Genomic DNA, 53224 nt, shown 5'->3' with positions numbered 1-53224 from the left:
TCGCCGCCACCTATACGCCGTTTCTGATGCGCGGCATCCACGATCCGCTGATTGCGGCCATGCTGGGGCTGATCTGGCTTGCGGCGCTGTGCGGCATCCTTCTCAAATGCCTGTTTCCCGGCCGTTACGACCGGGTCGCCATCGGCCTTTATCTCGCCATGGGCTGGAGCGGCGTCATGGTGGTCGGGCCGCTGTCGTCGCACTTAGCGCCCGTCACGCTCTGGCTGATCGTCGCCGGCGGCGTCATCTATTCGCTCGGCGTCATCTTCCATGTCTGGGAAAAATTGCGCTTCCAGAATGCCATCTGGCACGCTTTCGTGGTCGCCGCCGCCGCCGTTCATTATTTCGCCGTGGTCACCTCCTTCAGCCTTGTGCCGCTGGCATCCTGAAGAATGCGCCCCGATGGCGGGATGGGTACTGGACAGCCATTCGCATCATCGCCTAATCCTCGTGCAGATGGCGGCCGAAAATACCGCCGCTGCGAGCAGGAAAAAGGGTGAACGACAATGAGCGTGCAACTGCGCGACGCGACCGTGGACGATCTCTCCGGCATCATGGAGATTTACAATGATGCGGTGCTGAATACGACCGCGATCTGGAACGACGTGCTGGTCGATCTGGACAACCGCAAGGAATGGTTCGCCGCCCGCAAGTCACGCGGCTTTCCGGTCATCGTCGCAATCCTCGACGGCAAGGTCGCAGGTTATGCTTCCTACGGCGACTGGCGCGCTTTCGACGGTTATCGCCACACCCGCGAACATTCGGTCTATGTGCATAAGGATGCGCGCGGCCACGGCATCGGCAAGAAGCTGATGCAGGCCTTGATCGATCATGCCTCCGGCAACGACGTGCATGTGCTGATCGCCGCCATCGAGGCGGAAAACACCGCCTCCATCCGCCTGCATGAAAGCCTCGGCTTCAGGGTCGTCGGCCGGTTTTCGGAAGTCGGCACCAAGTTCGGCCGCTGGCTGGATTTGACGTGTATGGAGCTGAAATTAGGTTGAGCCAAGAAGCTCAAGTCACCTTTTTATCGAGCGAGTGCCACGAGTCTCTTCTCCCCGCCGGGGAGAAGTCCGCGGCAGCGGGATGAGGGGGCAAGCTCTCCGAAATCCGGCAACGTCGCCCCCTCATCCGACCCTTCGGGCCACCTTCTCCCCGGCGGGGAGAAGAAATTCGCGGCACGGTTTTGCCCATCAAACCGGCTCGAACACCATCGAATGGCCGTTGATGCAATAACGCAGGCCCGTGGGCTTCGGGCCGTCGGGGAAGACGTGGCCGAGATGGCCGCCGCAATTGGCGCAGCGGATTTCCGTGCGCACCATGCCGTAGCTCGCGTCGCGATGTTCCGTCACGGCGCCCGGCTTTACCGGTTCGAAATAGCTCGGCCATCCGCAGCCGGCATCGAATTTCGTATCGGAGAGGAAAAGCGGCTCGTCGCAGGCCGCACAGCGATAGAGGCCTTTCTGGAATGTGTCCCAATAGGGCCCGGTGAAGGCGCGCTCGGTGCCGTGTTCGCGCAGGATGCGATATTGCTCCGGCGTCAGCTGCTCACGCCATTCGGCATCGCTTTTTTTGATTTTTGGGGATGTCAGATCGCTCATGGAATGATCCTTTCTGTTCCCGCCTCAAATAGTCATCGCGGAGGCGGATTGAAAGGGGCGACGCCTCATAACGCGTTCGTTATGGGTCGGGAGTGTCGATTTGGGTTGAGATGGCTTTGTCTATGCCTTAACTGGAAAAATCGATTTTAAAGAACGCCATTCATTGGCGCGCAGGGGTGGGGGACATCCCGGGAGATGTGAATGACATCAGATGTCACGCCGTTGACATTCCTGTCGCTGTTTCTGCCGTTCCTGGCAGCGCTTGCCGCACCCGTCCTGGTTAAAAGGTTCGGTCACAATGCGGCGTGGGTCCTCGCGATTGCGCCTGCTCTCGCTTTTGCGCATTTCGCGCTGATGCTGCCCGAAATCGCGGCAGGCGGGGTGGTGACCGGCGGTTATGCCTGGGTGCCGAGCTTCAATCTCAGCTTCTCTTGGTTCATCGACGGCCTGTCGCTGACTTTTGCGCTGCTGATCACCGGCATCGGCCTGCTGATCGTGCTTTATGCGGGCGGTTATATGAAAGGCCATCCGCAGCAGGGCCGGTTCCTGTCCTTCCTGCTGCTCTTCATGGGGGCGATGCTGGGCGTCGTGGTTTCCGACAGCCTGCTGATGCTGTTCGTCTTCTGGGAACTCACATCCATCACCTCCTTCCTGCTGATCGGCTTCGACCATGAGCGCGCCGCCTCGCGCCGCGCCGCGCTGCAGGCGCTGGTGGTGACGGGTGGCGGCGGTCTGCTGCTGCTCGCCGGGCTGATTTTCATCTGGGATATCAGCGGCATGACGCAACTGTCGATGCTGGTGCGCGGCGGCGATGTCTTGCGCGACAGCCCGTTTTATCTGGCCGCGCTGCTTCTGGTTCTCGGCGGCGCTTTCACCAAATCGGCGCAGTTTCCCTTCCATTTCTGGCTGCCCAACGCCATGGAAGCGCCAACGCCGGTCTCCGCCTATCTGCATTCGGCAACCATGGTGAAGGCCGGCGTCTATCTGCTGATGCGCCTCAACCCGGTTCTCGGCGATACCGCCGCCTGGCAGATCCTGCTGCCCTTCTTCGGTGGGCTGACCATGCTCACCGGCGCGCTGCTGGCGGTGCGCCAGACCGATCTCAAGCTGATGCTCGCCTATACGACGGTGTCGTCGCTCGGCCTGCTGGTCATGCTGACGGGTTTCGGCTCCGACCATGCCATCGAGGCGGCGGTGCTTTATCTGGTGGCGCATTCGCTGTTCAAGGGCGCGCTCTTCATGGTCGCTGGCATTATCGACCACGAGACCGGCACCCGCGACGTGACGAAGCTCGGCGGCCTGCGAAAAGCCATGCCGATCACTTTTGCGGCGGCGCTGGCGGCTGCGATTTCCATGGCCGGCCTGCCGCCTTTCTTCGGTTTTCTTGCCAAGGAAGAGATTTATTACGCGCTGGCGCATGGCAATCCGCGCGCCGTGCTGTTCACCGGCATCGCCATCCTCGGCAACGGGCTGATGTTCGCCGTTGCCTTTGCGGTGGCGCTGAAACCCTTCCTCGGCAAGCCGGTGAAGACCCCGAAACACGCGCATGAAGGCCCGCTGCTGCTCTGGCTCGGCCCGGCCCTTCTGGCGCTGAAGGGGCTGACGATTGCGCTCTTTTCCGGCATCGCGCATTTCTACATCTCCACCCCGATGGCAAGCGCCATTGCCGGTGAGGCGCGCCCGGTGGAAATCTCGATCATTCCCCATATCGGCGTGCCGCTCGGCCTGTCGCTGTTCACCATCGCGCTCGGCATCGTCCTTTATACGCAGCTTTCCGCCGTCCGTAGACTGATCGACCGCACCTTCAAGGCGCTGGGGGCAGGGCCGGACAGGGGCTTTGACGTCTTCATCGACATGATGGTGAAAGTCTCGTTCCACATCACCCGGCTCATTCAGCCGGGCAGGCTGGAATTTTACGTCACCGCCACCTTCGCCGTCATCGCAGCCGTGCTACTTGTGCCGTTGTTCCTTTATGGCGAATTGCCGTCCATGCCGTCCTGGCCGCGCGATATGCCCATCCATGAGCTGACTTTCATCGCCATTGCCGTGGCGGGGCTCATTGCAGTGCTGACGGCGTCGAGCCGGCTCACCGCCATCATCGCGCTCGGCATTCAGGGCTTTGCCGTGGCGGTCATCTTCCTGCTCTTCGGCGCGCCGGATCTGTCCTTCACGCAATTCATGGTCGAGACGCTGTCGGTGGTCATTCTGACGCTGGTGATGACGCGGCTTCGCCTGTCGCCGTCAGACCATCGCGGCCTTGGCCAGAAGCTGCTGGACAGCACCATCGCCATCGCCTGCGGAACCGGCTTCGCTTTGTTCCTGATGCGCGCGACCGAGGCGAGCTTCGACAACCGCCTGACGGACTTCTACAACACCTATTCCAAGGTCATCGCCCACGGCGCCAATGTGGTCAACGTCATCATCGTCGACTTCCGCGGCACGGATACGCTCGGTGAAATCGCGGTGGTGATGATAACGGGTCTCGCCATTCTCGCGCTGATCCGCATCCGCCCGGCTGCTGCCGTCAAGGGATCGGCCAAAACCGCGAAGAAGAAAGGAGCGCGGGCATGAACACGCTCATTCTGCGCACCGTCGCCCCTGTCGTCACCAGCCTCATGGTGCTGTTTTCCATCTTCGTGCTGCTGCGCGGCCATAACGAGCCGGGCGGCGGTTTCATCGGCGGCCTGATCGCGGTCTCGGCGCTGGCGATCTATGGCATCGCTTATGGCGTTGCCGCAGTCAGACGCGCCATCATGTTTCATCCGCTCGCCATTGCCGGGGCGGGGCTGTTGCTGTCCATGCTTTCCGGCCTCGTTTCCATGGCCGCCGGCGTGCCCTTCATGACCGGGCTGTGGGTCTATCCGAACCTGTTCGGTGTCGAAATACCGCTCTCCACCGTCATGTCCTTCGATATCGGTGTCTATCTCGTCGTGGTCGGCGCCATCACCTCCATTGCGCTGGCGCTGGAAGAAAGGGAAAGCGACTGATGGAAGCGGTCTTCTCCATTCTCGTCGGCATCTTCTTTTCGGTGGCGATCTATCTTATGCTGTCGCGCCACAGCATCCGCATGCTGCTCGGTATCGCCATTCTCGGCAATGCGGTGAACCTTCTGCTATTCACGGCGGGAAGGCTGACGCGCGAAGTGCCGCCGATCATTCCGCCCGGCATGGATACGCTGCCCGCGGGTGCGGCCAATCCGCTGCCGCAGGCGCTCATCCTCACGGCAATCGTCATTTCCTTTTCTTTCTTCTGTTTCCTTCTGGTGCTGACCTGGCGTGCGTTTCAGGAACTGCAGACCGACGACACGGACGAAATGCGCACCGCAGAACCCGCAGGCGAGCCCTTGCCGCCGCTCGGTTATTGAGCGGCGAGGCTGAGACACATGGCATCCTCCACCACATCCGCAGTCACCGATCTTTCCGCAGCGCTCGTCACGACGCCCGTGCCACTCACCGACTGGCTGATCATTCTCCCCATCGCGCTCTGCATTGGCGCAGGCGCGGTGCTGATGATGATGCGCCACGCCATCCGCCACCACGCGACCGTCGCCATCGCGGCGCTGTTCCTGCTGGTGCTGCTCGATGCCGCGCTTTTGTGGAAGGTCGCCACTCATGGCCCCTTCACCATGGTCATGGGCCGCTGGCTGCCGCCCTTCGGCATTGCCTTTACCGCCGATCTGACGGGCGCGCTGCTGTCGCTTGCCGCCGCCATCGTCGCACTTGCGGGCGCCATCCATGCCGGCGCGGATATCGACGCCAGCGGCAGGCGATACGGTTTTTATCCCTTCCTGATGCTCTTGATGGCCGGTGTCACCGGCGCTTTCCTGACCGGCGACATCTTCAACCTCTATGTCTGGTTCGAGGTGCTGCTGATCTCGTCCTTCGGCCTGATCGTGCTTGGCTCGACGCGCGAGCAGATCGACGGCGCGCTGAAATACGCCATTCTGAACCTCATCGGCACGACGCTGTTCCTGATAACGGTCGGGTATCTCTACGCCATCTTCGGCACGCTCAACATGGCCGATATCGCGCAGAAGGCGACCGGGCTGCGCGGCTCGGCACCGCTGATGACGCTTGCGAGCCTGTTCGCGCTCGCCTTCGCCATGAAGGCGGCGGCCTTTCCGGTGAACTTCTGGCTGCCCGCTTCCTATCACACGCCGCGCATCGTCGTTTCCGCCCTGTTCGGCGGCTTGCTCACCAAGGTCGGCATCTATTCGCTGCTGCGCGTCATGGTCATGCTGTTTCCGGTCGAGCGGGAAGAACTCAGCATCGTTATCGCCATCTCGGCGGCCTCGACCATGGTGCTCGGGGCCATGGGCGCGCTCGCCCAGAACGATATCCGCCGCATGCTCGGCTACATCGTCATATCGGGTATCGGCTACATGATGGCCGGCATCGCCATCGGCACGCCTTCCGGTGTCACCGGCGCCATTTTTTACGCGCTGCATTCCATGGTCCTGATGACGGCGCTTTATCTCGCCGCCGGCCATGCGGCCCGCCTTGGCGGCGGTTTCAGCCTCACCTCACTCAGAGGCCTTTATCAGCAGGCTCCGTGGTTTTCGGCGCTGGCGCTGGCGCTGTTTTTCGCCGGCTCCGGTCTGCCGCCTTTTTCCGGCTTCTGGCCGAAGGCGGTTCTGGTCAAGTCGGCGATCGATATCGGCGCCTGGTGGCTCGCCGGCGCCATCCTCGCCTCCGGCTTCATCGCCACCATCGCTTTCGGGCGGATTTTCCTTTTGTGTTTCTGGCGTCCCGTTGCGGCATCCCCCGGTCAGCCCTCCATGCCGCAGGCGTCGTCCCCGGCAGCGCCGTCTTTCGCGCCGCTGGTGGGGCTGACGTTGCTGGTGGTATTCTTCGGCCTGTTTCCGGAAAGCCTGCTCAATCTCAGCCAGCAGGCGGCCGCAGGCCTCGGTAATCCGCAGGCCTATATCCAGTCGGTCTTTACCGAAGGGGGCAAACCATGAGCCTCTATCTCGTACAATTGCTTTTCGTTGCCGTATGGCTCGCCGTGACGGGCAGCGTCACGCTCGCGAACATCATTTTCGCCCTTGTCGTTTCGACGCTGGCGCTCGGCATCATCCGCCACCAGCTTCCGGGCGGGCGTAACCACTGGCTCAGGCTTGTGCGCGTGCTGTCGCTGGTGCTGCTGTTCTTCAAGGAGCTGGCGCTCTCGGCATGGAAGGTCGCCGTGCTGGTGACCCGGCCGAAGCTCGACGTGCAGCCCGGCATTTTCGCCTATCCGCTGACGGTGACGACGGATTTCGAGATCACGCTGCTCGCCAATCTCATCACGCTCACGCCGGGCACGCTTTCGGTCGATGTTTCGGCGGACAGGAAAACGCTTTACGTGCACGCGATCGATTGCAGCGATATCGAAGCCACGAAAAACGACATCCGCAACGGCTTTGAAAGAAAGATCATGGAGGCGTTTCAGATATGACGCCGGAACAAATAGTTTCATTTGCAACTATACTTGCATCGGTTGTTCTGTCGGCCGCCTTTTTGCTGACAGTATATCGTGTCGTCGTCGGCCCCACCTTGCCGGACCGTATCGTTGCGCTCGACATGCTGGTGGGCATTGCCATCGGCTTTATCGCAGTCATCGCCATCCGCACCGGCTTCAATCTTTACGTCGATATTGCGATTGCGCTCGGGCTGGTCGGTTTTCTGGCAACGGTTGCCTTCGCCCGCTTCGTGCTGTCGCGCGGCCCGGACGGCCGGCCCCGGCCGGCGGAGGTTCTCGATGGCGAAAGGGCATCTGAAGCCATTGAAAAAAATATGGAAAAAGGTGTCGCCAACAGAAAAGGAAAAGGCAGGCGATGATGGCTTGGATCGTGGCTATTCTCGTTGCGGCGCTGTTGGTCTCAGGCGCCATTTTCTCGCTGATCGCGGCAATCGGCCTCAATCGGCTGCCGGATGTCTATACCCGCATGCATGCGGCTTCCAAGGCAGGAACGGTAGGGTCCGGCCTGCTGCTTCTGGCTGTCGGCATCCATTCCATGGAAATATCGACGCTGGCGCGGGCGCTCGCCGGTTTCTTCTTCTTCGTCCTTACCGCGCCGGTCTCGGCACATCTTCTTGCCATGGCCGCTCACAAGGCAGGTTATCCGCTTGCCGTTAAATCGGTAGTTGATGACATCAAGAAAATTTGAAGTTGAAAATCCCCCCAATAATTGGGGGTATTCATTTTCAATTGCTACTTGGCATAGTATTTTATTACCCGTAATTTTTTGTATTCCGATTAGACTGTTTTGAACTGAAAAATTCACAATAGGAATTTGACTTTTGCTGTTTTGCTGTTATCCAAATTAAGTGTAAAGTTGCTAATCGCGATTTGCATCTAGCCTCTTCATAGTCGGCATAGGCATTTTATTAATGTCTAATCTATGGCCCATCGGACCATTGCTGCCCATGTCGCGGGCCATAAGTTGAATCTCGGACCAATTCGTTTCCGGTTTTCGCTCGAAATCTAGGGGTAGGTTTCATGTTGGTTTCAACAAGGCGAAGGTGGGGCACCGGGTAACTTCACATCGCTCGATGCGGCGTTCGCCCGCTTCAGGGGATTAATAAACAGGAGATACTTAAATGACGGAAACTGCATACGGTAACGCCCAGGATCTGCTGGTCGAACTGACTGCGGATATTGTGGCTGCCTATGTTAGCAACCACGTCGTTCCGGTAACTGAGCTTCCCGGCCTTATTTCGGATGTTCACACGGCACTCAGCGGAACATCGGCACCGGCATCGGTGGCGGTCAATGTCGAAAAGCAGAAGCCTGCCGTCTCCGTCCGCAAGTCGGTTCAGGATGACCACATCGTCTGTTTGGAATGTGGCGGCTCTTTCAAGTCGCTCAAGCGGCATCTCACGACGCATCACAGCATGACGCCGGAAGAATATCGCGAAAAATGGGACCTGCCGGTCGACTATCCGATGGTTGCGCCCGCCTATGCCGAAGCCCGCTCGCGGCTCGCCAAGGAAATGGGTCTCGGTCAGCGCCGCAAGGCCAGCCGTTGATTTTAAAGACGGTCCGGCTGCTGTCCTGACAGATAGCCGGAAGTCGCAAGGCAATACGGCCGGTCCTTTGACCGGCCGATTTCGTTTCTGGGGTTCGAAAATCTCACCTCCATCCTGCCGGCCCATATCCGGCATCCAGCTTTGGCGCGCCTGCGCCGTGAGAGGGGTCTTTCGCGATCGAGACCTGCATCGCACCAGACCAGGGAACCGTTCCCTGACCGACTTTTTAATGCCGCGCAAAATTGTCATTGAGGAAAAAAATCCTTTATCGCGCATATCAACTCTGCAAAAATAAAGCTGTATCAATCGCATAGTCTTCCTTGCCAAATTTGCGCTTCCCCATGCGTGCTCTCGGGTGTATGAATTAATTCCTATTCGTAGAGGAGTTGCATATGCCGTCGGATACTATGTTTCTGCCTGCCGCCGCGCGGCCTTGTGCGCGGGTCGGTGATCGTCCCTTTCGTCATTGGCCGTCTGCGGCCGGGCGGGATGAGATTTCCCGTCTTTGCCGTCTGGTACGGCAGCTCACCGGCGAGATGGTGCAATTGACGGGCGACCGAACGCTGGTGCGCCGCGACAGCCGGCGCACGGAATGCCACATCCGCCAGATCGCCATGTATGTGTGCCATGTGCAGCTCGGCATTCCCATGTCGGATATCGGGCCGTGTTTCGGCCGGGACAGGACGACGGTGGGCCATGCCTGCCAGGTGGTGGAGGACCGGCGTGACGAACCGGCATTCGATGAGTTCGTCGCCGCGCTGGAGCGGCTCACCGGCAGTATCTTCAACGCGATGAAAGGCGCCCGGGATGAGTGAGGAAAAAAGCACCCCGGTTGCCTCCCCGAACCCTCATCTCCTGCGGCTGCTGCGTTGCATCGCTGCGGGCGCGGCCGAGATGTCGCAGGAGGGCGGCGATATCGTCCTGCGCCGGGCGCGGGCAGGCCACACGGCGCTGCGGTTTCCGGCCGCGACGGTGCGGTTTGCCATTTCCTCCGGGCTGGTCGAGCAGCGGGACAACACCCTTTCCGCCGCACCGCCGCTCGCCTCCTGCCTGAAACGCGCAATGGCAAAAGACCGGGACGAGGTTTTTCAGGAACAGCACCGGCATATGCAGACGGTTATTGTGGACGTCGGCGATGCGAAGCAGCAGGCCCGGCGCAATCTCAACACCTCCCCCCTGACCAGTCTTGCAAGGCTGAAGGAACGGGACGGTGCGGCGTTTTTCCCGGCGGATGCTCTGGAGGCGGGCGAACGTCTCGCCGCCGATTTTCATCGCGGCCATCTCAACCCGAAGGTAACGGCGACATGGGAGCCGAGAATAGCGAACCGCACAAAAGGCGGGGCGGGAGGCGCGCTCGATCTCACCGAGGCGGCAATGGCCGCAAGAACGCGGTTTTCCCGCGCCGCCGATGCGATGGGGCCTGAACTGGCGGGCGTCGCCATCGATATCTGCTGCTTCGAAAAGGGGCTGGAGACGGTGGAGCGCGAAAGGCAATGGCCGGCGCGGTCGGCAAAACTGCTGCTGCGCGCCGCACTGCTGGCGCTTGCCCGCCATTATGCGCCGCCTGCGGCCCGCGCCGGCAGGAAGGAACACCATTGGGGCGATGCAGATTATCGCCCGCCGATGACGAGGTGAACGTCAGGCGGCCAGCAGCCGGGCTTCCTCGCGGATGCGCTTGATCATGGAGCGCAGGCCGTTGGCGCGCTGCGAAGACAGATGCTCCACCAGCCCGATCCTGTCGAACACCTCGATGGCGTCGAGACCGGCGATTTCGGAGGCTCTCTTGCCGGAATAGACGGCGAGCACGATGGCGACGAGGCCGCGCACGATATGCGCATCCGAATCGCCTTCGAAGGTCAGGAGAGGGTCTTCCGCACCGTTGCTGTGGCTGACGAGCCAGACCTGGCTTGCGCAGCCATGCACCTTGTTCTCGGCCGTGCGCTTGTCTTCCGGCAGATCGGGAAGCGCCTTGCCGAGTTCGATGACATAACGATAACGATCCTCCCAGTCGTCGAGGAAGGCAAAGTCGTCAAGGATCGTTTCGAGAGAGGCCATTTGCGCGCCGTATCATCCGTTATTGCAGGTCTCTGTTAGGATATAGGCGAAGTCCGGCCGGTTTTGAACCATGGGCCACGAAAAAGCCCACGGAAAACAGGTTTCCGTGGGCAAGTTTGGCAGGCAGTCGGCGGGCGGAAATCTCCGCTCGCAAAAAAGTGCGGCGCGGTGGCCGGCATAGATCAGGGGGCCGGGCGCTTCTGCGGCAGGGGAATGACGGTGCCGGTCTTCAGCATGTCGGCATCCTTCGGAAATTCGACGCTGACGACCGGGGCTTCGGCCAGTTTTTCGGTCTCGGCCGCGAGTTCAGCGGCGGGGGCGGGCTTGTCACCGGAAGCAAGCTGCTTGTCCAGCAGCTCATAGGCCACCTTTGCGCCTTCCTTTGCCCGCTCACCGAGCGCGTGGAAGGTTTCGGCGCCCTTGACGCAGACATCGGGCTTCTCGATGCAGATGGCGCTGACATAACGATAGGCTTCACCGGCGGCCGAAACGGCGCTGGGAATATCGAAGGCCGAAGGTTCCTTGGCCGGATCATTGCTGCTGCCGAAATAGGACAGCGCCACCAGCACCAGCGAAAACCAGAATGTTCCCTTGATCAGAAACCACATTGTCAGACTACCCTGCCAGACGATCTTTGTTTTCTAAAGCCCCGCCCGGTTTCGGGTCATCGGCCTTTGTCCCGTTTTTCGGGCTTGTGAAGAAGCTACACGCGACCGGCGAACAGCCGATTGCAAAAAGCGACGCAATTTAATTCAAATTGTATCTATTCTCCTCGCATCGGGACGCCTGGCATCAATTCATTCGCATTTTAACAGTCCATGTTAAGCATAATTGCGACAGAGGCCGCGCGTTCCGGGGCAAAGCGGCGCAAAGCTTTGCCACAAAAGTTAACGCGATGGCAAAAATGAAGCGAAATCCGTCGCTTACCCGTCATTAACCATGATTGGCAAAGCTTCCAAGAAATGCCCCGTAATGGGACTGCGGGGCATTTGAGGGGCCTTTGAGGCCATTCTTTTTATCCATTCCTTAAGCCGCCGCCTTCTATTGTCGGAGCCGTTAGAACCGCCTCAGGGATTCGGTGTTGGTATTGCGTAATATGAGAGAAAAAGCGGTCGCATTGGTCGACCATGCCGCAGGCAGATGGCTTGCGCGCATGGAAGAGGACGCCGAAAGGCGCGCCGGAACCGTTGCGCGCCTGCGCCGGCTGATCGCCTTCAGCACGGTCGGACTTCTGGTGGTACCAGCCCTCTTCAGCCTCGTCTTCAGCCCCGCCATTGCGCTGCCCATCGGCGCTGCCCTGGTGCTGGCGCTGTTTCTGGCCGCCGCAGCATTGCTGATTGCCTTTTCGCGTCCCGCGCGCGGTGCTTCCTCCTTTTCCGCCGCGTCTGGCGATAACGACCTGATCGCCGCTTCGCAGGTGCCGGGCCTTGTGCTCTTGATCGGTGAAACCGGCTTCGTCGAACACGTCTCCGGCCGCGATTTTGCGACCTTCCCCGCCGATTTGCAGGCCAGCAAGGGTCATTCCCTCGTTGAATATGTCTATGTCTCGGACCGTATCGAACTGATGCAGGCTTTCGACCTGCTGCGGCAGGGCGAGGACAGGGCAACCGCCGAACTACGCTTCGAGACCGGTGCGAAATCGCGTCAGGCGCAGTTCATGCATGCGCGTATCGAGATGACGGCGATCCGCAGCGCCAGCGGCCGGCTGCGCCGTATCGTCGCCCAGCTTTCCGATGTCACCGAGATGGAACGCCTGCGCCGCGATGTCGCCCGCAAGGCGGCCGAGGCGGAATCGGCCAATGATGCGAAATCGCGCTTTCTCGCCGCCGTCAGCCACGAGTTGCGCACGCCGCTCAATGCCGTCCTCGGTTTTTCCGATATTCTCGCCGGCGAATATTTCGGCCGGCTGGAGAACGACCGCCAGCGGGAATATGTCGGCCTGATCCGCCAGTCCGGCGCCCATCTTCTCTCTGTCGTCAACACCATGCTTGACATGAGCAAGCTGGAAGCCGGCCGTTACGAGCTGATGATGGAAAGCTTCCCGATTGCCGAGACCATCTCGTCCTGCGAGGCCATGCTCGGCCTGCAGGCGAAGGAAAAAGGCCTGACTTTGACCAGCCGCATCCAGCGCGGTATCGGCGAAATCTCGGCCGATCAGCGCGCCATCCGGCAGGTTCTGATCAATCTTGCCGGCAACGCCATAAAATTCACCGATGCCGGTGGTGTGGTGTCGATCGACGCCGCGCGTGAGGGTGCGATGCTGAAGCTGACGGTGAGCGATACCGGCATCGGCATCGCTTCCGACAAGATCGAGCTCCTGGGCCAGCCTTTCATGCAGGTTCAGAATGAATATACCCGTCGCTATGAGGGCACGGGTCTGGGATTGTCCCTGGTCAAAGGGCTTGTGGCACTGCATGGCGGCACTTTTGCCATCGCCAGCAAGCCCGGCGAGGGAACGGTCGTAACGATCACCCTGCCTGCCGACGGTTCGGGCATGGCGGGTGAGGGCCAAAGCGCCGAAGCCGAAAGCATGGTGGAATTTCCGCCGCGCATCCGGCAGCTCGGCGATATGGCCGCAATGATGAAAAAGGATGGTGACGATGGCCCCGCGAAAGCGAAAATCGCCTAAGAAAACAACGGCCCAGATTGGCGCCGGGATTGTTTCCTTGGTGGTTTCGGCCATCGGGCGCGAAATCCTGCGCCATCCGAAACTGGTCGGCAGCTGCGGCGCCTTCGCGGTCGTCTTCGGTTTTGTCGCCGCCAATGCGCTCTGGTATCAGCCGGGCGTGCACCCGTCGCCTTTCCTGCGCACGCGCGATGCGGAAAACCCGAACGGCATTGCCGGTTATCGCCCGGCCGAACCGCTCGGCACGCAGGGCAACGTCACCACTTTCCGCATAGAACGACCGGCGGAGACGCAAAACGCGCAGCAGCCGGCGGCCGAAACGCCGGCCCAACCTGTCGCTGAAAACCAGAAGCCGCAGCAGATCGTTGCCGATATTCAGGCCGAACTGAAGAAACGCGGGCTTTACGAAGGCGAGGCGGATGGCCGCATGGGCCCACGCACCGCCGCCGCCATCATGTTCTTTGAAGAAACGCTCGGCATGGAACAGACCGGCGAACCGACGACCCGCGTGCTTGCGGCGCTCAGGATCGATGGTGCGACGGTTGCCGCAATCCCCAGGGACCGGCCTGCCGATACCAGCGGCGGCGTCGAGATCGACCCCGTGGCTGCCGCCATCCGCAAGGCGGAGGCGCCGCGCCCGAAGGCCGAACCGGCCTCTCTCAACAGCGCGGCCAAACCGGCAAGCCGCGATCTGATCGCCAAGATCCAGCAGGGGCTGATCAATATCGCCTATGCGGACGTGAAGGTGGACGGCGTGGCCGGCCAGCAGACCCGCAACGCCATCCGCGCGTTTGAGAAACACTATCGCCTGCCGGAAACCGGTGAGCCGAGCGAGGCTGTGCTGAAGAAGCTGAAGTCGATCGGGGCGCTTTAGATTTTGACAGCGGCTGAGGTGCGTGGGGCTTTACCCCCCTCTGCCCTGCCGGGCATCTCCCCCTCAAGGGGGGAGATCGGCAAGAGGCTCTTTCGCGGCTCCATTCTCAAACGTTGAGATGGGCGAGACCTTGCCACAGATCGATCTCCCCCCTTGAGGGGGAGATGCCCGGCAGGGCAGAGGGGGGTAAAGCCCCAAACACCTTCGCCCGCCTAAAACCAACATTGCGAAGCCCACCCCACCGTTTCCATCGAAAGCACCCCCATGCGCCTCAAATCCGAAATGTTCGTCTCAGCCCTCATCCGCCGCGTCTTCGCCGCCGGCGGATTTGCCGCTGTCGAAAAGAAGGGGGCGGAGGAGGCGGGGGCGATTTTCATTCGTCAGCGCCTGCGCGATGGCCGAGAAAATCTTTATGGACCCGCGCCGCAGAGCTTTGCCGATGACGAGGAAGTCCGCGCCGAGCGCCGTTTCGAAACGCGCCTTGCCGGTGCGGATGGCGAGGAAAGCGCCGCTCTTCTTGAGAGGGAACGACGCTTCGACAGCGATCTGTGGGTGGTGGAGATTGAAACCGATGAGATCGGGACTCTGCTGACGCTGGTGGATCAGCCCAGGGCCTAGAATTGTCCGGCAATGGCCCGCTTCTTCAACCCGTGAAGGTGCGAGGCCAGCCGCGCTTACCCTTGCGTCCCGGTTCTCTGCACAGGCGGTGCGCTGCGGCCCGGCCGTTCGCGGCCATGCGTATAGCTGTCGGCCCGCCGCCAGCTTTCCAGCCGCTCTTCGCATTCCACGATGTCGAGACGGTCGAGCAGGGCTTCGGCACGGCTCATATCGCCTTCGGCGGCGGAAAGATGCGGATAGAAACATTGCAGCACGAAAGCCGCCTCGGAAAACTCCATGCCAAGGCCGGTCAGCGTTGTTGCCAGCTGTACGCCTGATATATCGAGCATGATGCGCTCCGACAGCCAGTAGCTGGAGGAGAGAGAATCCGCCAGCGCCACGGCGAATTGCCGGGCATTGCGCTCGCGGGCGAAACGCACCAGCAGCGCTTCCTGCACCTCGCTCAACCGGCGAAGGCCGAGAACGTCGCTTTCCGGGCGGTTGAGGTGATGCGCCATCTGCTTGATGCGCTGGCGCATTTCCTCTTCGAGTGCGGAAGCGGCGGCGATGTTGTCCGTCTTTTCTTCCGCTTTCGGCTCTTCAGGGCTTTCCGTCGTCTGCGGTTCGGCAGCCGTCGTCTGTTCATCCGGCCGCTTCAGATCTTCGGCGTGACGCAGCCCGACAAGCGCGTCAATGACGGTGGGGGAGAGGTCTTCACGGCGCACGATGGCGCGCGCATGCGCCGCCCCTTGCGTGCGGGCAATGGTGATCAGCGTATCGTCATCGAGGCATTTGGAGGAAATGAGGAAGGGCGCTGCAAGCGAAATCGGCTGGCAGGCGATGAAGAAAGCGACAGCCGAAGGCACGCTCGGATGCTGGGAGAGCGCGGCAATGGCCTCCCGCTTGGCTTCGTCGGTGGAGGCGTTGAAAAGCGGCATGAAAAGCTCGGCAAACTGCCGAAGGTCCGTTTTTGACGGATGGGAGACATTCTCGAAATTCGTCACGGTGGCCATCAGCACCACATCTTTCTTCCTCACGGCTCTTGGCCTCTCAAGTTCTCGAAACCGGTCGGTCAACGCACTACCCAACAAACGCAAACACAATATCGGCTCAAATTAGAGCAAATGCGTTGACGTCCTGTTAACTATGGGGGGTGGCAAGAGAGAATCCGCCTCTATCAACAAGGAAATTTTAAAACCTTGATGACGGATGAAATGTCGTGGAACTTTACCGCATCGCCTTTGTTTTCAAGGGGTGCGGCTCCGGCCGGAATAAGTTGGGGTCCGGCAATTAAGGTTAACGGATCATTAACCTCTGTCTGTTTGTAATTTCATGGGCAGTATTAGGATTCCATGTTATTCTTATCGACGGAATAGATGCAAAAATGGCATGCGAAGCCTGAATCTGCGCACGATCCCCTTATAAGAATCGCTTTGGATTTTTGGATCGTGCGAAAACCAGTCTGTGGACTGGCCTATGCGCAATGTGATGGTGATGAAATTCCCGACGCAAGACGAGGCTTGCGCGGTTCCCATGGGCAACATTGACAATCATGTCCCGAAGAGGAGATGAGCATGGCAGAGATTATTCCAATCGGCGACGCCCGACGAAGCCTGCGCCCCGCCGGCGCGGTGGCAGCGGTGATCGGCCCGGCGAAAGTCGTGCTGTTTACCGGCGTGCGCTATGAAAAACGCGATACCGAGCCGACCGGAAAAGTCGCGCGCAAGGGCAAATCCGCAGCGGAAACCGCCCTCAAATCCTGACTGCAGAGAACAACCGACGTTATTTCCACGCCGTCGGCTGGCATTTCGCCTCGTTCAGGAACCGTTCCGCCTCTTCGCCGAAACTCGGCTGCGGCACCATGGTCCGCAACACCACATATCCTTCCGTCTGATCCGATTCCGCCAGAATGGCCTGCGAAAGCGCGGGTGGCTGCGCCTTGCGGATGGCGGCGATCTGCACCGCATCCGCCACCAGAATATCCATCACCCCGCCGGCGGACGTGCGGTCATTCATGCTGAAAACCTCATTCGAGGCCTTGTCGTAAACCGCGACCGACCAGAAGGGCACGGCCCCGATGGCGCTGAGCCTGACCGGCTTGTCCTCGATATCGAAGGTGCAGACCGCGACCCGCATGAAGGGATCGCCGCTGCCAAGCGTCTTTTTCTCCATCGTCTCTTCGAGCAGATGAAACTGATGCGGCTTTCCCTCCGCCACCGCGCGCGTATAGGCGTCGCGATTGCTGAAATGCGGTATCGCCAGAAGAATGATGACATGCAGCACAGCTGCGCCGACGAGACCTGTGAGGATGGCGAGCAGGACCCTAAGCATTGCCACACCCCAGCTTGCGGATTTGCGGCATGGAAATATCGATCAGGCCGGAACTGCCCGCGACGGGCGTGTCAAGCAGGGTCATGACCAGCCTGAAAGTCTGGCCCTGCGGCACCGACAGCCAGTTATAGGTCTGGGCGTCAGCGGCGATGGTGATGTCGATGCCGCCATCGGCGCTGCGCAAAAGCGTGCGGGAATTCAGCGCGAAGGGCCGCCCCGCATCCTCCGCCAGCACATTGCCCTGCTGGTCGGCGGTGTAAATCGTCCAGAAACGTGCAGGCGGCACGGCGCCGGCCAGCCGGTATCGGCATTCGCCGCTCAGACGTTGCCCATCGCTGTCGACGGAGGCGGTAAAAGCCAGCCCTTCCGCGGTTCCGTAAAGCAGCTTGCCGGCGTCGGCGCGGTGCGATTTGGCGTAAGGATCGGCCTCGATCGTCTGCGCTTCGGGAAAGGCATCCCAGGAGCCGATGCGGATCGATCCAAAGCCCGATGTCGCCTCAAGGGCTGCAAGCGTCGCGGCAATACCGCCGCCAAAGGCGATCAGAAGGGCGATGCCGACAAGGAATGGAACTCGGAACACGCTGTTTTCCCGTTTATGAACAGGTCGAGGACTATCACTGATTCCCTGTTTGGAAAATGGCGCGGCTTGTTTAGTCTCCGTGAAAATGATCACAACCGGGGATATTCCATCATGTCGCGACAATCCGCAATCGACCGTGCCGCCGCCTGTTTCGACGATGGCAGCTTCGAGCGGGATTTGTCGCGACGCGTTTTGCGACGGACCGAAAGCCAGAATGAGGAGCAGGGCGAGCAACTGACGCTTTATCTGGAACAGGAAATGCTGCCCGCTTTCGCCGCCATGGGTTTTTCCTGCACCATCCTGCGTGATCCGACGGCGGATTTGCCGTTTCTGATCGCCGAGCGTTTCGAGGAGGACACTCTGCCGACCGTGCTGGGATACGGCCACGGGGATGTGGTGCGCGGGCAGGACGAGGGCTGGGCCGAGGGCCTTTCGCCCTTTGTGATGTCCGAGCGCAATGGCAGGTGGTATGGGCGCGGCACCGCCGATAACAAGGGGCAGCATTCGGTCAATATGGCGGCGCTGAAAGCCGTACTCGAGACACGCGGCAGGCTTGGTTTCAACGCCAAATATCTGATCGAGATGGGCGAGGAGAGGGGCTCCCCCGGCCTGAGGGAGATTTGCCGGAACCATGGCGAGCGGCTGAAAGCCGATCTTCTGATCGCTTCCGACGGCCCGCGCCTGAATGCGCAGCGGCCGACGGTTTTTCTCGGCGCGCGCGGCGGCATCACCTTCGATCTGGTGATCGAGGCGCGTGAGGGCGGCCATCATTCCGGCAATTGGGGCGGGGCGCTCTCCAATCCCGGCGTGCAGCTGGCCCATGCCGTCGCAAGTCTCGTCGGTCCGACCGGCCAGATCCGCGTGCCGGAACTGGTGCCGGAGGAATTGCCGAAAGCGGTGCGTGAGGCCCTTGCCGATTGTGAAATCGATGGCGGGCCGGACGGCCCGAAGATCGATCCGGACTGGGGCGAGCCCGGCCTTTCCACCGCCGAGCGGGTTTTCGGCTGGTGTGCGCTGGAAGTGCTGGCTTTCGAGACCGGCAATCCGCGTGCGCCGGTCAACGCCATTCCGCCAAGGGCATGGGCGCGGCTGCAACTGCGCTTCGTCGTTGGTATCGATCCGCAAGCGGTTCTGCCCGCCGTGCGGCGTCACCTCGACCGGCAGGGTTTCGCCATGGTGGAAATCGCGCCTGCCGGCGACGAGATTTTCCGCGCCACCCGGCTCGATCCGCAGGATCCATGGGTGGATTTCACGCTGCGCTCCATTGCGCGCACAACGGGCAGAAAACCGGCGCTTCTGCCCAATCTCGGCGGTTCGCTGCCCAATGATATCTTTGCCGATATCCTCAAGCTGCGCACCATCTGGGTGCCGCATTCCTATCCCGGCTGCTCGCAGCATGCGCCGAACGAACATTTGCCGAAGGAGATCGCCCGCGAGGCGCTTACCCTTATGGCCGGGCTTTATTGGGATATCGGAGAGGGGAATACGCCGCCGCTTTAGGCGCCCATGACGAGCTTGAAGGCGATGGCCCACATGGTGACGGCGATGACGCCTTCAAGAATGCGCCAGGCGGAGGGTTTTTCGAAGATCGGCCGCAGCCAGCGCGCGCCGTAACCCAGTGAAAAGAAGAACACCAGCGAACCGGTGGCCGCGCCCGCCGCGAAGGTTTTTTCGAAGCCGGGAAACTGCGTGGAAATGGTGCCGAGCAGCACGACGGTATCGAGATAGACGTGCGGGTTGAGAAAGGTCAGCGCAAGGCAGATGGCCAGCGTCTGCCACAGGCTCGCCTCCTGCCGCTCCGCCACCGAAAGCGCCTCGGAGGAGCGCAGCGCCGAATGCAGACTTTTGGCGCCATACCAGATGAGGAAGGCGGCCCCCGCATAACGCATGATGGGATCGAGCGCCGGCATGATGGCGCTGATCCGCTGAAAACCGAAAACCCCGACGGTAATCAACAGCGCATCGGCAATGGCGCAGGTGGCGCAAACGGCAAACACGTGCGAGCGCGCCAGCCCCTGCTTCAGAACGAAAGCATTCTGCGCGCCGATGGCAACGATGAGGCTGAGGCCCACTGTCAGGCCGGTGAAGAAGATCTGGATGTCCATGCGCGTCGCGGCCTCTGCCTCTGTCCATTGTGGAATGGCCGAAGCGTTGCTTCCGGACCGAGTGCTTGGATATTTCCGCCAGATAGTTTAATCCAGTTAAATAAACTCAATCTGGATAAGCTGAGCTAATGGCGCGCTCCTTTCTTAAACCTCTCGATTTTCCGCAACGTTGCCATCTCTCCACCCTCATTCCTGTGCTTGTCACAGGAATCCAGCCAGCCCAAGTCCTTGGGCTGAAAAGACTCTTCCGCCGCACAGACGTGCGTCGACTGGATTCCTGTGACAAGCACAGGAATGAGGGAGGGAGAGGCCGTCACCTATGGCTTCCAGGGCTCTCCCGCCACCTCCAAACCCTGCATGAGGTGCCGTAGTGCTAGACTATCCCTCCATGCGGGCCGTGGCGCTCGTTGCCCAGACCGGCAGTTTCGAAAAGGCGGCGCAGGTGCTGTGCGTCACGCCGTCGGCCGTCTCCCAGCGCATCAAGCAACTGGAGGAGCGGCTGGGCGTGGTGCTGATCGTGCGCGGCAACCCGTGCGTGGCGACGGAAAAGGGCGAATGGCTGTGCCGTCACATGGATCATGTCGGCATGCTGGAAAGCGAATTGTTCCGACAGCTTCCGGCGTTGGCGGAAGCGGGCGCAGGGCAGGAGCGCGTGACGCTCAACATCGCCACAAACGCCGACAGTCTCGGCACATGGTTTCTGGATGCGGTTTCGAAATTCACCGGCGGCAGCGATTATCTCGTCAATATCGCGGTGGACGATCAGGACCACACGGTGGAATGGCTGCGCGGCGGCAGGGTGCTCGCCGCCGTCACTGCCCATGCCAAGCCGGTGCAGGGCTGTCGGGTCCTGGCCCTCGGCGTGCTGCGCTATCACGCCACCGCCAGCCCGGATTTCATGGCCCGCCATTTCGCCGGGGGCGTTACGCCCGCCGCCCTTGCCCGCGCGCCGGGGCTCACCTTCAATCAGAAGGACAGGCTGCAGGCGAGCTGGGTCAGGAAGGTGCTGGGCGAGGATATCGCCTATCCCACCCACTGGCTGCCCTCGACCGACGGTTTCGTGAAGGCGAGCCTTTCCGGCATGGGCTGGGGGCTCAACCCGGTGCAGCTTGTGGGGGAACATTTGAGGGAAGGGCGGCTGGTGGAGGTCGTTCCCGGCACGCCGCTCGATATTCCGCTTTACTGGCAGGTGAACCGGCTTGCGGCGGAGCGGCTTGGTGGGCTTACGGCGGATGTGGTGGAGACGGCGAGGGCGGTGTTGTTGCGCTAGGTTGTGGTTTGGAGAAGCGGTGGCGATGGAGTGCGTGGCTTACCCCCCTCTGCCCTGCCGGGCATCTCCCCCTCAAGGGGGGAGATCAGCAGGAGGCCCTACCGCCACTTCATTCTCTGACCCTGAGATGGGCGAAACTTCGCCGCAGATCGATCTCCCCCCTTGAGGGGGAGATGCCCGGCAGGGCAGAGGGGGGTAAGCCCCGAACTCCGAAAGCACCCTTTACGCGCCACACCTCACCGCCGCGCCGCATCCTCCGCGCCTTCCCGCAACGATGCATCCGCCACCTTCTGCGTCGTCACGCTGAGCGCCGAAGCGTCCTTCATCTTCTTGGCGATGGAGCGGATCACACGCGTTGTCTCGGCCGAGAGCGAGCGCGGGCGGGTGAGCGCCGGCAGGGCGGGTGTGCTGGTGGCTGCGGCCGCCACTTCCGCCGAAGGCTGCGGGCGTGCGCCTGTCGGCAGCGGGTTCTGGATGCCGGGGATCGGTCGCAGCTCCATGCCCTGATGGGCATAGTCCATCAGCCGCTTGAAGGCCATGGCCGGAAGCGCGCCGCCGGTCATGTTGTTCATGGGCGTGAAATCATCGTTCCCGAACCAGACGGCCGTGGTGTAATTGCCGGTGAAACCCACATACCAGGCATCGCGATAGGCCTGCGAGGTGCCGGTCTTGCCGCCGGAAACGATGCCGTTATCCAAGGCGCCGCGCCGGGCCGTGCCCATGACCGGGATGGTCACCAGCATCTGGTTCATCTTCGAATTGGCGTCTTCGGAAAGCACCCGTTTGGCGGGCGCTTCGTTGTGGCTGAAATCGTAGAGAACATTGCCCTCGTAATCCAGCACCTGCTCGATGCCGTGGCGGCGCGACTGCATGCCGTCGGCCGGGAAAACGGCATAGGCGGTGGCCTGATCGAGAACCGTCACTTCCGATGTGCCGAGCGGAATGGTCTTGTCGCTGCGCAGCGGCGTGGCGACACCCATGGCCTTGGCGGTATCGACGATGACCTGTGTGCCGAGCACGTCCTTGGCAAGACGCACGGGCACGGTGTTGTAGGATTTGGCGAGCGCCATCTGCAGCGTCACCTTGCCGGCATAGGAGCGGCCGTAATTCTGCGGCGACCAGCCGCGCCAGGTCACAGGCGCGTCGGAGATCAGCGTCTCCGGCTTCATGCCCTTTTCCATGGCGGCCGAGTAGGTATAGACCTTGAAGGAGGAGCCCGGCTGGCGCAACGCCGCCGTGGCGCGGTTGAACTGACTTTCGCCATAGTCGCGTCCGCCGACCATGGCGCGCACGCCGCCGCCGTTCTCGATCATCACCATCGCGCCCTGCTTGACGCGGTAACCTTCGCCGAATTCGCGCAGGCCCATTTCCATCGCCTGCTCGGCCGCCTGCTGCAGACCGGTATCGATGGTGGTGCGCACGACCACGGTGTGGTCCTTGAACTTGCCCTCGGCGGCCAGCCGCCGCACTTCGTCGAAAGCCCAGTCGAGGAAATAATCCGGCGCCTTCACATCGGCGCGGTCGATGACGGTGGCCGGGTTGCGCCGCGCGCCGATGACCTGACCCTCGGTCATCAACCCGCTCTGCACCAGGTTGGAAAGCACGGTGTTGGCGCGCGCACGCGCGGCCGGCAGGTTGACATGCGGCGCATATTTGGCCGGCGCCTTGAACAGGCCGGCCAGAATGGCGGATTCGGCCAATGTCACATCGGTCAGGTTCTTGCCGAAATAAAATTGCGCCGCCGCCGCCGCCCCGAAGGTGCCGCCGCCCATATAGGCGCGGTCGAGATAAAGGCTGAGGATTTCCTTCTTCGACATGTTGGTCTCGAGCCACAGCGCGAGGAAGGCTTCCTTGATCTTGCGCTCCAGCGAGCGCTCATTGGTAAGGAACAGGTTCTTGGCGAGCTGCTGCGTCAGCGTCGAGCCGCCCTGCACCACGCCGCCGGCGCGGGCGTTTTCGCTCATGGCGCGGGCAAGGCCGATGAAATCGATGCCGAAATGGTCGAAGAAACGCCGGTCCTCGGTCGCCAGCACCGCCTTGATGAAATGGTCCGGCATCTGGTCGATCGGGACGGAATCCTCATGAATGATGCCGCGATGGCCGATGGTATTGCCGTAACGATCGAGGAAGGTGACGGCGAAATCACCGCGATAGCGCCAGTCCTTCTTGGTTTCCTCGAAGGCGGGCATGGCGAGCGCCAGAAGCACGACGGACCCCGCCGTTCCGAAGGTCAGCGCGTCGCAGGTGAGGTTGACGAGAAGTTTTTTCCAGCCGCGCACATGCAGCTTGCGCGAGGCGATGGTGACGTCTTCCCAGAAATCCACCAGCCTTGCCGCAGCCGTCCACAGGCCGGAGTCGATGAAGCTATCGATCCGGAGCAGGATGTGCCGTTTTTTACGGCCTTTTTTATCGTCTTTTTCTTCCTGCACCTGGCGATGTTTTCCTGTTCAACGCAACGCTGCCATCGATATGTCTGCCCGATATTCTAGGCTTCAACCCATTCCCGACGCAAAACCGTGGCATGGTTATGTCGGAAGTGCTTGACGCGGCGGCCTTTCGCGGGCCAATGACCCCTCTGCCGCCTGCCAATATGCTAAAATATCGTACAAACCAGCCCTTGGCGATACGATATAAAGGATTAGGGACCGGTTAAACACTCCCGTCCAAGAGATCAAAATGAAACGGAAATGTTAACGATGAATGACGCGCCGTTCTGGAAAACCAAATCACTCACGGAGATGACCGGTGAGGAATGGGAAAGCCTGTGCGACGGCTGCGGCCTGTGCTGTCTGAACAAGCTCGAGGACTGGGACACCGGCGAAGTGGTGTTCACCTCGGTTCGCTGCGTGCTGCTCGACGGCGAGAGCTGTCGATGCTCCGACTATGAAAACCGCCGCGCCACCGTGCCGGACTGTATCCAGCTCGACCTGAAGAAGGTGCATGAGATCGGTTGGTTGCCGCCCACCTGCGCCTATGCGCTGGTGCGCGACGGCAAGGATCTCTACTGGTGGCACTATCTCGTTTCCGGCGATACGGAAACGGTGCATCAGGCCGGCATTTCCGCCCGCGGCCGCACCGTCAGCGAGGCCGATGTGGATGTTGACGACTTCGAGGATTATGTGGTCGACTGGCCCCTGACAGTGGGTGAGAGGGCAGGCGAAAAGGAACGGATGTGACGGAAAACGTCAATTTTCGTTTTGGTCCTATTCCTGCCCCATCGTTCCCTTAAGGCAGTGTCGCCCGAAAGCGTGTCACGGTTTCGGGGTACGACTTGTCTGAAATCAAAGACAGCTTCCGGCCATTCCGGCAAATGATCCGCAAAAGCGGACGAGGGACATCAAAACGCATGCGCTATCGGCTGCCCGCCATCGTTCTTTCATGCCTCGCCCTTCCGGGGCTCCTGCCGTTTTCCGCTGACGCCCAGCAACAGCCCCAGGCCTTCGAATGCACGCTGGTCACCTCCATCGAGACCGGCGCCATCATCAACCAGCAGGGCGCCTGCGACCAGCGCGTGGCGCCGGCCTCCACCTTCAAGGTGCCGCTGGCGCTGATCGGTTACGACGCCGGCATTCTTCAGGATGAAAAGACGCCCGCCTGGGACTGGAAACCCGGCACGGAGGCGCGCGCCTCCGACCGCAAGACGGTCGATCCCTCGATATGGGAACAGGATTCGGTGCTGTGGTATTCGCGTGAAATCACCCGCCGCCTCGGCCCGGAAAAATTCGCCGCCTATGTGAAGCGCCTCGGTTACGGCAATGCCGATGTTTCCGGTGAGCCAGGCAAGAACAACGGCCTGACCCATTCCTGGCTCGGATCGTCGCTGACGGTCTCGCCGGTGGAACAGGTGGGCTTCCTCCGCCGCCTTCTGGCCGGCAATCTGCCCGTTTCGCGCGATGCGCAGGCCAAGACCAGGGCAATCGTGCCGGTCTTCGATGCGCCGGAAAGCTGGGCCGTGCACGGCAAGACCGGCACCGGCTACATGCGCGACGAAAAGGGCAATCCCGACCGAAACCGCCCCTTCGGCTGGTTCGTCGGCTGGGCAGAGCGCGAAGGCCAGCACATCGTTTTTGCGAGACTGCGCGTTTCCGACAAACCGTCCGACGAGCCGCTCGGCCCCGCCGTGCGCGACGCCTTCCTGCGCGATATTCCCCGGCTGGCCGTGCATCGGTAACGAGATCGACCTCAATATCTTTCGGATTGCGCGTTTACCTGAAAAGCTCGGCGTGCGTTCCTGCGCGGGTGAAGATGAGAAGGTTCTGTTTCTCATCAAGTTTATAGATCAACAGAAAGTCCCCGCCGACATGGCATTCGCGATGATCGTGCCATTCTCCGGTCAGTTCATGGTCACGAAACTGCGCCGGTAATGGCGCTTCGCCGGCGATGAGAAGGAGCATGATCTCCTTCAGTTTCACCATGTGATAACGCCCGGAATTGCTCAGCCGTTGCCAGTCCTTGATAAATTGCCTCGTGAAATCCGAACTGCGCGGCAGCACCGTTCGTTTCGATGCTGCGTCTTTTCCACGACCTTTTTTATCCGTCACCGTTTGTTACCATTAAGGGCGTCAAACATGGCTTCCGCCGTCCCGAAACGATTGCGCCTGGCTGCCGCGATGGCGCGCGCTTCTTCAATTGCGGCGAGCGTTTCAGTATTCGGCTGCGTCAGTTCTATCGGGAGTGCTTTTTCTCGGGCAATGCGCGTCAGCATCATTCGCATGACATCGGAAACAGTCAGTCCCAGACTGTCGAGCACGGCAGTCGCGTCATCCTTGAGCGCCTGATCGATGCGCGCTCTCACATAAGCATTTGCGGTCATGATCGACCTCCTTTGGGTAATGCTGTATGTAGCTCAAATGAGCATCAGTTTCAATGTTCGATGAACAGGCAACGGTGCTATTCTGAACTTGGGAAAGGACGACCGGAAATGTCGAATGCCTCCTGCGATGTCATCGGGCTCTATACCGAACACGGGGCCGATTTCGACAAGCAGCGTGGACGCTCCCTTGTCGAAAAACCCTGGCTCGACAGGTTCATCTCGCTCTTGCCGAAGGGCGCGTCCATTCTCGATATTGGCTGCGGTTCCGGTGAGCCGATCGCCGGCTACTTCATCGCCAGCGGTTACGATGTCACGGGCATCGATGCGTCCCTGCCGCTGGTCGAGCTTTGCCGGAAGAGATTTCCCGGGAACCTCTGGACGGTTGCGGATATGCGAAAGCTGGCCCTCGGCCGCCGCTTCGACGGGTTGATCGCGTGGCACAGTTTTTTCCATCTGACGGTGGAGGATCAGCGCCGCATGTTCGGCATTTTCCACCAGCATGCCAATGACGGCGCGGCGTTGATGTTCACGGCCGGAACGGATCACGGGGAGGCGATCGGCACCTTTCAGGACCGCCCGCTTTATCATGCGAGCCTCGCACGCGATGAATATGAAAGCCTGCTTGCCGCGCACGGTTTCCGGCTTCTCGATCATGTCGTCAACGATCCCGAATGCGGCGGCGCCACGGTTTATCTGGCGAGACGTGTCGCCCTCCGAACGCGCTTGGCAGGCCTCGCCCGGTAGCGGGTCTACAGGTCGTATGATCGCGGCGAACATCATATTTTGCAGCGGGGGTCGCACTCACGATTGTGTGTTCAACAAAAAGTTTCCGCTTCCCTTGACCTTCCCATCATGGGAATCTCTACATAGGGTCTCGAAAGGGGATTTCCCATGAACGAGACAGTCAAACACGCCCATCGACATGAACCGGTTTCCATTCCCGTGGAAGGCATGACCTGCGCTTCCTGCGTGCGCCGGGTGGAAACGGCCGCGGCCAAAGTGCCGGGTGTCATGTCGAGTTCCGTGAACTTCGCCACGAAGAAGCTCACCGTCGAGCCGGCCGAGGGTTTTTCGGCCAGAACGCTTGGCGCCGCCATCAAGAAGGTCGGTTACGATATCGCGCCGGAGCGTCACGAATTTGCGGTGGAAGGCTTGCGGGGCGAGGCGGAGGTGGAGCGGCTGAAGGCCGTTCTGGAAGCGGTCGCCACCACAGTCGCCGTCAAGGTCGATGCGGCCTCCGGCAGGGCCTCCGTGGAAACGATTGGCGGCCGGCGTGAACGGGATGCGCTTGTGGAAACGGCAAAGCTTGCCGGTTTTGCGCTGAAGACGCCGGCGCCGCACGACCATTCCGCCCACAACGGTCACGGCCATCACCACGGACATCATCAGGGCCACGGCCAGATGGCGGCGGGCGAGGCCGGCGGCCATGACCATATGCAGCATGCGGGCGAAGAAGGCGCGCTGAAGCGCGACCTGACGATTGCCGCGATCCTGACCGCACCGCTTTTCGTGCTGGAAATGGGCGGCCATCTCTATGAGCCGATGCATCACTGGCTGATGGGCATCATCGACACGCAGAACCTCTATTACATCTATTTCGCGCTGGCGACGGCGGTGATTTTCGGGCCGGGCCTGCGTTTCCTGAAGACCGGTTTTCCGGCCCTGCTGCGCGGCGCGCCGGAAATGAACTCGCTGGTGGCACTGGGCGTCACGGCGGCCTATCTCTATTCGGTCGTCGTCACCTTCGCGCCCGACCTACTGCCGGATGAGGCGCAGTTCGTCTATTATGAAGCCGCAACCGTCATCGTCACGCTGATCCTGACCGGGCGGCTTCTCGAAGCCCGCGCCAGCGGACGCACGGGAGACGCAATACGCAAGCTGATGAGCCTGCAGGCGAAGACCGCGCGGGTGGAGCGCGACGGCGCTACCATCGATATTTCCCCCGAAGACCTGGTGGCTGGAGATATCGTCGTCATCCGTCCCGGCGAAAGGCTGGCGGTGGATGGCGAAGTCGTCGAAGGCTCCTCCTATGTCGATGAATCCATGATCTCCGGCGAACCGGTGCCGGTGGAAAAGACGGTCGGCGCAGCGGTTGTCGGTGGCACCATCAACAAGACAGGCGCCTTCAAGTTCAAGGCAACCAAGGTCGGCGCGGATACCATGCTGTCGCAGATCATCCGCATGGTGGAGGAGGCGCAAGGGTCCAAGCTGCCGATCCAGCTGCTGGTGGACCGCGTCACTGCGCTTTTCGTGCCCGTTGTTATAGCAATCGCTGTGCTGACCTTCATCGTCTGGGCGATCTTCGGTCCCGAACCTGCCTATACTTTCGCGCTGGTCAATGCGGTCGCGGTGCTCATCATTGCGTGCCCCTGCGCCATGGGTCTCGCCACGCCGACATCCATCATGGTCGGCACCGGCCGGGCGGCGGAGCTTGGCGTGCTGTTCCGCAAGGGACAGGCCCTGCAGGAGCTGCGCTCGGCTGAGATCGTCGTGGTCGACAAGACCGGCACTGTCACCAAGGGCCGCCCTGAACTGACCGATCTGGTGGTTGCGGAAGGTTTTGCCGATGACGAGGTTCTGGCGCTCGTCGCCGCCGTCGAGGGCCGCTCGGAACATCCGATTGCCGAAGCCATCGTCCGGGCTGCGGAAGAAAAGAAGCTTGCGACCCCTGCAGGACTCGAACCTGCGACCGTCGAAAACTTCGAAAGCGTGACGGGTTACGGCATCGCCGCCACCGTCAATGGCCGCAGGGTGGAGGTCGGTGCGGATCGTTACATGGCGAAGCTCGGCCATTCCGTGGATATCTTCGCTGAGGCCGCCGCAAGGCTGGGTGACGAGGGCAAGACGCCGCTTTACGCCGCCATCGACGGCAGGCTGGCGGCCGCGATTGCGGTTGCCGATCCGCTGAAACCCTCGAGTGTGACTGCCATCAGGGCGTTGCAGGCCATGGGCATCGAAGTGGCGATGGTGACGGGCGACAATGAACGCACGGCGAATGCAATAGCCCGGCAGGTCGGCATTTCCCGCGTGGTGGCCGAAGTGCTGCCCGAGGGCAAGGTGAAGGCGATCCACGAGATGCGCGCAGGCGGCAAGGTGCTGGCCTTCGTGGGCGACGGGATCAACGATGCGCCGGCGCTGGCCGAGGCCGATATCGGCATCGCCGTCGGCACGGGAACGGATGTCGCCATCGAAAGCGCCGATGTGGTGCTGGTCGGCGGCGATCTTCTCGGCGCAGTCAACGCCATCGAAATGAGCCGGGCGACCATTCGCAACATCAAGGAAAACCTGTTCTGGGCTTTCGGTTATAATGTGGCGCTGATACCGGTTGCGGCGGGCGTGCTCTATCCGGCCTTCGGCATCACGCTGTCGCCGATGATCGGCGCGGGCGCCATGGCGCTCTCCAGCGTCTTCGTTCTCGCCAATGCGCTGCGGTTGAAACGGGCGAAGGTGGCCCATCGGGAGGTGACGTCATGAATATCGGCCAGGCATCGGAAGCATCGGGCGTTTCCGCCAAGATGATCCGTTATTACGAGCAGATCGGCCTCATCACGCCGGCCGCCCGCACCGGCAATAATTACCGGGTCTATGGCGAGCAGGACGTGCACAATCTACGCTTCATCAAGCGGGCGCGCACGCTCGGTTTCTCGCTGGAAGAAACCGAGACGCTGCTGAAACTCTGGCAGGACAAGACCCGCGAAAGTTCGGCGGTCAAGGAAATCGCGCTCGTCCATATCGCCGATCTCGAACAGAAAATCGCGGAGATGAAGAGCATGGTGAAGACGCTCTCCCATCTCGCCCATTGCTGCGGCGGCGACCACCGGCCCGACTGCCCCATCCTCGACGATCTCGCGGGCGCGGACAAGACCGACGCCAGACCCGCGCGAACCCACTGACCTTTAATGACAGCCGGTGCGAGAACATCACGACCGGCGATAAGGAGAAAACCATGAGTGCAACCACCTTCCTCATTCCGGACATGACCTGCGGCCATTGCGAAAAGACGCTGCGCGGCGCTCTCACGGAGGCTCTTCCCGGCGCATCCGTCAGCATCGACCTCGATGCCCACAGGCTGACGGTTACGGGCGATGCCGCAACTGCGGAAGCGGCGATTCGCGAAGCCGGTTATTCGCCGGAACGGGCGGTCTGAGAGACGGCTTCCGTTTGCACAGGTCCAAAAATGTGCTACATATGTTGCACAAAATGGAGCGTAGACGGATGACCGTAACGACGAGAATAAGACGTCAGGGCGGTGCGGCGGTGATGACCATCCCGCCCGCTCTTTTGAAGATGCTGGGGCTGGAAATCGGTGAGCAACTGACACTCGAGGTCGATAACGGCGCGCTGGTCGCCAGCCCGGTTCGGCAGGAAAAAAAGCGCTTCACGCTTGCCGAACTGCTGGAGGGTGCGGATGAAGTCGCCGCCCTCAATGCCAGCGCGCGGGAATGGGACGAAGCGCCGCCAGTTGGTAAAGAAGCCCTTTGATGGTCCGCAGCCAGGTTCCAAAACGTGGCGACGTTTATCTGGTCGACCTCAACCCTGTCATTGGCAGCGAAATCAGGGACGAGCATCGTTGTATCGTCATCACGCCCAGAGAAATCAATGCGGTTGGACTGTGCCTTGTCGTTCACGTGACGACGGGCGGAGCATTCACACGCAGGGCCGGGCTTGCCGTGAACATATCGGCCCACAGGACAACGGGTGTCGCACTATGCAACCAGGTGAGAAGCATGGACATTGTTGCCCGTGTCGCCCAGAAAAAAGCGAAATATATCGAAACCCTTGACGATGCGACGATGGACGAAATCGCCGCTCGTGTCATCAGCATGATCGATCCCGCCTGAGAACACCCATTGGAACAATGGGCGAAATATGCTACTGAGTAGTAGCTCTTTTGAACCGGGAGTGCCACAGTGTCCGTCAAGGCGTCAGTTTCCATCTCCGATCAACAGGATAGCTTCGCCCGCAGGCTGGTGGAGGAAGGGCGTTATGCCAGCCTCAGTGCCGTCGTCCAGCGAGGGCTGGAACTGCTTCGGCAGGAAACGGAAACGAAGGACGCCGAACTTGCCGCGCTTCGTGACTTGCTGGTCGAGCGACGGCAGGGCGACTTCGTCGCCGTGGAAGAGGGCAAACAAAGAACGGCAGCGATGATCGCAGCCAAGAAGACCGGTTATGGCCTTTAAGGTCCTGCGCTCGACACAGACGGATCAGGACCTCGGCCTCATTCTCGATCATCTCATCCAGTCCTATCTCGACCTTGGCGACGCCTTGCCGGGGGCTTTTGCGCGCGCTGCGCGACGCGTCGGGTCAATTGAAGCGGATATGGAAGCGCTTCACAAAGCGCCTTTTCAGGGGACATTATTGCCCGAAATATTGCCCGCCCTTCGCCGGGTAACGAAAAATCAGGCTGTCTTTTATTTGGATGTCGATGAGGGTGAAAAGACCGTGCGTATTCTCGCGGTTTTTTTCGGCGGGCAGGATCATCTGCGCCATATGCTCACGCGCCTGTCCCGTCGCGCGCCGAATCTTCCCTAAACCTCGTCGAAAGCCCCGCCTTCCCGCGAAGGGTTGCGGTCGATCACTCGTTCCTCGGCATCGTCGGGCAGGGCCTCGTCGCTTTCCTGATAGGGATCGTCCTCGCTCTCTGCCTCTTCTTCCTCGATTTCCTGTTCGATGGATTGCGGAATTTCTCCCTTGGCGGGAAGGGCGTCCATATCGAGATCGAGCAGGTCCTCGTCCATGGCGTCTTCGTTGCGGGGCAGGATTTTCTCGCGGTCCATGACGGTGTCCTTTCTGTCCGTTCACTCCACAAACGGCCCGGAGGCGCGAAGGGTTCCTGCCGCCGTTGAATTCCGTCACTGAATTCCGTCAGGCCGGATTGCGTGAAAAAGCCGTCTTGACCTCAATGGCGCTTGAGGTTCTAGTTTGCCCGCCGTACCCGAAAAAATGGAAAGGATACGGCTTTGTCGAGTATGGAAATGACGGAGAAAAACGGCTGGAGCGAATTGCTGAGCGGGGCGAATCTCTCGCTTCTGACCGTCATTTCCTCCGGTATCGGCCTGCACGCTTTCAACCAGTTCGCGGTGGTGACGGCCTTGCCCGTGGCCGTCAACGAAATTGGCGGCGCTACCTTTTATAGCTGGGCCTATAGTCTCTATTTCGTCGGTTCCGTGGCGGGCGGCGTCACCGCCGTCCTGTTTCGCGAGCGTTTTGGCGCACGCGCCGTTTTGCTTCTCTGCTGCCTGATCTTTTCGCTCGGTTCGGTCCTCTCGGCAATCGCCGGTGACTTTTTGTGGGTCGTCGTCGGCCGTGCCCTGCAGGGGCTGGCCGACGGGCTGATCGTCGCCGTGTGCTACAGCCTCATTCCCGCCGGCTTCCGCTCCGGCCTGCTGCCGAAGGTCTTCGCCATCGAGGCGGCGATCTGGGCGGTCGCCTCCTTCATCGGCCCGCTGACCGGCGGTTTCGCGACCGAACATATCTCCTGGCGCGCCACTTTCCTGCTGTCGGCGCCGCTGATTCTGCTGCTTCTTGCCTATACCACCATTGCCGTCTCCGCCGAGCGGCCGGTGGCGGCGACGCGCAAACCGCTGGTGCCGTTGGCTCTTTGCCTTGTCGGCGCCCTGGCGTTTTCCGCGCCTTCCGCCTTCGAGGATGCGAGCCTGCGCGCCCTTTCGCTGCTGGTGGGCGCGGCGATGCTGTGGGCTTCGCTGCGTGCGGGCATCCGGCCTTCAATCGGTCTTTTCCCGAAGGATTCCTTTCGGCTGAAGACGGTGCTCGGCAGCGGTTTCTGGGTGCTGTTCCTGATGTCCTACGCCCATGCGCTGGGCAGCGTCTATCTCGCTTATGTCGCCATCAATCTCTGGCGGCATGAACCGACCTTTGCCGGTTTCATCGTTGTGACGATGCCGCTTGCCTGGAGCTTCGTGGCGATGCTGATCGGCAGCCTGCGTTCTGCCCGCCTTCGGGAGATTTGCCTGCATTACGGCCCTTACCAGATGGTGCCGGGCTGCGCGCTGCTGGGGCTCGGGCTTGCGACCGGCAACTGGGGAGAAATGCTCGTCGGGCAAATTCTGATAGGCTCTGCCTTCGGCATGTCATGGGCCGGCATCAGCCAGGCCGCCATGGAGGCCGCGCCGGAAGAGGAGCGCAAGATGACGGGTGCGCTGCTGCCGACAGTCGCGACGCTGGGCGCCGCCGCCGGTGCGGGCGCCAGCGGCACCGTCGCCGCTGCGACCGATCTGGTAGGGCAGATCGAGCGGGCGGATGTGACGATGCCGATGGTTTACCTCTATGGGCTGGGTGTGGTCGTATCGCTGCTGGCGATCATGACCGCCAGCGGCTTGCGGGGCGAAAGACGGCTCTTCCGCCACCGTCAGGACTGAGTGGTGGCGATGGTGATCGCCGCCAGATAGACGACGAAGGCCATGATCGCGATCGCGCCGATAATGACGACGATGCCCTTGCCGGCGCGTTTTTTCTCGGCCTTGTTTTCATTGGCTTCGGTGGGAAACAGGATCGGATCGCTGGTGTCGCGGATTTTGGTCATGCCGTTTCTCCTTATCCGTGGAATGGGCGGTTTCGGTCTATCAACCGCCCAATCCGTCAAAAGGTTCCTCACGGTTTCAGCGCCCAGCTGGTGGCATGCACCACCGCGCCGGGTGCGGCCTTCAGCAGCGCCGAGCGTACCGGTTCGAAACCTTCGAGGCGCTTGGTGCCCACATATCGGCCGCGATTGGCGAAGACTTCGATGGAGCCGTAATCAAGAAAGATGCGGATGCGGGATGCCCTCGCTCCTTTGGCGATATAATGCGGCGAGGGGCCGTCTCGCCCGTCCTCGTGGCGGATCCACAGGCCCGTTTCATCGGAAACGACGCCCAGCCGGACCGCCGGATGATCGAGCACCAGTTCGAAGGGCGCGCCGGGTGAGGCGAGCTCGAACAATATTTCCACCGCCCCGCTGATGAAGGTAACGCGTTCGCCGGCGGCCAGCCGCGTGCGGTCGAGAATATGGCTGCGCAGGCTTTCCGCCGCACCGATGGGCGGGGTCAGAAGCTCGCCGTTTGCATAATGAATCCGGCGCGGCAGCGTCATGGAGGTGGGGAAATCGATCTCCGGATTGGCATCCGCCCAATTGGCCAGCCAGCCCATGCCGATGATGCTGTCGCCATCCAGAAAGGCCTGGAAGGCGTAATTATCGGTACCGAAATCCAGCTCCTGCCCGGATTCCTTGGTGAAGACCTTGCCGTCGAACCAGCCGACATCGGCCATCGTCAGGTTCTTGCGGCCGGTTTCCGGGTCTTCCGAATGCATCAGCCCATAGACCAGCACCCAGCGGGTGGAACGGGCATTGGCAGGTCCATCGAGCGGCAGCAGGCAGGGGCATTCGATGGCCGTGGTTTTATAACGCGTTTCCACCCACAGCTTGCCCACATAGGTCCAGCCCGATGCGGCGGTGGGGTCCAGCGTCTCGTAAAGCAGGATGACGCCGCCGCCATCGCTCTGGCTGCCGAGCACCATTTTCCAAAGACCATCAGGGCCGCGGAAAACATAGGGGTCGCGGAAATCCGGCGTCAGCCCCTGTCCGTCCGGGCGAGTACCCAGAATGACTTCGGCCTGCCCGGCCATGATGAGATCGGAGGAGGTGGCGGTGAGCTGTATCTGCTGTTCGGGAATGCGGTCCTGCACCTGTTCGGTGAAGAAGACGCGGATGCCCGTGCCTTCCACCAGCGGAATGGTGGAGCCGGAATAGGCGCCGCCGCGCTTGTCTGGCCGGGTTGTTAGGTCCTCGGAAGGGAAAAGGAAGATCGGCAGATGCCGCCAGCGCAGATAATCCGACGAGACGGCATGGCCCCAATGCATGGTGTTCCAGCGCAGCCCGTGCGAATAATGCTGATAAAACAGATGCGGCCGCCCCTCGAAACGACCGAAACCGTTCGGGTCGTTCATCCAGCCGAAGGGCGGGCGGAAGTGATAGCTGCCGGGAAGCTCCGGTGCGGCATTGTCCGGCTTGGTATGGACGACGGTGATGCCGGTTTCGAGCACATCCGACGCCGTGAACCAGTAGATGACGGAAACTGCGGTCGTGACCGTGTCGTAACTCAGCTCCACATGGCCGCCGCCGAAAACCTGATAGATTCGAAAACCGAACTCTTCCGTGTTGACGCTTGAAACCTCAGCGAATTTTCCATTCTGATTGGAAAAGGAGACGGCACCCGGCTCAGCATCTTTCTTCGCCTTCAGCCAGACATGGAAGGTGGCGTTGACGGGCAGATCGGTGTGAATGGTGCGGATGGCGCTTTCCGGCTCGGCTACGGCTTCAACGACGCTCATTGCTTTTCCTTTCCTTCGGCATTCTGCGGGTCAAGCATAGGAACGATGATGGCGCGGGAAAGTTCATTGCGCAAAATTGAATGAGGCGATCGCGCAGGTTGGGCATTTATCGCTCGCATCCGCCGCCTTCCGGCCCCATATAGGGGCAAAGCAGGGAGTTTACCCGTGATGAAATTCGACAATTCCTATGCCCGCCTGCCGGAACGGTTCAGCGCCGCCGTGCTGCCGACGCCGGTCAAGGCGCCGCGGCTCATCGCCTTCAATCGTGGGCTGGCCGATGAACTCCTTCTCGATGTGGCCGGCCTTGACGATGAAAGGCTGGCGGCGATCTTTTCCGGCAATGTCGTGCCGCAGGGGGCCGAGCCGCTGGCCATGGCCTATGCCGGCCACCAGTTTGGCGGTTTCGTGCCGCAGCTCGGCGATGGCCGCGCCATTCTGCTCGGCGAGGTGATCGACAGGAACGGCAAGCGCCGCGATATCCAGCTCAAGGGCTCCGGCCCGACGCCGTTTTCCCGCCGGGGCGACGGGCGCGCGGCCCTTGGCCCGGTGCTGCGCGAATATATCATATCGGAGGCGATGTTTGCGCTCGGCATTCCTGCCACGCGGGCGCTGGCGGCTGTCCTCTCCGGCGAAAGGGTGCAGCGCGAAGTCGGCCTGCCGGGCGGCGTCTTCACCCGCGTGGCGGCAAGCCATATCCGGGTCGGCACCTTCCAGTTCTTCGCGGCGCGCGAGGATGAGGAAGGGATCAGAAACCTCGCGGACTATGTGATCGACCGTCATTATCCCGAGGCGAAAGAGGCAGACAATCCTTATCTCGCCCTGCTGCAAGGCATAGCGCAACGGCAATGCGAACTCATTGCCCGCTGGATGATGGTGGGCTTCATCCATGGCGTGATGAATACCGACAATATGGCGGTGTCAGGCGAAACCATCGATTTCGGCCCCTGCGCCTTTCTTGACGAATATCATCCGAACAAGGTCTTTTCCTCCATCGATGCACAGGGCCGTTATGCCTTCAACAACCAGCCGGGCATCGCGCAATGGAACATTGCAAGGCTGGCGGAATGCCTGTTGCCGCTGCTCGATCCGCAGGTGGAAAAAGCCGCCGAACTCGCCAATGCCGTTCTCGCCGATTTCGCCGCCGCCTTTCCCAAACGCTGGCTTGCCGGCATGCGCGAAAAGCTTGGCCTGACGACGGAGGAAGAGGGCGACATCGATCTGGTGCAGGCGCTGCTGGCGCTGATGCAGGCATCGGAGGCGGATTATACGCTCACCTTCCGGCGTCTTTCCCATGCGGCCAATGGCGATGCCGAGCCGTTTCGCGGCATGTTCATCGATATTGCGGGGGCAGACGAATTTCTGGCGCGCTGGCGGGAAAGAGCCGGTCGCGAGGGGATTTCCGATTCCGAACGATCAGCGGCGATGCTCTCCGTCAATCCCGCCATCATCCCGCGCAACCACCGCATCGAGGAACTGATAGAGGCGGCGGTGGAAGAGGGGGATTTTGAGCCCTTCCACGCCATGCTGAGGGCAATCGCCACGCCTTTCGAGGAGCGGCCTGACAACTTCGTCTATATGCAGCCGCCGATGAGCCATGAGCGGGTGTTCAGGACCTTTTGCGGGACGTAACGGGTTCGTCAATCCTCGCCGTCATGCCGGACTTGATCCGGCATCCAGCCGCCGCGCGTCTGCGCGGCGAGAAAAGCTTTGTCAGCCCAAGGACTTGGGCTGGCTGGATACCGGCTCGAGGCCGGTATGACGGAGGAATGGGAGGAGATGTTCTCTCGCCCGGTTGTTCTTTCTCACCCAACCCGCGCCAGCGGCTCATGCGCGCCATAATAGTGGCCGAACCGATTTTCGAGGAATTTCGATAGCGCCACTTCCTCCTGTCGCACGAAGCCCTTCTGCGGCAGGGTGCCTTCGGCGAGCAGATCGAGAACCGTGCAGATGCCGGCGGCGGTGGTGATCTGGATGGCGCTCATCATGCGGCCGGAAACCGGGCCGGCATAGACCTTGTTGGCATAGGTTTCCTGCAGGAAACGGCCGTTGCGGGTGCCGCAGACGGTGACGAAGACGATGACCACATCCTGCATGGTGCCGGGCAGGGCGTTTTCGAACAGATCCTTCAGCACATCGCGGCGATTGCGCAGGTTGAGGTCGTTCAGCAGCGCCTTCATGATCGCGACATGGCCGGGGTAACGGATGGTGCGGTAATTCATCGTCCGCACCTTGCCTTCCAGCGTGGCGCAGAGCGTGCCGAGGCCGCCCGAGGTATTGAACGCCTCATAGGTGACGCCGTCGAGCGAAAATTCCTCGCGCTCTTCCAGAGCCGGAACGGCTGTAAGGCGGCCTTCGACGATCGCTTCGCAGGGCTCGATATATTCGTTGATCAGCCCGTCCGTGCTCCAGGTGAGGTTGTAGTTGAGCGCATTGGACGGATATTGCGGCAGAGCGCCGACGCGCATCCTCACGCTGTCCAGCTTGTCGAACTTGGCGGCAAGATCGGCAGCGACGATGGAGATGAAGCCGGGGGCGAGGCCGCATTGCGGAATGAGCGCCGTCCCGGCCGTTTCCGCGAGAGCCTTGACCTTGCGGGTGGATTCGACGTCTTCGGTGAGATCGAGATAATGCGTGCCGACCGCAACGGCCGCTTCGGCAATGCCCGCCGTCAGGTGGAAGGGGGCGGCGGATAGAACGGCGAATTTGCCTTTCAGCAGTGCTTCCAGAGCGGGACGGTCGGTAATGTCGACGATTTCGGTATCGACCCGTTCATGCGCCGGCACATTGGCCAGCTGATCGGCCGAACGGTCTGCGACGGTGATGCGATAATCGCCGGTGGCGGCCAGCATCCAAGCGATGGCCGAACCGATATTGCCCGCGCCGATGACGACAATGTTTTTCATGTTTTTGTTCCCCGCAGTGAATGCAAATGTGTCAGCGCGGATGCGCTTCAAGAACAGAATGCCAGTTTTCATTGACGATTCGCAGCTTCACTATGTGCGGATAGCGGGTTAATATTAGGCAATAAGACGACAGGATTGGTCACTATGACGATTGCCGACAAGGACCGGGCGCTGCTTGCCCTGCTTTCCGAAAATGCCCGCATGCCGGTGGCGGAGCTGGCGCGCAAACTCGGCCTTTCGCGCACCACGGTGCAGGCCCGCATCGAGCGGCTGGAGGCGGACGGGGTGATTTCGGGTTATGGCCTCAGGCTTTCGGAAAGCTATCTTTCCGGGCTGGTGCGCGCCCATGTGCTGATTACCATCGGGCCGAAGGCGCTGCCCGGTGTCACGGCGGCCCTTGCCGCCATCAAGGAGGTGACGACGCTGCATTCGGTGAGCGGCACCTTCGACCTCATCGCCATTCTGGCCGCGCCTTCGATCCTCGATCTCGACCGGTTGATCGATCGCATCGGCGCGCTTGACGGCGTGGAGCGCACGCTGTCGTCAATCATTCTGTCGACGCGGATTTCGCGGTAGGAGCGTTTGAGGGAGTGGAAGATACGCGAAACCCACTTCCGTCATGCCGGACTTGATCCGGCATCCAGCCGACGCGCGTCTGCGCGGCGAATAGAGTCTTTTCAGCCCAAGGACTTGGGCTGGCTGGATACCGGATCAAGTCCGGTATGACGGAAGCGATGGTCTGCAAAACGAAGCAGTAAAGGAGTTTGCCGCTCCCATGCTTCCGTCGCTACGCGGGCGCGAAGACCCTCTAAACCACCGCCCTCTCGTCATAAGCTCTCTGCGCCGCCATCACCGCGTCGATATTTCCCTCCGCCCAATGGGCAAGCGCCGCCACCGTGTCGGTCAGCGTCCGCCCCAGCGGCGTCAGCGAATATTCGACCGTCACCGGCACGGTCGGGAACACCTGCCTCGAAATCAGCCCGTCGCGCTCGAGCTTCTTGAGCGTCTGCGACAGGACCTTCTGCGAAATGCCCTTGATCTCCCGCCGCAGCAAATTGAAGCGCACCGCTTCCACTCGCAGCCGGTCGAGGATCAGCAGCGCCCATTTGTCGGCGATCCTGTCCAGCACCATGCGGGTGGGGCAGCGGTCTTCATAGACGTCATAGATGCGTTCCATGGTCTGGCTCCGTTGTTTCAGGGCATCTTTCGGGGGAAAGCCGGTTTCCGAAAGGAAACCAGATAACCGAAAAGTGCTCTCTTTTCATGATTTCGCAAACGCAGTACCTGTGTTTTCGAAACATGGTTTCCATTAGATACTACGGAGATTTGAGATGACAGGCAAGATACTCGTAATCGGTTCCACCGGCACGATCGGCACGCCGCTGGTGAAAGCGCTCCTTTCGAAGGGCGAAAGCGTGAAGGCCGCCTCCCGTAGCGGCAACGCCACGGACGGCGCGGAAGGCGTGCGTTTCGATTATACGGACGCATCGACTTATGCGCATGCCTTCGACGGCGTTGACCGTCTGTTTCTCATTCTGGCGGGCGGGCGTCTCGATGCCATCGATGCATTGACGCCCGTTGTCGAAGAGGCCGCGCGCCGCAAGGTGAAGATCGTCTTCCTCAGCGTCCTCGGCGTCGATGCCGACGATTCCATTCCCTATCGCCAGATCGAGCTGAAGATCATCGCTTCGGGTACGCCTTACGTCATCCTGCGCCCCAACTGGTTTGCCGATAATTTCCACAGCTACTGGAAGGCCGGCATCGATCACGGCCAGATCGCCGTGCCGGCCGGCGAGGGCAAGTCGAGCTTCATCGACGTCCGCGATATTGCCGACAGCGCCGCCGCCGCCCTGACCTCTGACGCCTTTAACGGCAAGGCTTTCAACCTGACGGGTCCGAAGGCCTTCGGTTACGGCGAAGCGGCCGCGCTGATATCGCAGGCGATCGGCAAGCCGGTTTCTTACGCCGCCGTTTCGGACGAGGTCTTCATCGGCATCCTCACCGGTGCGGGCGTGCCGCAGGACTATGCCTCCTTCCTCGCTTCGATCTTTTATCCCGTGCGTGAAGGCTGGACAGCGGTGGTGACCGGCGATGTCGAAACGCTGACCGGCCATGCGCCGCGTTCACTGGAGACCTATATCGCCGACAATCTGGACAGGCTGAAGGGCTGAGGCTCAAAGCGAGCCCGCCGCGCTCACGCCGGATCGGTGGAGCCGCGGCGGGCCTTGAAGAACATCTTCAGCCGCTGGATCTCCTCGGGGTTCCAGCCGCTTGGCGCGGTTACTTCCGTCCATGCATCGATGTAATGTTCCGGCGCATAGACATGGCCATAACCGATGGGCGCGGTGGTGGCTGCGGCGACATCGAGACCGAGCTGCAGCAGGGTGACGACCGGGAACCAGCGGAAGGACGTGGAAACGTCAGGCCCGTGATGCGCCATCCATTGCGGCCGCCGGTAAAGCGAGGCGGCCTCGAAGAAGGTAATCGGGTCGCTGGCATATTGCAGATAGACGATCCGCATCGGCCCCCATTTCGCATCGGGCATATGGGCGGTGGTATATTGGTTGGCGAAGCGGATGACGGAGGAATCGCGGAAGCGCGGCAGCCATTCCGGCGTGCCCTTCACCCGGCCATTGGTGGCCATGCGCCATGTCGGGCTGGAAAAGGGCGGTCCGCTCCACAAGGCGCCCTGGAACGGGTCGGACAGCACATCATAGAGATCGGAGGATTTCTGCGAATTGAGCGAACCGAGGCTGAGGCCATGCAAGTAGAGCTTCGGCCGCGTCTCCTTCGGCAGCGTGGTCCAGTAGCCATAGACGGCCTCGAACAAAGCGCGCGCCGTCTCGACACCGTAATCCGGCTCCGTCAGCAGCGCGATCCAGCTCGAGAGATAGGAATATTGCACGGCGACGCTGGCGATATCGCCGTCATGCAGATATTCGACCGTATCGAGCGCTTCCGGGTCGATCCAGCCGGTGCCGGTGGGGATGACGACGAGCAGCACCTTGCGCTCGAAACCGCCGACCCGTTTCAGCTCCTCCAGCGCCAAGGCCGCTCTTTCTTCCGGCGTCGACGCCGAGTTGAGTCCCGCATAGACCCTGAGCGGCTCCTTTGCCGGGCGATTGGTGAAGGCGGATATCTCTGTGGCCGCCGGGCCTTCGGCGACGAATTCACGCCCGCGTCGCCCGAGCGATTCCCATGTCATCAGCGAGGCGCTGCTGCCGGTCTTGAGGGCGTCGGACGGGCGCGGCACGTCGGGCTCGATCAGCGCATCCACCTGTTTCAGCGAGGAATCGGCAAATCTGAGGCCGATATCGAAGATCAGGCCGTTGAGCAGCATCCATGAGAGGATGATTGCCACCGCGATACCGAGCACATTGGCAAGGCGGCGTGGCAGGAAATGGCGGCTGCGCGCAGCAAAGAACCGGCGGATAAGCTGGAACAGCCGGCCGGCGCCGATGAGGATGGCGGCGACCAGCACCGCAAGGCCGCCGGTCTTGGTGGGGTGGGCGCTTGGCAGCGGATCGAGCTCCATCAAAACGCGGATGGAATTCTGCCAGTCCTTCGCCTGCCATAAAAACGCGATGGCCGTGATGGCGGCGGCGAGCGCAATGAGAAAACGAATGCCGCGCACATTGTGGCGTGAAGGTTCAGGCAGCTCCAGATAGGCCCAGATGGCGTGCAAAGCGACACCGATCAGATAACCGATGGCGAAGGAAAAGCCGCACAGCACGCCCTGCATCAGCCATGTGCGCGGCAGGAGCGAGGGCGTGAGCGAAGCGCAGAACAGGATAGTGCCGAAGACGATGCCGGTTGCCGAAAGACCTGCAAACAACCGCTCAACCCATTGTTTCACCAACTTGACTTGCCCCTTGTACTCACCGCGTGGTGCGGAGTGTAATATGTGATGGACGAGGGTGCAAAATCCTGCGGGAAGGAAAAAAATCATGAAAATAGGAAAATAATCCTTTACAGCGTGACGGTGGTTTGATAGTGTTTGGCTACGGTCGGAGATTTGCGGCTGACAAGGTGTTTTACACCTTGCTCGCGCTCCTCATTGACTGATCGTTCTCTCGCAGGCCAATCCCATGACAATGTCTCACAATTGCGATCCGGCGCTCTACGACGTCTGGCCGGAAACGCCCGCCTATGCGACTGAGGACATGCCGGAAGCCGCGCCGGAGACGAAGTCGCGGGCCGACAGGCAGGCTGCCGAAGATGCGGCGCGCAACGGCAGCCTGCGGCAATTGCTGAACGAGCTGACGGAGGAGATGCGCGAGCAGTTCTGCCTGTACCGCAATCTCCGCCAGGCGAGCGAAGCGGCCTTTCTGGCGACGGCGGAGGACGCTTCGGGCAAGCTGGCGCGCGCCGATGTGAAGGCTGCGACGGACCAGCTCTCGCTGATCGTCCGCACGCTGGAGCGGATCGACGCTTTGCAACGGGTGCTGGCGGAAGAAAGGGAAGCTCTTTTCGGCGAAGACGAAACCGAGGCCGGGGATTACGAAGCGGCGGTGGCGCATTTCCTCAACCGCATCGACGAACTGGCTGAACAGAAATGCCGCGCGAAGATGGAGGCCGATCCCGCCCGCAGCCCCTCCGCAGAAGCCGACACATGACGGATATGTCGACCGGACCCCATCTGGAGGCGCAGGTCTTCAACCTCCTGCGCGACTGGCGTTTCATCGGCAACCTGCCGCAGCAGCCGCCGGAGGGCGACTGGCGGACATGGCTTCTGATCGGCGGGCGCGGTTCCGGCAAGACGCGTGCCGGGGCGGAATGGGTGCATCGTGTCGCATCCGCCGGCAAGCAGTCGGATTTGCGCATCGCGCTCGTGGCCGAAACGCTGGGCGACGCCCGCGAGGTTATGATCGACGGCATTTCCGGCATCTGCCGCATCGCCCGCCGCCATCGCCCCGCCTTCGAGGTATCACGCCGGCGGCTCCTCTGGCCGAATGGCGCGATGGCGCAGGTGTTTTCTTCGGAAGACCCGGAAAGCCTGCGCGGCCCGCAATTCCACATGGCCTGGGCGGATGAGCTGGGCAAATGGAAATATCCGCAGGAAACCTGGGATATGCTGCAATTCGGCCTGCGTCTGGGTGAAACGCCCCGGCAACTGGTGACCACCACGCCGCGGCCCATTCCGCTTTTAAAGGCGCTTCTCGCCGATCCCTCGACACGGGTGGCGCGGATGCCGACGGCCATGAATGCGCGCAACCTCTCGCCCGGTTTTCTCAAAGCCATGCAGGACCGCTATGGCGGCACCCGGCTGGGGCGTCAGGAAATCGGCGGTGAATTGATCGACGAGCGGGAGGGCGCGCTGTGGAAACGCGCCGATCTGGAAGCGATTATCGAAGCGGCGCATGAGCCGCTGGCGCGCATCGTGGTGGCGGTAGATCCGCCCGCCGGCGTCGGTGAACATTCCTGCTGCGGCATCGTCGTGGCGGGGCTCGGCATGTCCGGGCGTCTTAACGTGCTGGCGGATTGTTCGGTGGAAGGCGAAACGCCGGCCGGCTGGGCCCGCGCCGTGGTTGCCGCCTTTCGTCGCCACGAGGCCGACCGGGTGGTGGCGGAGGTCAATCAGGGCGGCGAGATGGTGCGCGCCATGCTGCAGAGCATCGACGCCAACCTGCCGCTGACGCTGGTGCGGGCGAGCCGCGGCAAATTCACCCGCGCCGAGCCGGTCGCCGCACTCTATGAACAGGGCAGGGTGCGCCACGCCGCGCGGTTTGAAAAGCTGGAAGACCAGATGACGGATTTCGGGCCGGGTGGTCTTTCGTCGGGACGCTCGCCGGACAGGCTGGATGCGCTCGTCTGGGCGATCACGGCGCTGACGACGATGGTGGTGAGTGAACCGAAAGTCCGGGGGATGTGAGTTGGCTGATTATTGGCTCCCGCGAAGGAGAGCCAATTACCCGTCGAGCGGATGCCCCCGGTTTCTTCTCCCCGCCGGGGAGAAGAAAAGTGAGGCATCGTCAACGCCCATTTCGGGCGTCTGGCGGATATTATTTCTTCGGGGATTGCGCCGGTTTCGGCTGGGAGCCGGTTTCACGCATCTGGCGCCACTCGTTTTCGAGACGGTCATAAACGGTCTGGGGGATTGTCGCTGTCATGGTGGCATTCCTCCTTGAATGGTTAACGCTGCAGGATTGCGCGGTGAATGGAGTTAGCGCGCTAAGGTTCCGAAATTCAAGGAATTTTTTACCCCAAAACCCCGGGGCGCGGATTAAAATCGATTAAGGTTTTTTCAAATCGATTTAGTTCCGGCGGCCTGCATGTGGAAAAACCGGGCGTCGTATTGCCCATCATTTTCAGGAGCCATCATGGCCTATGACGAGGCGCGATTCTTCGCGTCGGCGCGGATTTCCATTTTCGGCGGTCGCCTGCGCGCGGCCCAGCTTGCCGGCACAAAAACGATGCTGGCGGGATTTGAAAAGGTGATGCCGGGCGGCGATCCGCGCTGGCTCGCCTATATGCTGGCTACGGCCTTTCACGAGACGGCGGCGACCATGCAGCCGGTGCGCGAGACATTGGCGGCGAGCGATGCCGAGGCGATGGCAAGGCTCGACCGCGCCTTTGCGGCGGGCAGGCTGCCCATGGTGCGCAAGCCCTATTGGCGGCCGGACACGGAGGGTAAGAGCTGGCTGGGGCGCGGCTTCGTGCAGCTGACGCATCGGCGCAATTACGAGGCCATGTCGGCGCTGACCGGCGTCGATCTCCTCGAACGGCCCGAGCGCGCCATGGACGCGGAGGTGGCCACCGCGATCCTGATCTACGGCATGGCGGGCGGCGGTTTTACCGGCCGCAGGCTCGCCGATTTCTTCAGCGACAGGCGCGAGGATTGGGATGGCGCCCGCGCCATCATCAATGGCAGCGACCGGGCGCGGGTGGTGGGCGGTTACGGGCGCGCATTTCATCACGCGCTTGTCGCGGCGCGGATTGAACCCGGGCGGGCCAGATGATAACCCGTTACCCGGTGCCGAAAAGGCTGCCTCCGAATTCTGCATGACAGGTGACACCGTGATCCGCCATATCGTCTTCTTCACCGTTCCCGAGGAAAACCGCGACGCAGTGCGCAGGGGGCTTTCCGGCCTCACCGCGATACCGCATTCGCTGAAGCTGGAAATCGGCGAAAACGTGAAGAAGGACCAATGGGGCAATTCGGTCGATTTCATCGTCTATGGCGAGTTCGAAAACGAGGCGGCGCTCGCCGCTTACAAGGCCGATCCCGCTTATGATCTTTCGACCCGCACGGTAAAGCCGCTGCGCGAGACCCGCGTTGCCGCCGATTTCGACAGCGATACGGCGGTGAAAGCGCCGATCCGGTAAACGTCCGGTTTCACCGAAGTCGGCGCGAGATATTGCCGTTGTGCGGACAGGGTGCCTCACGCGCGACGTCATCCTTGGGCTTGTCCCAAGGATCTGATCACGTCCAATAAAATCGAGACGTTGCAGATGCTCGGGACAGGCCCGAGCATGACGAAAGAGAGCTTTCAGGACTTCGTCAGAAATTTCAGGGCCTACCCTGTCGGTGAAAACCCCACGCGGGCGACGCCGCAGGACTCGACGCCGCGCGCCATCAAAACAAGGACAACTCCATGCGATTTCCCTTTTCCCTGCCGTGGCTGCGCCCGGCGGATGGCAGAGCCGTGCCTGAAAGCCGGAAAATGGCCGATGGCTTCATGGCGGTTGCCGTGCAGGGCGGGCAGGCCTTCTGGTCGGGCCGGTCCTATGCCGCACTTGCCCGCGAGGGCTTCATGAAGAACCCGGTCGCGCACCGGGCTGCCCGCATGGTGGCGGAGACCTCGGCTTCCGTCAGCTGGCTGCTTTATGATGGCGAAGAGGAACTCGCCGATCATCCGCTCCTGGCGCTGCTTTTAAAACCGGGCGCCCATATGGGCGGGCCGGATTTCTTCGAGGCGCTTTATGGTCACCTCATGCTCGCCGGAAATGCCTATATCGAGCCGCTGACGGTGGGTGGGCGGCTGCGCGAGCTGCATCTTCTGCGGCCCGACCGGGTCAGCATCGTCGAGGGGCCGGATGGGTGGCCGGTGGCCTATGATTACCGTGCCGAAGGCCGCGCCTCCCGGCGCATCGCCGCCGAGCGTGACGGGCTGGGGTTGCTGCATCTGAAACTCTTTCACCCGCTGGATGACCGGGCGGGTTTTGCGCCGCTCGCCTCCGCAGGGGCCGCGCTCGATCTGCACAATGCCGCAAGCCAGTGGAACAAGCGCCTGCTCGACAATTCCGCCCGGCCCTCCGGCGCGCTTGTCTATCAGCCGAAGGAGGGCGGCAATCTCTCCACCGAACAATATGAGCGGCTGAAGCGCGAGCTGGAGGAAGGCTATCAGGGCGCGATGAATGCCGGCCGGCCGCTGCTTCTGGAAGGCGGGCTGGACTGGAAGGCCATGGGTCTTTCGCCGCGCGACATGGATTTTCTGGAGGCCCGCAACGGCGCGGCGCGCGATATCGCGCTTTCGCTCGGCGTGCCGCCGATGCTGATCGGCATTCCCGGCGACAATACTTATGCCAATTACCAGGAGGCGAACCGCGCCTTTTATCGCCTGACCGTCCTGCCGCTCGTTTATCGCACGGCGGCAAGGCTCTGCGGCTCGCTTTCTCCGGTCTTCGGCTCTGGGCTGAGGCTCGAACCCGATCTCGACAAAATTGCCGGGCTTGCCGGCGAGCGCGATGCGCTCTGGGCACGCATCGGCGCGGCCTCGTTCCTGAGCGACGAGGAAAAGCGCGAAGCGGTCGGCTACTGAGAAGAAAGAACGGCGCTCTCGAAACGGGCGGCGTCAGCTGAATCATTTTCTGAAGAAGCGGACTCTCTTTGTGAGCTCTTCCGCCCAAGCTTTTCCGAAGATTCGCAAAATCACCCGGCGCAGGCGCGCAAAAAACGCCTGCGTGTGACGCGGTGCGTCCGCCCGATAACCACATCCTAGAACGGAATGATTACCCATGTCTGAATTCGCCAATGAGGCCGGCATCTGGGCCGCCCGCATCACCGGCGCCGTGGCGGGCGCGGGTGTGTCGCTCGTTTATCTCCTGCCGAAAAGCAGACGCGAGGCCGCGAGCCGTTTCATCACCGGCGTTTCCTGCGGCATGATCTTCGGCGGGCCTATCGGTCTGTGGATCGTGCAGCAGCTCGATATCGCCGGCGCGCTTTCGGGCCGGGAAATCATGGTGGCGGGTTCCGCCGCCGCCAGCATGGGCGCGTGGTGGGGGCTGGGCGTGCTGGTGCGCATCGCCGACCGTTATGGTGCGCGCCCGCGCGCCTGACACTTCCTTCACATCGCAGGAGTTTTCCATGCACGTTTATCGCGGGCCGCGTCCCGCCACGCGCAAATTCGCCAATCTGGAACTGCGCGGCATTGCCAGCGATGGCACCTTTTCCGGTTATGCCAGCGTCTTCGGCGAGGTCGATCTCGGTCAGGATGTCATCGAGCGCGGCGCTTTCCGCCGCTCCATCGAGGAGCGGGGTGCAGCCGGTATCCGCATGCTCTATCAGCACGATCCGGCCGAGCCCATCGGCGCCTGGCGCACTATCCGCGAGGACGAGCGCGGCCTTTATGTGGAGGGCGTTCTCGCCCCCGGCGTCGCCCGCTCCCGCGAGGTTCATTCGCTGATGAAGACCGGCGCGCTGGACGGGCTGTCCATCGGATTCCGAACAGTGCGTTCCGGCAAGCCGGCGAGCCACGGCGTCCGCCGCATCCTGGAAGCCGACCTCTGGGAAATCTCGGTCGTGACCTTCCCGATGCTGCCTTCGGCGCGCGTTTCCGACGTCAAGCATGCCCGCTTCTTCCGCGACCGCGAGACCGAGCTGGTGCGCACCATGCGCCGCGCCGCCCGCGCGCTGTTCGACACGACACCCAAACGCTGACTTCCGGACAATCACCAACAAGGAAACGACATGACAGACCAGATGACGAAACCGGCCCCGATGACCGTCGCGCCGCAGGTGAAGGCCGTGCCCGATACGGTGACGGCGGCCTTCGATGAGTTCATGGAGGCCTTCGAGGCCTTTCGTGAGACCAACGACCAGCGGCTTGCCGATATCGAGCGCAAAATGGGCTCTGATGTCGTGACCCGCGACAAGCTCGACCGCATCGACAGGGCGCTCGACGACAACCGCCGGATCATGGACGATCTGGCGCTCAAGAAAGCGCGCCCCGCGCTTGGCCGCAAGGATGCGCTTTCCCACGACGCCGAAGAGCACAAGGCCGCTTTCGAGGCCTACATCCGTCGCGGCGAGGAGGGCGCGTTGCGCGATCTGGAGGCCAAGGCCTTTGCCGGTTCGACCGGGGCCGATGGCGGTTTTCTGCTGCCGAACGAGACGGATGGCGAGATCGGCCGGCGCATGACGGCGATTTCGCCGATCCGCGCGCTGGCGACCGTCCGGCAGGTTTCCGCCGCCGTGCTGAAGAAACCCTTCTCGCCCGGCGGCATGACGACCGGCTGGGTTTCCGAAACGGCGGCGCGTCCGCAAACGGCAACGCCGCAGCTTGCCGAGCTTTCCTTCCCCACGATGGAGCTTTACGCCATGCCGGCGGCCACACAGGGCCTGCTGGATGACGCGGCAGTCGATATCGAAGCCTGGATCGCCTCCGAGGTCGACATTGCCTTTGCCGAACAGGAGGCCGCCGCCTTTATCGCCGGTGATGGCGTCAATAAGCCCAGGGGTTTCCTCTCCTATGCCGCCGTCGCCAATGATGGCTGGAGCTGGGGCAATATCGGGTATGTCGCGACCGGCGTTTCGGCCGGTTTCGCCTCCGCCGGGCCGATGGATGTGCTGCTCGATGCCGTTTATGCGCTGAAGGCCGGCCACCGCCAGAACGGAACCTTCCTGATGAACCGCAAGACGCAAGGGGCGTTGCGCCGCTTCAAGGATACCAGCGGCGCCTATCTGTGGCACCCGCCCGCCGCCGCCGGCCAGCCGGCCTCGCTGATGGGCTTTCCGGTGACGGAAGCGGAAGACATGCCGAATGTGGCGGCCAACAGCTTCGCCATCGCCTTTGGCGATTTCCGCGCCGGCTACCTCGTCGTCGACCGTACCGGGGTGCGCATCCTGCGCGATCCCTATTCGGCCAAACCCTACGTGCTGTTCTACACCACCAAACGCGTGGGCGGCGGCGTGCAGAATTTCGAGGCGATCAAGCTGGTGAAATTCGGGGTGAATTGACCGCCCTTTCTTCTCCCCGCCGGGGAGAAGATGCCCCGAAGGGGCAGATGAGGGGGCAACGTTGCCGAATATCTCTACCCTTGCCCCCTCATCCCGCTGCCGCGGACTTCTCCCCCTCGGGGAGAAGAAACAAGCGGTGCCCGCTGGCTAATGCGATTACCTTCCTTCCGGAGACCCCATGACCTATGCCCTCATTCATCCGCCGCAGGCGGAGCCGTTGACGCTTGCCGAGGTGAAGGCGCATCTGCGTCTCGACAGCGGCGATGAGGATGCGCTTCTTGCCGCGCTCATCCGCACCGCCCGCGAGCATCTGGAACGTACGACCGGGCTTTGCCTCATCCGCCAGACCTGGCGGTTTTATCTCGACCGGTGGCCGCAGAACGGCGTGATTCCGATTGGCAGGACACCGGTGCAAGCCATCGAAACTATACTGGTTTTTGACGGTGAGGGTCGCTCGGCGGACATCACCGCCGTGGAAAAATTGCTCGATGGCGCGGCGCGGCCGGCAAGGCTGTGGCTGCGCGATCCGCCGGCCCCCGGAAGAGCGATGAATGGCATAGAGATCGATTTCATTGCCGGCTATGGCGAAGCGGGAACGGATGTGCCCGACACGCTGAAACGCGCCATGCTGGTGCATGTGGCGCAGATGTTCGCCTTTCGCGGCGCGGTCGCCCCGGAAAACCATCCCGCCGCCATTCCCGCCTGCTACGAGCGGCTGGTGGCGCCTTTCTGCCGTCTTGGGCTTTGAGACATGAACCTTGTTTTTCTCGATCCCGGCAAGTTGACGGCGCGGCTGGAACTGGACGTGCGGACCGAAGCGCCGGACGGGCAGGGAGGTGCTGCGGAAAGCTGGAATTTCCTGCGCTCGCTCTGGGCTGCGATCGAACCCGTTTCGGAGGCATCGCATGAACGGGCCTCGGCCGAGGGCGTGACGATCACCCATCGCGTCTGGCTGGCTTACCGCGGCGACATCGCCGCCGGCATGCGCTTTCGCAAGGGCCGCCGCATTCTGGCGATCCGGGCGGTGATGGACCCGGATGAGACGCGTCGCTTCATCGTCTGCCGCTGCGAGGAGGAAAGCCGATGAGCGCCGCAAACCTGCTTCTGCAGACAATTTTTGCAAGGCTCGGTAGCGATGCAGCGCTGACAGCGCTTATCCCCGGCGGCATCGTCGACCGGCTTCTGCCGCGCGCGCTTCTGCCGTGCATCGTTATCGATGATCTCGAAAGCCGGGACTATTCGACGGCCACGGAAAAGGCCGAGGAGCATTTCCTGTCGCTGCAGATATGGAGCGATGCCAATGGCCGCAGGGGTGCCGGCGAAATCGTCGACCGGGTGAAGATCCTGCTCGATGATGCGGCGCTGCCGATTGCCGGCGTTTCTCTCGTCAATCTGCATCTTCTTTCCAGCCGCTCGCGGCGCGAGGCGAAGACACGGAATTTCATCGCGGAGATGCGATTCAGGGCGGTGACGGAGTAGCGCCGTTTCAGGAGCCCTGCCTGCGCACGGTTTTCCACAGAACGATCAGCAGCAGAAACGAAATGCCGATCAGCACGGAGGCGATGGTGAGCATGGCGGATACGCCGCCGCGATCGAGCGCCACGGTGAAGATGACCGGCGCCACGGCAATGGCGAGATTCTGCGGCAGGGAGATGCGCGCGGCCTGAAGCCCATATTCTTCCGGCGAAAATACCGCGAGCGGCAACACGGCCCGGCTGACGGTAAGCACGCCGGCGCCAAAGCCGAAGAAAACGATGAAGCCGATGAAGGCGGGCATGGCCGGGGCAAAGGCGAGCAACAGCAGCAGGGAAAAGAGCAGCAGACAGAAGCCGATCATGGCGGTGAGGAAGGGGTTTCCGTGCTTCCCGAGCAGAAAATCCAGCCCGCGCGCCGTAATCGCAAGGACGCTGCGTGCCGATGCCAGTTGCACCGCAAGCGATTGCGTTGCGCCGGCCTGAACCAGAAGCAGCGGCAGAAGCGGTGACAGGCCGAAGGTCGTGAACGCGCTGATCGTCGTCATGGCGGCCAGCAGCACGAAGGCGCGCCGCGTATCGACCGGTGAGGGCGAAATCGCCGTCTCTTCTTTCGGCATTGCCTCTTTTCGGGCCGGCCGGCCGGGAAGCACGAAAAGATAGAGCGGCAGCAGGATGAAGATTTGCAGACAGGCATAGGCGGCAAGCGTGCCGCGCCAGCCGAGATGCTGATCGGCAATGGTGGTGACCGGCAGGAAAACCGCCGCCGAAAGCCCGGTGAACAGCATCAGCAGCGTCAAAAGCCGGCCGCTTTCCGCGCCAACGCGTTCCACCACGGCCGCATGGGCCGCCGTCGTCAGACCGCAGGTGGCGGCAAAACCCATCACGGCCCAGCCGAAGAGATAGCTCACCGCCCCGCCCGCGAGGGCGAGCACGGCAAAGCCGGCCGCGAAGAATACCGAACCGGCCGCCAGCACGGGCGCCGCGCCGTGGCGCATCAGCATTCTTCCAAGCAACGGGCCGCACAGGGCGCTGATGGTCATCATGATCGTGAGGCCGGCGAAAACCACACCGTTGGTGATGGCGAGTTCCTTGCCGATCCGTGGCCCGAGGACGGCCAGCATATCGAAACCGCTACCCCAGCTCACAATCTGCCCGACCGCAAGCACGCCGATAAGGCGCGCGCGAGACGTCAGGGGGGCAGCGTCGGACATGGTGAGATCGCGGGGTGCGAGGTGCAGGAACGCTTTTGGTAGCAGGCCCGTCGCAACCCCGCAACATCAATCGAGACGAAAGGAAACAACATGGTGGCGCAGAAGGGCAAGGACCTGCTGCTGAAGATCGACAATGCCGGTTCCTATGCAACCGTTGCGGGGCTGAGGACAAAGCGGCTGGCCTTCAATGCCCAGGCGGTCGATGTGACGGATGCCGAAAGTGCGGGGCGCTGGCGGGAGCTTCTTGCCGGCGCCGGCGTGCAGCGGGCATCGCTCACGGCCTCCGGCATCTTCAAGGATCAGGCAAGCGATGCGCTGGTGCGCGGCGCATTTTTTGCGGGCAGCATTCCCGGCTGGCAGATCGTCATTCCCGGTTTTGGCATCGTTACCGGGCCGTTCCAGATCGTGGCGCTCGAATATTCCGGCCGTCACGATGGCGAGGTGCAATTCGAGATCGCGCTGGAATCGGCCGGTCTTCTCACATTCGGAGCGCTGTGATGGCTGAGCGTTTGCGTTACGGGCGGGCGAACCGCCATCGCGGCGAGATCGAGGCGCTGATCGACGGCGAAAGGCGCGTTCTCTGCCTGACGCTCGGTGCGTTGGCCGAACTCGAAACCGCCTTTGCAGCCGACGACCTCACCGCGCTCGCCGAACGTTTCGCGAGCGGCCGCATGAAGGCGGTCGACATGATAAGGGTGATCGGCGCGGGCCTGCGCGGCGCGGGCAACGTCTTTTCCGATGAGGATGTGGCCGCCGCCACGGTGGAAGGCGGCATTGCCGGCCATGCCGCCATCGTCGCCGATCTTCTGACCGCGACCTTCGGCGGCCTGAAAGGCGAGACGCCGCCGGACCCTTGAGCGCCGCAGCAGGCGAAGCGACGCCGCGCCCGTTCCCCTGGGAGGCGACGATCCATGCCGGCTTCTGCCTGCTGCGGCTCTCCTCAGAAACCTTCTGGCGGCTGACCCCGCGGGAATTCTTCGCGATGACGGGCGGCAACGCCGTTCTCCGCGGCCCGGATCGTCAGGCGATGGAGGCGATGATGCGGCGGTTTCCGGATGGGTGACGGCGTCAGGGCATTTTTCGCGGACGGCCGCCCTTCGCGCCGTTCGCCCGACTGGCTGCCGTCTTGGCCGGAGAGCGGGATTGCCCGCCCTTGCGCTGCGTTTCCATGAATGTGCGGCTGCCGAAAATACCGTTCATCAGGCCGCTGATCGTATAGTCGACATCGAGGGTTTCCCAATGCAGACCCGTCTCGCCGAGTAGTTCG

The 53224-nt window shown here is 61.8% G+C and carries 64 protein-coding genes (2 of these 64 running past the window's edge); 46 read left to right on the top strand and 18 right to left on the bottom strand.

Annotation, left to right across the window (positions count from 1 at the left end; genetic code table 11):
• Both trhA and F3H58_RS11125 read left to right on the top strand, forming a co-directional pair.
• On the top strand, positions 1-389 hold the 3' portion of the coding sequence (trhA, locus tag F3H58_RS11130) for a PAQR family membrane homeostasis protein TrhA (RefSeq protein ID WP_149742227.1). It extends 280 nt beyond the left edge of the window; only the last 389 of its 669 coding nucleotides appear in the window; its start codon lies beyond the left edge, outside the window; the stop codon is at positions 387-389.
• 117 nt (positions 390-506) lie between these two features.
• The gene (locus tag F3H58_RS11125) at positions 507-1004 is read left to right on the top strand and encodes a GNAT family N-acetyltransferase (protein WP_149742226.1); all 498 of its coding nucleotides are present in this window, start codon (positions 507-509) and stop codon (positions 1002-1004) included.
• 189 nt (positions 1005-1193) lie between these two features.
• Here F3H58_RS11125 and msrB read toward each other — a convergent pair whose 3' ends face one another.
• Complete coding sequence (gene msrB / locus F3H58_RS11120) at positions 1194-1601, bottom strand: peptide-methionine (R)-S-oxide reductase MsrB (RefSeq protein WP_003522288.1); 408 nt, start codon at positions 1599-1601, stop codon at positions 1194-1196.
• Positions 1602-1802: 201 nt separating this feature from the next.
• Here msrB and F3H58_RS11115 point away from each other — a divergent pair, with 201 nt between their 5' ends.
• The 10 genes from F3H58_RS11115 (at position 1803) to F3H58_RS11070 (ending at position 10246) form a co-directional block, all read left to right on the top strand.
• Positions 1803-4172, top strand: coding sequence for a putative monovalent cation/H+ antiporter subunit A (locus tag F3H58_RS11115; protein ID WP_149742225.1), 2370 nt, complete (start codon positions 1803-1805; stop codon positions 4170-4172).
• The gene (locus tag F3H58_RS11110) at positions 4169-4588 is read left to right on the top strand and encodes a Na(+)/H(+) antiporter subunit B (protein ID WP_065654222.1); all 420 of its coding nucleotides are present in this window, start codon (positions 4169-4171) and stop codon (positions 4586-4588) included. The genes F3H58_RS11115 and F3H58_RS11110 overlap by 4 nt, the downstream gene beginning before the upstream one ends.
• Entirely contained in the window at positions 4588-4965 is a 378-nt protein-coding gene (locus tag F3H58_RS11105) for a Na+/H+ antiporter subunit C (protein WP_003509263.1), read from the top strand. Before F3H58_RS11110 ends, F3H58_RS11105 begins: the two co-directional genes overlap by 1 nt.
• Before the next feature lie 18 nt (positions 4966-4983).
• Positions 4984-6561, top strand: a complete 1578-nt coding sequence (locus tag F3H58_RS11100; RefSeq protein ID WP_149742224.1) for a Na+/H+ antiporter subunit D — start codon at positions 4984-4986, stop codon at positions 6559-6561.
• Complete coding sequence (locus F3H58_RS11095; protein ID WP_003522293.1) at positions 6558-7037, top strand: Na+/H+ antiporter subunit E; 480 nt, start codon at positions 6558-6560, stop codon at positions 7035-7037. The genes F3H58_RS11100 and F3H58_RS11095 overlap by 4 nt, the downstream gene beginning before the upstream one ends.
• Positions 7034-7420 (top strand): cation:proton antiporter, encoded by a 387-nt coding sequence (locus tag F3H58_RS11090; RefSeq protein ID WP_149742223.1) that lies wholly within the window; start codon positions 7034-7036, stop codon positions 7418-7420. Before F3H58_RS11095 ends, F3H58_RS11090 begins: the two co-directional genes overlap by 4 nt.
• Positions 7417-7749 carry a monovalent cation/H(+) antiporter subunit G gene (gene mnhG / locus F3H58_RS11085; RefSeq protein ID WP_003522295.1) on the top strand — a complete coding sequence of 111 codons (333 nt, stop codon included), beginning with the start codon at positions 7417-7419 and terminating at the stop codon, positions 7747-7749. Before F3H58_RS11090 ends, mnhG begins: the two co-directional genes overlap by 4 nt.
• A gap of 433 nt (positions 7750-8182) precedes the next feature.
• The gene (gene ros / locus F3H58_RS11080) at positions 8183-8611 is read left to right on the top strand and encodes a MucR family transcriptional regulator Ros (protein ID WP_003509257.1); all 429 of its coding nucleotides are present in this window, start codon (positions 8183-8185) and stop codon (positions 8609-8611) included.
• A gap of 392 nt (positions 8612-9003) precedes the next feature.
• Positions 9004-9426 carry a helix-turn-helix domain-containing protein gene (locus F3H58_RS11075; protein ID WP_078051571.1) on the top strand — a complete coding sequence of 141 codons (423 nt, stop codon included), beginning with the start codon at positions 9004-9006 and terminating at the stop codon, positions 9424-9426.
• Positions 9419-10246, top strand: a complete 828-nt coding sequence (locus tag F3H58_RS11070) for a DUF6456 domain-containing protein (RefSeq protein WP_149742222.1) — start codon at positions 9419-9421, stop codon at positions 10244-10246. Before F3H58_RS11075 ends, F3H58_RS11070 begins: the two co-directional genes overlap by 8 nt.
• 3 nt (positions 10247-10249) lie before the next feature.
• Here the strand turns inward: F3H58_RS11070 and F3H58_RS11065 are convergent, their stop codons facing one another.
• Positions 10250-10666 (bottom strand): SufE family protein, encoded by a 417-nt coding sequence (locus F3H58_RS11065; protein ID WP_003522298.1) that lies wholly within the window; start codon positions 10664-10666, stop codon positions 10250-10252.
• A 182-nt stretch (positions 10667-10848) separates the two neighbouring features.
• Positions 10849-11274: a DUF5330 domain-containing protein gene (locus F3H58_RS11060; protein ID WP_003522299.1), complete on the bottom strand. Its 426-nt coding sequence runs from the start codon at positions 11272-11274 to the stop codon at positions 10849-10851.
• A 488-nt stretch (positions 11275-11762) separates the two neighbouring features.
• Between F3H58_RS11060 and F3H58_RS11055 the strand changes: the two genes are divergently transcribed.
• The 3 genes from F3H58_RS11055 (at position 11763) to F3H58_RS11045 (ending at position 14784) form a co-directional block, all read left to right on the top strand.
• Positions 11763-13295, top strand: a complete 1533-nt coding sequence (locus F3H58_RS11055; protein WP_149742221.1) for a sensor histidine kinase — start codon at positions 11763-11765, stop codon at positions 13293-13295.
• Positions 13267-14166 (top strand): peptidoglycan-binding domain-containing protein, encoded by a 900-nt coding sequence (locus F3H58_RS11050; RefSeq protein WP_162935910.1) that lies wholly within the window; start codon positions 13267-13269, stop codon positions 14164-14166. The genes F3H58_RS11055 and F3H58_RS11050 overlap by 29 nt, the downstream gene beginning before the upstream one ends.
• A 264-nt stretch (positions 14167-14430) precedes the next feature.
• The gene (locus F3H58_RS11045; RefSeq protein ID WP_065654215.1) at positions 14431-14784 is read left to right on the top strand and encodes a DUF1491 family protein; all 354 of its coding nucleotides are present in this window, start codon (positions 14431-14433) and stop codon (positions 14782-14784) included.
• Between the two features lie 56 nt (positions 14785-14840).
• Here the strand turns inward: F3H58_RS11045 and F3H58_RS11040 are convergent, their stop codons facing one another.
• Positions 14841-15776 carry a DUF2336 domain-containing protein gene (locus F3H58_RS11040; RefSeq protein WP_286169449.1) on the bottom strand — a complete coding sequence of 312 codons (936 nt, stop codon included), beginning with the start codon at positions 15774-15776 and terminating at the stop codon, positions 14841-14843.
• Positions 15777-16337: 561 nt separating this feature from the next.
• Here F3H58_RS11040 and F3H58_RS11035 point away from each other — a divergent pair.
• On the top strand, positions 16338-16526 hold the full coding sequence (locus tag F3H58_RS11035) for a hypothetical protein (RefSeq protein ID WP_188128874.1): 189 nt from the start codon (positions 16338-16340) through the stop codon (positions 16524-16526).
• Positions 16527-16545: 19 nt separating this feature from the next.
• Here the strand turns inward: F3H58_RS11035 and F3H58_RS11030 are convergent, their stop codons facing one another.
• Positions 16546-17094 carry a DUF1254 domain-containing protein gene (locus F3H58_RS11030; RefSeq protein WP_149742219.1) on the bottom strand — a complete coding sequence of 183 codons (549 nt, stop codon included), beginning with the start codon at positions 17092-17094 and terminating at the stop codon, positions 16546-16548.
• Positions 17087-17674, bottom strand: a complete 588-nt coding sequence (locus F3H58_RS11025) for a DUF1214 domain-containing protein (protein ID WP_003522305.1) — start codon at positions 17672-17674, stop codon at positions 17087-17089. The genes F3H58_RS11030 and F3H58_RS11025 overlap by 8 nt, the downstream gene beginning before the upstream one ends.
• Before the next feature lie 111 nt (positions 17675-17785).
• Between F3H58_RS11025 and F3H58_RS11020 the strand changes: the two genes are divergently transcribed.
• Positions 17786-19174, top strand: coding sequence for a M20 family metallopeptidase (locus tag F3H58_RS11020; RefSeq protein ID WP_149742218.1), 1389 nt, complete (start codon positions 17786-17788; stop codon positions 19172-19174).
• On the opposite strand, the gene F3H58_RS11015 is transcribed toward F3H58_RS11020, so the two are convergent.
• Complete coding sequence (locus tag F3H58_RS11015; RefSeq protein WP_149742217.1) at positions 19171-19779, bottom strand: LysE/ArgO family amino acid transporter; 609 nt, start codon at positions 19777-19779, stop codon at positions 19171-19173. The genes F3H58_RS11020 and F3H58_RS11015 overlap by 4 nt on opposite strands.
• A 370-nt stretch (positions 19780-20149) precedes the next feature.
• Between F3H58_RS11015 and F3H58_RS11005 the strand changes: the two genes are divergently transcribed.
• Positions 20150-21049, top strand: coding sequence for a LysR family transcriptional regulator ArgP (locus tag F3H58_RS11005; protein WP_149742216.1), 900 nt, complete (start codon positions 20150-20152; stop codon positions 21047-21049).
• 236 nt (positions 21050-21285) lie between these two features.
• Here the strand turns inward: F3H58_RS11005 and F3H58_RS11000 are convergent, their stop codons facing one another.
• Entirely contained in the window at positions 21286-23478 is a 2193-nt protein-coding gene (locus F3H58_RS11000; RefSeq protein ID WP_149742215.1) for a transglycosylase domain-containing protein, read from the bottom strand.
• Positions 23479-23745: 267 nt separating this feature from the next.
• Here F3H58_RS11000 and F3H58_RS10995 point away from each other — a divergent pair, with 267 nt between their 5' ends.
• Entirely contained in the window at positions 23746-24225 is a 480-nt protein-coding gene (locus tag F3H58_RS10995; protein ID WP_065654208.1) for a YcgN family cysteine cluster protein, read from the top strand.
• A gap of 170 nt (positions 24226-24395) precedes the next feature.
• Positions 24396-25220 (top strand): class D beta-lactamase, encoded by an 825-nt coding sequence (gene blaOXA / locus F3H58_RS10990; protein ID WP_065654207.1) that lies wholly within the window; start codon positions 24396-24398, stop codon positions 25218-25220.
• 34 nt (positions 25221-25254) lie between these two features.
• On the opposite strand, the gene F3H58_RS10985 is transcribed toward blaOXA, so the two are convergent.
• Together F3H58_RS10985 and F3H58_RS10980 are read right to left on the bottom strand one after the other, a co-directional pair.
• Positions 25255-25590, bottom strand: coding sequence for a type II toxin-antitoxin system YafQ family toxin (locus tag F3H58_RS10985; RefSeq protein ID WP_149742214.1), 336 nt, complete (start codon positions 25588-25590; stop codon positions 25255-25257).
• Positions 25587-25862, bottom strand: a complete 276-nt coding sequence (locus F3H58_RS10980; RefSeq protein ID WP_149742213.1) for a type II toxin-antitoxin system RelB/DinJ family antitoxin — start codon at positions 25860-25862, stop codon at positions 25587-25589. Before F3H58_RS10980 ends, F3H58_RS10985 begins: the two co-directional genes overlap by 4 nt.
• Before the next feature lie 108 nt (positions 25863-25970).
• Here F3H58_RS10980 and F3H58_RS10975 point away from each other — a divergent pair, with 108 nt between their 5' ends.
• The 8 genes from F3H58_RS10975 (at position 25971) to F3H58_RS10940 (ending at position 31394) form a co-directional block, all read left to right on the top strand.
• Positions 25971-26606, top strand: coding sequence for a class I SAM-dependent DNA methyltransferase (locus F3H58_RS10975; protein ID WP_149742212.1), 636 nt, complete (start codon positions 25971-25973; stop codon positions 26604-26606).
• A 147-nt stretch (positions 26607-26753) separates the two neighbouring features.
• The gene (locus F3H58_RS10970; protein ID WP_188128873.1) at positions 26754-29336 is read left to right on the top strand and encodes a heavy metal translocating P-type ATPase; all 2583 of its coding nucleotides are present in this window, start codon (positions 26754-26756) and stop codon (positions 29334-29336) included.
• Positions 29333-29755 (top strand): Cu(I)-responsive transcriptional regulator, encoded by a 423-nt coding sequence (gene cueR, locus F3H58_RS10965; protein ID WP_149742211.1) that lies wholly within the window; start codon positions 29333-29335, stop codon positions 29753-29755. Before F3H58_RS10970 ends, cueR begins: the two co-directional genes overlap by 4 nt.
• A gap of 53 nt (positions 29756-29808) precedes the next feature.
• Positions 29809-30009 carry a heavy-metal-associated domain-containing protein gene (locus F3H58_RS10960; RefSeq protein WP_149742210.1) on the top strand — a complete coding sequence of 67 codons (201 nt, stop codon included), beginning with the start codon at positions 29809-29811 and terminating at the stop codon, positions 30007-30009.
• Between the two features lie 68 nt (positions 30010-30077).
• Positions 30078-30344 (top strand): type II toxin-antitoxin system antitoxin MazE, encoded by a 267-nt coding sequence (gene mazE / locus F3H58_RS10955; RefSeq protein WP_059753836.1) that lies wholly within the window; start codon positions 30078-30080, stop codon positions 30342-30344.
• The gene (gene mazF / locus F3H58_RS10950) at positions 30344-30703 is read left to right on the top strand and encodes a type II toxin-antitoxin system toxin MazF (protein ID WP_149742209.1); all 360 of its coding nucleotides are present in this window, start codon (positions 30344-30346) and stop codon (positions 30701-30703) included. The genes mazE and mazF overlap by 1 nt, the downstream gene beginning before the upstream one ends.
• Before the next feature lie 69 nt (positions 30704-30772).
• Entirely contained in the window at positions 30773-31042 is a 270-nt protein-coding gene (locus tag F3H58_RS10945; protein ID WP_149742208.1) for a ribbon-helix-helix domain-containing protein, read from the top strand.
• Complete coding sequence (locus F3H58_RS10940) at positions 31032-31394, top strand: type II toxin-antitoxin system RelE/ParE family toxin (protein ID WP_149742207.1); 363 nt, start codon at positions 31032-31034, stop codon at positions 31392-31394. The genes F3H58_RS10945 and F3H58_RS10940 overlap by 11 nt, the downstream gene beginning before the upstream one ends.
• On the opposite strand, the gene F3H58_RS10935 is transcribed toward F3H58_RS10940, so the two are convergent.
• Positions 31391-31639 (bottom strand): hypothetical protein, encoded by a 249-nt coding sequence (locus F3H58_RS10935; RefSeq protein ID WP_149742206.1) that lies wholly within the window; start codon positions 31637-31639, stop codon positions 31391-31393. The two genes, F3H58_RS10940 and F3H58_RS10935, sit on opposite strands and share 4 nt — an antisense overlap.
• Positions 31640-31831: 192 nt before the next feature.
• Here F3H58_RS10935 and F3H58_RS10930 point away from each other — a divergent pair, with 192 nt between their 5' ends.
• The gene (locus F3H58_RS10930; RefSeq protein ID WP_188128892.1) at positions 31832-33241 is read left to right on the top strand and encodes an MFS transporter; all 1410 of its coding nucleotides are present in this window, start codon (positions 31832-31834) and stop codon (positions 33239-33241) included.
• On the opposite strand, the gene F3H58_RS10925 is transcribed toward F3H58_RS10930, so the two are convergent.
• Both F3H58_RS10925 and F3H58_RS10920 read right to left on the bottom strand, forming a co-directional pair.
• Positions 33232-33405: a hypothetical protein gene (locus tag F3H58_RS10925; RefSeq protein WP_078051557.1), complete on the bottom strand. Its 174-nt coding sequence runs from the start codon at positions 33403-33405 to the stop codon at positions 33232-33234. The genes F3H58_RS10930 and F3H58_RS10925 overlap by 10 nt on opposite strands.
• A gap of 68 nt (positions 33406-33473) precedes the next feature.
• Positions 33474-35189: a glycoside hydrolase family 32 protein gene (locus F3H58_RS10920; RefSeq protein WP_149742204.1), complete on the bottom strand. Its 1716-nt coding sequence runs from the start codon at positions 35187-35189 to the stop codon at positions 33474-33476.
• Positions 35190-35357: 168 nt separating this feature from the next.
• Here F3H58_RS10920 and F3H58_RS10915 point away from each other — a divergent pair, with 168 nt between their 5' ends.
• Entirely contained in the window at positions 35358-36818 is a 1461-nt protein-coding gene (locus F3H58_RS10915; protein ID WP_149742354.1) for a protein adenylyltransferase SelO, read from the top strand.
• A 173-nt stretch (positions 36819-36991) separates the two neighbouring features.
• On the opposite strand, the gene F3H58_RS10910 is transcribed toward F3H58_RS10915, so the two are convergent.
• Positions 36992-38092, bottom strand: coding sequence for a saccharopine dehydrogenase family protein (locus F3H58_RS10910; protein ID WP_149742203.1), 1101 nt, complete (start codon positions 38090-38092; stop codon positions 36992-36994).
• Positions 38093-38236: 144 nt separating this feature from the next.
• On the opposite strand from F3H58_RS10910, the gene F3H58_RS10905 reads away from it, so the two are divergent.
• The gene (locus tag F3H58_RS10905) at positions 38237-38668 is read left to right on the top strand and encodes an Lrp/AsnC family transcriptional regulator (RefSeq protein ID WP_149742202.1); all 432 of its coding nucleotides are present in this window, start codon (positions 38237-38239) and stop codon (positions 38666-38668) included.
• A 232-nt stretch (positions 38669-38900) separates the two neighbouring features.
• On the opposite strand, the gene F3H58_RS10900 is transcribed toward F3H58_RS10905, so the two are convergent.
• Complete coding sequence (locus tag F3H58_RS10900; protein WP_003509204.1) at positions 38901-39269, bottom strand: winged helix-turn-helix transcriptional regulator; 369 nt, start codon at positions 39267-39269, stop codon at positions 38901-38903.
• A 154-nt stretch (positions 39270-39423) separates the two neighbouring features.
• Between F3H58_RS10900 and F3H58_RS10895 the strand changes: the two genes are divergently transcribed.
• Complete coding sequence (locus F3H58_RS10895; RefSeq protein WP_149742201.1) at positions 39424-40263, top strand: SDR family oxidoreductase; 840 nt, start codon at positions 39424-39426, stop codon at positions 40261-40263.
• Between the two features lie 23 nt (positions 40264-40286).
• Here the strand turns inward: F3H58_RS10895 and F3H58_RS10890 are convergent, their stop codons facing one another.
• Positions 40287-41927: an alpha/beta hydrolase gene (locus F3H58_RS10890; protein WP_188128891.1), complete on the bottom strand. Its 1641-nt coding sequence runs from the start codon at positions 41925-41927 to the stop codon at positions 40287-40289.
• Positions 41928-42180: 253 nt separating this feature from the next.
• Here F3H58_RS10890 and F3H58_RS10885 point away from each other — a divergent pair, with 253 nt between their 5' ends.
• The 11 genes from F3H58_RS10885 to F3H58_RS10835 all read left to right on the top strand — a co-directional run bounded on the left by F3H58_RS10885 (position 42181) and on the right by F3H58_RS10835 (position 50750).
• Entirely contained in the window at positions 42181-42708 is a 528-nt protein-coding gene (locus tag F3H58_RS10885) for a hypothetical protein (RefSeq protein ID WP_149742199.1), read from the top strand.
• A complete protein-coding gene (locus tag F3H58_RS10880) occupies positions 42705-43964 on the top strand; it encodes a DNA-packaging protein (RefSeq protein ID WP_188128872.1) in 1260 nt (419 codons plus the stop codon). The genes F3H58_RS10885 and F3H58_RS10880 overlap by 4 nt, the downstream gene beginning before the upstream one ends.
• Before the next feature lie 448 nt (positions 43965-44412).
• Positions 44413-45051 carry a lysozyme family protein gene (locus F3H58_RS10875; protein WP_149742198.1) on the top strand — a complete coding sequence of 213 codons (639 nt, stop codon included), beginning with the start codon at positions 44413-44415 and terminating at the stop codon, positions 45049-45051.
• Positions 45052-45109: 58 nt separating this feature from the next.
• The gene (locus tag F3H58_RS10870) at positions 45110-45418 is read left to right on the top strand and encodes a Dabb family protein (protein WP_003522330.1); all 309 of its coding nucleotides are present in this window, start codon (positions 45110-45112) and stop codon (positions 45416-45418) included.
• Between the two features lie 269 nt (positions 45419-45687).
• Positions 45688-46854 carry a phage portal protein gene (locus F3H58_RS10865; protein ID WP_149742197.1) on the top strand — a complete coding sequence of 389 codons (1167 nt, stop codon included), beginning with the start codon at positions 45688-45690 and terminating at the stop codon, positions 46852-46854.
• Between the two features lie 196 nt (positions 46855-47050).
• Complete coding sequence (locus tag F3H58_RS10860; protein WP_003521211.1) at positions 47051-47371, top strand: DUF6107 family protein; 321 nt, start codon at positions 47051-47053, stop codon at positions 47369-47371.
• 28 nt (positions 47372-47399) lie between these two features.
• Entirely contained in the window at positions 47400-47972 is a 573-nt protein-coding gene (locus tag F3H58_RS10855) for an HK97 family phage prohead protease (RefSeq protein WP_149742196.1), read from the top strand.
• A gap of 30 nt (positions 47973-48002) precedes the next feature.
• Positions 48003-49271, top strand: a complete 1269-nt coding sequence (locus F3H58_RS10850) for a phage major capsid protein (RefSeq protein WP_149742195.1) — start codon at positions 48003-48005, stop codon at positions 49269-49271.
• A gap of 178 nt (positions 49272-49449) precedes the next feature.
• A complete protein-coding gene (locus F3H58_RS10845) occupies positions 49450-50019 on the top strand; it encodes a head-tail connector protein (protein ID WP_149742194.1) in 570 nt (189 codons plus the stop codon).
• A gap of 3 nt (positions 50020-50022) precedes the next feature.
• Entirely contained in the window at positions 50023-50358 is a 336-nt protein-coding gene (locus F3H58_RS10840; protein WP_149742193.1) for a phage head closure protein, read from the top strand.
• A complete protein-coding gene (locus F3H58_RS10835; RefSeq protein WP_149742192.1) occupies positions 50355-50750 on the top strand; it encodes a DUF3168 domain-containing protein in 396 nt (131 codons plus the stop codon). Before F3H58_RS10840 ends, F3H58_RS10835 begins: the two co-directional genes overlap by 4 nt.
• 7 nt (positions 50751-50757) lie before the next feature.
• On the opposite strand, the gene F3H58_RS10830 is transcribed toward F3H58_RS10835, so the two are convergent.
• Positions 50758-51957 (bottom strand): MFS transporter, encoded by a 1200-nt coding sequence (locus F3H58_RS10830; protein ID WP_188128871.1) that lies wholly within the window; start codon positions 51955-51957, stop codon positions 50758-50760.
• Between the two features lie 90 nt (positions 51958-52047).
• Here F3H58_RS10830 and F3H58_RS10825 point away from each other — a divergent pair, with 90 nt between their 5' ends.
• Genes F3H58_RS10825 through F3H58_RS10815 form a run of 3 tightly spaced genes read left to right on the top strand, consistent with a single transcriptional unit; the run spans position 52048 to position 53020 of the window.
• Positions 52048-52455: a phage major tail protein, TP901-1 family gene (locus F3H58_RS10825; protein ID WP_003521219.1), complete on the top strand. Its 408-nt coding sequence runs from the start codon at positions 52048-52050 to the stop codon at positions 52453-52455.
• Positions 52455-52814 carry a gene transfer agent family protein gene (locus F3H58_RS10820; protein ID WP_059753802.1) on the top strand — a complete coding sequence of 120 codons (360 nt, stop codon included), beginning with the start codon at positions 52455-52457 and terminating at the stop codon, positions 52812-52814. Before F3H58_RS10825 ends, F3H58_RS10820 begins: the two co-directional genes overlap by 1 nt.
• A complete protein-coding gene (locus tag F3H58_RS10815) occupies positions 52811-53020 on the top strand; it encodes a rcc01693 family protein (RefSeq protein WP_149742191.1) in 210 nt (69 codons plus the stop codon). The genes F3H58_RS10820 and F3H58_RS10815 overlap by 4 nt, the downstream gene beginning before the upstream one ends.
• A gap of 5 nt (positions 53021-53025) precedes the next feature.
• Here F3H58_RS10815 and F3H58_RS10810 read toward each other — a convergent pair whose 3' ends face one another.
• Positions 53026-53224: the end of a DUF2442 domain-containing protein gene (locus tag F3H58_RS10810; protein WP_020808630.1), read on the bottom strand. The gene runs 206 nt beyond the window's last position; the window shows 199 of its 405 coding nt (coding positions 207-405); its start codon lies beyond the right edge, outside the window — the gene reads right to left on this strand; its stop codon occupies positions 53026-53028.

Origin of the sequence: Rhizobium sp. NFACC06-2, assembly GCF_900101425.1 — a bacterium.
Taxonomy (GTDB): domain Bacteria; phylum Pseudomonadota; class Alphaproteobacteria; order Rhizobiales; family Rhizobiaceae; genus Agrobacterium; species Agrobacterium leguminum.
Note: the sequence above shows the minus strand (reverse complement) of the source record. Positions and strands in the feature narration are given on the sequence as shown.

Bases quoted from the DNA above. Each gene is read 5' to 3' on its own strand.
- F3H58_RS10895 (WP_149742201.1), top strand. From the start codon at position 39,424: ATGACAGGCAAGATACTCGTAATCGGTTCCACCGGCACGATCGGCACG.
- F3H58_RS11075 (WP_078051571.1), top strand. From the start codon at position 9,004: ATGCCGTCGGATACTATGTTTCTGCCTGCCGCCGCGCGGCCTTGTGCG.
- msrB (WP_003522288.1), bottom strand. From the start codon at position 1,601: ATGAGCGATCTGACATCCCCAAAAATCAAAAAAAGCGATGCCGAATGG.
- F3H58_RS10840 (WP_149742193.1), top strand. From the start codon at position 50,023: ATGAACCTTGTTTTTCTCGATCCCGGCAAGTTGACGGCGCGGCTGGAA.
- F3H58_RS11030 (WP_149742219.1), bottom strand. From the start codon at position 17,094: ATGCTTAGGGTCCTGCTCGCCATCCTCACAGGTCTCGTCGGCGCAGCT.
- F3H58_RS10900 (WP_003509204.1), bottom strand. From the start codon at position 39,269: ATGGAACGCATCTATGACGTCTATGAAGACCGCTGCCCCACCCGCATG.
- F3H58_RS11050 (WP_162935910.1), top strand. From the start codon at position 13,267: ATGGCCCCGCGAAAGCGAAAATCGCCTAAGAAAACAACGGCCCAGATT.
- F3H58_RS11100 (WP_149742224.1), top strand. From the start codon at position 4,984: ATGGCATCCTCCACCACATCCGCAGTCACCGATCTTTCCGCAGCGCTC.
- F3H58_RS10855 (WP_149742196.1), top strand. From the start codon at position 47,400: ATGCACGTTTATCGCGGGCCGCGTCCCGCCACGCGCAAATTCGCCAAT.
- F3H58_RS10845 (WP_149742194.1), top strand. From the start codon at position 49,450: ATGACCTATGCCCTCATTCATCCGCCGCAGGCGGAGCCGTTGACGCTT.
- mnhG (WP_003522295.1), top strand. From the start codon at position 7,417: ATGATGGCTTGGATCGTGGCTATTCTCGTTGCGGCGCTGTTGGTCTCA.
- F3H58_RS11095 (WP_003522293.1), top strand. From the start codon at position 6,558: ATGAGCCTCTATCTCGTACAATTGCTTTTCGTTGCCGTATGGCTCGCC.
- F3H58_RS10885 (WP_149742199.1), top strand. From the start codon at position 42,181: ATGACAATGTCTCACAATTGCGATCCGGCGCTCTACGACGTCTGGCCG.
- F3H58_RS10830 (WP_188128871.1), bottom strand. From the start codon at position 51,957: ATGTCCGACGCTGCCCCCCTGACGTCTCGCGCGCGCCTTATCGGCGTG.
- F3H58_RS11105 (WP_003509263.1), top strand. From the start codon at position 4,588: ATGGAAGCGGTCTTCTCCATTCTCGTCGGCATCTTCTTTTCGGTGGCG.
- F3H58_RS10930 (WP_188128892.1), top strand. From the start codon at position 31,832: ATGGAAATGACGGAGAAAAACGGCTGGAGCGAATTGCTGAGCGGGGCG.
- F3H58_RS10875 (WP_149742198.1), top strand. From the start codon at position 44,413: ATGGCCTATGACGAGGCGCGATTCTTCGCGTCGGCGCGGATTTCCATT.
- F3H58_RS10975 (WP_149742212.1), top strand. From the start codon at position 25,971: ATGTCGAATGCCTCCTGCGATGTCATCGGGCTCTATACCGAACACGGG.
- cueR (WP_149742211.1), top strand. From the start codon at position 29,333: ATGAATATCGGCCAGGCATCGGAAGCATCGGGCGTTTCCGCCAAGATG.
- mazE (WP_059753836.1), top strand. From the start codon at position 30,078: ATGACCGTAACGACGAGAATAAGACGTCAGGGCGGTGCGGCGGTGATG.
- F3H58_RS10925 (WP_078051557.1), bottom strand. From the start codon at position 33,405: ATGACCAAAATCCGCGACACCAGCGATCCGATCCTGTTTCCCACCGAA.
- mazF (WP_149742209.1), top strand. From the start codon at position 30,344: ATGGTCCGCAGCCAGGTTCCAAAACGTGGCGACGTTTATCTGGTCGAC.
- ros (WP_003509257.1), top strand. From the start codon at position 8,183: ATGACGGAAACTGCATACGGTAACGCCCAGGATCTGCTGGTCGAACTG.
- F3H58_RS11060 (WP_003522299.1), bottom strand. From the start codon at position 11,274: ATGTGGTTTCTGATCAAGGGAACATTCTGGTTTTCGCTGGTGCTGGTG.
- F3H58_RS10865 (WP_149742197.1), top strand. From the start codon at position 45,688: ATGCGATTTCCCTTTTCCCTGCCGTGGCTGCGCCCGGCGGATGGCAGA.
- F3H58_RS10835 (WP_149742192.1), top strand. From the start codon at position 50,355: ATGAGCGCCGCAAACCTGCTTCTGCAGACAATTTTTGCAAGGCTCGGT.
- F3H58_RS10940 (WP_149742207.1), top strand. From the start codon at position 31,032: ATGGCCTTTAAGGTCCTGCGCTCGACACAGACGGATCAGGACCTCGGC.
- F3H58_RS11045 (WP_065654215.1), top strand. From the start codon at position 14,431: ATGCGCCTCAAATCCGAAATGTTCGTCTCAGCCCTCATCCGCCGCGTC.
- F3H58_RS10860 (WP_003521211.1), top strand. From the start codon at position 47,051: ATGTCTGAATTCGCCAATGAGGCCGGCATCTGGGCCGCCCGCATCACC.
- F3H58_RS11035 (WP_188128874.1), top strand. From the start codon at position 16,338: ATGGCAGAGATTATTCCAATCGGCGACGCCCGACGAAGCCTGCGCCCC.
- F3H58_RS11015 (WP_149742217.1), bottom strand. From the start codon at position 19,779: ATGGACATCCAGATCTTCTTCACCGGCCTGACAGTGGGCCTCAGCCTC.
- F3H58_RS11065 (WP_003522298.1), bottom strand. From the start codon at position 10,666: ATGGCCTCTCTCGAAACGATCCTTGACGACTTTGCCTTCCTCGACGAC.
- F3H58_RS11110 (WP_065654222.1), top strand. From the start codon at position 4,169: ATGAACACGCTCATTCTGCGCACCGTCGCCCCTGTCGTCACCAGCCTC.
- F3H58_RS11040 (WP_286169449.1), bottom strand. From the start codon at position 15,776: ATGGCCACCGTGACGAATTTCGAGAATGTCTCCCATCCGTCAAAAACG.
- F3H58_RS11090 (WP_149742223.1), top strand. From the start codon at position 7,034: ATGACGCCGGAACAAATAGTTTCATTTGCAACTATACTTGCATCGGTT.
- F3H58_RS10915 (WP_149742354.1), top strand. From the start codon at position 35,358: ATGAAATTCGACAATTCCTATGCCCGCCTGCCGGAACGGTTCAGCGCC.
- F3H58_RS10905 (WP_149742202.1), top strand. From the start codon at position 38,237: ATGACGATTGCCGACAAGGACCGGGCGCTGCTTGCCCTGCTTTCCGAA.
- F3H58_RS11070 (WP_149742222.1), top strand. From the start codon at position 9,419: ATGAGTGAGGAAAAAAGCACCCCGGTTGCCTCCCCGAACCCTCATCTC.
- F3H58_RS10910 (WP_149742203.1), bottom strand. From the start codon at position 38,092: ATGAAAAACATTGTCGTCATCGGCGCGGGCAATATCGGTTCGGCCATC.
- blaOXA (WP_065654207.1), top strand. From the start codon at position 24,396: ATGCGCTATCGGCTGCCCGCCATCGTTCTTTCATGCCTCGCCCTTCCG.
- F3H58_RS11115 (WP_149742225.1), top strand. From the start codon at position 1,803: ATGACATCAGATGTCACGCCGTTGACATTCCTGTCGCTGTTTCTGCCG.
- F3H58_RS10880 (WP_188128872.1), top strand. From the start codon at position 42,705: ATGACGGATATGTCGACCGGACCCCATCTGGAGGCGCAGGTCTTCAAC.
- F3H58_RS10825 (WP_003521219.1), top strand. From the start codon at position 52,048: ATGGTGGCGCAGAAGGGCAAGGACCTGCTGCTGAAGATCGACAATGCC.
- F3H58_RS10850 (WP_149742195.1), top strand. From the start codon at position 48,003: ATGACAGACCAGATGACGAAACCGGCCCCGATGACCGTCGCGCCGCAG.
- F3H58_RS11125 (WP_149742226.1), top strand. From the start codon at position 507: ATGAGCGTGCAACTGCGCGACGCGACCGTGGACGATCTCTCCGGCATC.
- F3H58_RS10970 (WP_188128873.1), top strand. From the start codon at position 26,754: ATGAACGAGACAGTCAAACACGCCCATCGACATGAACCGGTTTCCATT.
- F3H58_RS11055 (WP_149742221.1), top strand. From the start codon at position 11,763: ATGAGAGAAAAAGCGGTCGCATTGGTCGACCATGCCGCAGGCAGATGG.
- F3H58_RS11020 (WP_149742218.1), top strand. From the start codon at position 17,786: ATGTCGCGACAATCCGCAATCGACCGTGCCGCCGCCTGTTTCGACGAT.
- F3H58_RS10980 (WP_149742213.1), bottom strand. From the start codon at position 25,862: ATGACCGCAAATGCTTATGTGAGAGCGCGCATCGATCAGGCGCTCAAG.
- F3H58_RS10995 (WP_065654208.1), top strand. From the start codon at position 23,746: ATGAATGACGCGCCGTTCTGGAAAACCAAATCACTCACGGAGATGACC.
- F3H58_RS10820 (WP_059753802.1), top strand. From the start codon at position 52,455: ATGGCTGAGCGTTTGCGTTACGGGCGGGCGAACCGCCATCGCGGCGAG.
- F3H58_RS10920 (WP_149742204.1), bottom strand. From the start codon at position 35,189: ATGAGCGTCGTTGAAGCCGTAGCCGAGCCGGAAAGCGCCATCCGCACC.
- F3H58_RS10935 (WP_149742206.1), bottom strand. From the start codon at position 31,639: ATGGACCGCGAGAAAATCCTGCCCCGCAACGAAGACGCCATGGACGAG.
- F3H58_RS10960 (WP_149742210.1), top strand. From the start codon at position 29,809: ATGAGTGCAACCACCTTCCTCATTCCGGACATGACCTGCGGCCATTGC.